Raw genomic sequence first — 44,627 nt, 5'->3', positions numbered from 1 at the left:
CCCCGCACTCTGGCTGGCCGTCACGCACCAGTTTCTTCTTCGCCCCTGCGCGCCCGCCATCGCTGCACTCGACGGCGTTAGGCAGACGTTCAGCCATTGTTAAAACCTCATCAAACTCTTCAGGCGCATATCACTGCGGATTGGCACGGGTGCTGGAAAGCAACGATTTCAGGTTGGCAGCCTTGGGCTTGACCAGCCAGAAACGGCGCAGATAGTCGTCGAGGTTTTCAGCGAGGTTACGACCCCATTCGCTGTCGGTTTCCGCGACGTATTCGTCCAGCACGCGTTGCAGGTGGCTGCGATAGGCTTCCATCGCTTCGCCGCTGATCCGCTGGATTTCCACCAGTTCGTGGTTGACCCGGTCAACGAAGGTGTTGTCCTGGTCGAGCACGTAGGCGAAACCGCCGGTCATGCCTGAGCCGAAGTTGTAACCGGTCTTGCCCAATACACAGACGAAACCACCGGTCATGTACTCGCAGCAGTGATCGCCAGTGCCTTCCACCACGGTGTGAGCACCGGAGTTCCGCACGGCGAAACGCTCGCCCGCGGTGCCGGCGGCGAACAGCTTGCCACCGGTGGCGCCGTACAGGCAGGTGTTACCGATAATCGCGCTGTCCTGAGTCTTGTAGACGCTGCCCTTCGGCGGAACGATGACCAGTTTGCCGCCGGTCATGCCTTTGCCGACGTAGTCGTTGGCGTCGCCTTCCAGGTACATGTTCAGGCCCCCGGCGTTCCACACACCGAAGCTCTGACCGGCCGTCCCTTTGAAGCGGAAGGTGATCGGCGCGTTCGCCATGCCTTGGTTGCCGTGCTTGCGCGCGATTTCGCCGGAGATCCGCGCGCCGATCGAACGGTCGCAGTTGCAGATATCCAGGGCGAACTCGGCGCCGCTCTTGTCGTTGATCGCCGAAGTGGCCAAGTCGACCATTTTCTCGGCCAGCAGGCCTTTATCGAACGGCGGGTTGCGGTCCACCTGGCAGAATTGTGGCTTGTCTGCCGGGATGTGATCGCTGCCGAGCAACGGGGTCAGGTCCAGGTGTTGCTGCTTGGCGGTCTGGCCTTCGAGGATTTCCAGCAGATCGGTACGACCGATCAGCTCTTCGAGGGAGCGCACGCCCAGCTTGGCCAGCCACTCACGGGTTTCTTCGGCGACGTAGGTGAAGAAATTCACCACCATGTCGACGGTCCCGATGTAGTGATCCTTGCGCAGCTTCTCGGTCTGAGTGGCGACGCCGGTGGCGCAGTTGTTCAGGTGGCAGATGCGCAGGTATTTGCAGCCCAGGGCGATCATTGGCGCGGTGCCGAAGCCGAAGCTTTCAGCGCCGAGGATCGCAGCCTTGATCACGTCGAGGCCGGTTTTCAAGCCGCCGTCGGTTTGTACCCGGACTTTGCCGCGCAGGTCGTTGCCGCGCAGGGTCTGGTGGGTTTCGGCCAGGCCGAGTTCCCACGGGGCGCCCGCGTATTTGATCGAGGTCAGCGGCGATGCGCCGGTGCCGCCGTCGTAGCCGGAGATGGTGATCAAGTCCGCGTAGGCCTTGGCCACACCGGCAGCGATGGTGCCGACGCCGGCTTCTGCCACGAGTTTCACCGAGACCAGGGCCTTCGGGTTGACTTGTTTCAGGTCAAAAATCAGCTGCGACAAGTCTTCGATCGAGTAGATGTCGTGGTGCGGCGGCGGCGAAATCAGGGTCACGCCCGGCACTGCGTAACGCAGCTTGGCGATCAAACCGTTGACCTTGCCACCTGGCAGCTGACCACCTTCGCCGGGCTTGGCACCCTGGGCGACTTTGATCTGCAGCACTTCAGCGTTGACCAGGTATTCCGGGGTCACGCCGAAACGGCCGGTCGCCACTTGCTTGATTTTCGAGCTCTTGATCGTGCCGTAGCGCGCCGGGTCTTCGCCGCCTTCGCCGGAGTTGGAACGCGCACCGAGGCGGTTCATGGCTTCGGCCAGGGCTTCGTGGGCTTCCGGCGACAGGGCGCCGAGGGAGATGCCCGCGGAGTCGAAGCGTTTGAGCACCGATTCCAGCGGTTCGATCTCGCTGATGTCCAGCGCCGTGTCCAGGGTCTTCACTTTGAACAAGTCGCGGATCATCGACACCGGACGGTTGTCCACCAGCGCCGTGTATTCCTTGAACTTGCTGTAGTCGCCCTGCTGCACAGCGGCTTGCAGGGTGCTGACCACGTCCGGGTTGTAGGCGTGATATTCGCCACCGTGGACGAACTTCAGCAAACCGCCCTGCTGGATCGGCTTGCGCGGGCTCCAGGCTTCGGCGGCGAGGGCTTTCTGTTCGGCTTCGATGTCGACGAAACGCGCGCCTTTGATGCGGCTTGGCACGCCACGGAAGCTCAGTTCGCAAACTTCTTCGGACAGGCCGATGGCTTCGAACAACTGCGCACCGCGGTACGACGTGATGGTCGAGATGCCCATCTTCGACAGGATCTTAAGCAGGCCTTTGGTGATGCCTTTGCGGTAGTTCTTGAACACCTCATAGAGGTCGCCCAGGACTTCACCGGTACGGATCAGGTCGCCCAGCACTTCGTAAGCCAGGAACGGATAGACCGCCGAGGCGCCGAAACCGATCAACACCGCGAAGTGATGCGGGTCGCGAGCGGTGGCGGTTTCAACCAGGATGTTGGAGTCGCAACGCAGGCCTTTTTCGGTCAGGCGGTGATGCACCGCGCCGGTGGCGAGGGAAGCGTGGATCGGCAACTTGCCCGGAGCAATGTGACGGTCACTCAATACAACCTGGGTACGACCGGAACGCACGGCTTCTTCAGCCTGATCGGCGACGTTGCGGATCGCCGCTTCGAGGCCGACGCTTTCGTCGTAGTTGAGGTCGATGATCGCGCGCTCGAAGCCCGGACGATCGAGGTTCATCAGCGAGCGCCACTTGGCCGGGGAAATGACCGGCGAGCTGAGGATCACGCGGGAGGCGTGTTCCGGCGACTCCTGGAAAATGTTGCGCTCGGCACCGAGGCAGATTTCCAGCGACATGACGATGGCTTCACGCAGCGGGTCGATCGGCGGGTTGGTGACCTGCGCGAACTGCTGGCGGAAAGCGTCGTACGGCGTGCGCACGCGCTGGGACCGCACGGCCATCGGCGTATCGTCGCCCATCGAGCCGACGGCTTCGTAGCCTTGCTCGCCGAGCGGACGCAGTACCTGGTCGCGCTCTTCGAACGTGACCTGATACATCTTCATGTACTGCTTGAGTTGGTCGACGTCATAGAAAGCCGAACCGTGGTCGTTGTCTTCCATGGTCGCCTGGATGCGCAGGGCATTCTTGCGCAGCCATTGCTTGTACGGATGACGGGACTTCAAGCGGTTGTCGATCGCATCGGTGTCGAGGATCTGACCGGTTTCGGTGTCCACGGCAAAGATCTGGCCGGGGCCTACGCGGCCCTTGGCGATCACGTCTTCAGGCTGGTAGTTCCAGACACCGATTTCCGAGGCCAGGGTGATGAAACCGTTTTTGGTGGTGACCCAACGCGCCGGACGCAGACCGTTACGGTCGAGCAGGCAAACCGCGTAGCGACCGTCGGTCATTACCACGCCGGCCGGGCCATCCCACGGTTCCATGTGCATCGAGTTGTATTCGTAGAACGCCCGCAGATCCGGGTCCATGGTTTCAACGTTCTGCCACGCAGGCGGAATGATCATCCGTACGCCACGGAACAGGTCGATGCCGCCGGTGACCATCAGCTCGAGCATGTTGTCCATGCTGGAGGAGTCGGAACCCACGCGGTTCACCAATGGGCCGAGTTCTTCCAGGTCCATCAAATCGTTGGTGAACTTGGTGCGACGGGCCACGGCCCAGTTGCGGTTACCGGTGATGGTGTTAATTTCGCCGTTGTGGGCGAGGAAGCGGAACGGCTGCGCCAACGGCCATTTCGGCAGGGTGTTGGTCGAGAAGCGCTGGTGGAACACGCAGATCGAGGTTTGCAGGCGTTGGTCGCTGAGGTCTGGATAGAAGGCGGTGAGGTCCGCCGGCATCATCAGGCCTTTATAAATGATGGTCTTGTGGGAAAAGCTGCACACGTAGTGGTCGGCGTCGGCGGCGTTGGCCACGGACGAGCGACGACGGGAGGTGAACAGCTTGACGGCCATGTCCTGGTCGCTCAGGCCATCGCCGGCGATGAACACTTGTTCGATCTGCGGCAGGCGCTCGAGGGCCAGACGGCCGAGGACGCTGGTGTCGATCGGCACTTTACGCCAGCCGACGAGTTGCAGGCCGGCAGCGAGGATCTCGCGGTTCATGTTCTCGCGAGCGGCTTCGGCTTTGACCGGGTCCTGGTTGAAGAAGACCATGCCCACGGCATATTGCTTGGGCAGTGCAACGCCGAAGGTTTCCTGGGCAATGGCTCGCAGGAACACATCCGGCTTTTGAATCAGCAAGCCGCAACCGTCACCGGTCTTGCCGTCGGCGTTGATCCCACCGCGGTGGGTCATGCAGGTCAGGGCCTCAATGGCCGTTTGCAAAAGGGTATGACTGGGCTCGCCCTGCATATGGGCTATCAGGCCAAAACCGCAGTTATCCTTGAATTCATCTGGTTGGTACAGACCTGCTTTCATAGACACTTTCTCACCAGGCTGCCTCTTTTCGAGGCAAATTTCTTTTCAATTCAACCACTTGCCATCCACGCCGAACGTACGTCGGCTTTGCGGGGGCAAAAGGGAGGTCATTGTACACACCGACACTTACGCTCACAAATTTGACGACGAAATGTCGCAAATCCATGTCGCATTTGTGAAAGGTTTAAAGCGATATGCTGTGCTAGTCAAAACTTTTTTAATTTTGACCGCAACGACTCAAAGACCACTATGACGCAGACACCACAAGGCACGCGGTCTGTAGAGACGGCATGCGCTTGTAGAAATTTTGAGGTGCCGGGAGAGGCGGCCTGGGTAAGGCCGCCGAATCATCAGCGAGCTGTTGCCAGTTCCTGTTGGACGCTGGCGACGGAGCGAGGCCAAGGTTTACCAGCCTGAACCTTCGCTGGCAAGGCCTTGATGGCGGTAACGGCTGCATCGCGGTTGGCGAAGCTGCCGTAGGTGATGACGTAAAGCGGTTTGCCGTTGAGGACTTTCTTGAAATAACGGTACTCGCCGCCCTGCTCCTTGACGAAGGTTTGCGCAGCGGCTTCGGAGCTGGTGCCGAGGATCTGCACCACGTAATTGCCCGGCGCTTGCCCGGCGTACCAGCTGCCACCGGCGGCTTTGGCGACGGTAACCGGCTTCTCGGCCGGTTTGGCGGCAACCACAGGCTTGGCTGGCGCTGGAGCCGGTTTGGCCACTGGCGCAGGCGCAGGCTTGGCGGTAGCGACCTGGGTCGGTGCCGGTACCGGTTTGGCGGCCGGGGTTGGTGCAGGACCAGGCTGGATGCCGGTAGGCGGTGCGACAGTCGTTACGGTCGGCGGTGTGGCGCTGGAGCCTTCGACCGGCACGCCGTCGTCGCCTTCGGTGATGCCACCGGCGGCTTCGGCCAGCGGGCTGCGCATGACCGGTTGCGATTGGCCGACCAGCGGTAACGGCATTGGCTGCGTATTGCCAGCGAACTCTACCGAAGGAGCGCCCCCGGCAGCGTTAGGTTTCGGCGTGCCCAGTGGCAACTGAGCCTGTTCGTTGGCCGGTGCGCCGGTGGTCGGTGTCTTGCTGCGGCCCGGCATCAACCAGGCGGCGGCTACCGCGACCACGACTACGGCGGAAATCGCCAATACGTGTTTCTTCGGCATGTTGAACCCCATACTTGGACGCTTCACCGCTGTGCGGCTGGCAATCATGGCTTCGATCATCGCATCGCGGGCGACCTGGTTGATATTGCCAGGCCAACCGTCGGAGCTTTCGTGAATATCAGAGATCTGATCCGCGGTGAAAAGTTCGATACCCCGACCGGCGCCTTCGAGACGCTGATCCAGGTATTCGCGGGTTTCTTCTTCGGTGTACGGCTGCAACTCGATGACGTGGAAGCGCTCTTCCTCGAGACTCAAAGCCTCCAGTTGCGCGATCAGCGACGATTCGCCGAACAGGAACACATGAGGGCGACCCTCAGGTGCGCCGGCCGCCAACGCCATCAACGCTTCGAGTGCGGATTCGTCGAGTTGTTCGGCGTCGTCCACCAGCAGATAGACTTCCTGCCCGGTCAGCGCGAGTTGCACAACCTGGGACAGAATCGCGCCGATCTCGGCCTGGGCCACGTTCAGCGCCTGGGCAACCTGACGCAACACACCAGCGGCATCGCCGGCGCCACGAGCGGAAACCACCACGCTTTGCACGGACTGCTTGTTGGTGCTGGCCACCAGGGCCTGACGCAACAGGGTCTTGCCGCTGCCTTGCGGGCCGGTGACCACCAGCAGCAACTGGCTGTAACGGGCCAGGTGATGCAGTTGCCCCAGCACCGGTTTGCGCTGGGCCGGGAAAAATTTGAAGCCAGGCACCCGTGGAGCAAAAGGGTCATGACTTAACTGGAAATGGCCGAGGAAAGCCTCGTCGGCATGCAAACTAGTCATCGGGATCTTATTAACCTTTAAGCTGAGCCAGGGCGCGGTAATCCGCTCCCAGCGTGGCCTGTAGAACCTCTTTCGGATAATCGTCGGTCACCACTGCTTCGCCCATGTGGCGCAGCAGCACCAGGCGCAAACGACCGTCGATCACTTTCTTGTCAATTGCCATGTGTTCGAGAAAATCGGCTTCAGTCATCTCTTCAGGCGGGACGACCGGCAGGCCGGCGCGCTGGAACAGGCGAATGCCGCGATCCCGCTCCTGCTCGCTGATCCAGCCCAGGCGCGCGGACATTTCCAGCGCCATTACAGTGCCAGCCGCGACCGCTTCACCGTGTAGCCACACACCATAGCCCATGTGGGTTTCAATGGCGTGGCCGAAGGTGTGCCCCAGGTTCAGCGTGGCACGCACGCCGTTTTCCTTCTCATCGGCACCGACCACCGCAGCCTTGGCCGCGCAGGAACGTTCGATGGCGTAGGTCAGGGCAACCTGATCGAGGGCGCGCAGGCGATCGACGTTTTCTTCGAGCCAGGTGAGGAACGGCTCGTCGCAGATCAACCCGTACTTGATGACTTCCGCCAGGCCCGCAGACAGTTCGCGAGCCGGCAGCGTATTGAGGGTCGCGGTATCGATCAGCACCACATTGGGCTGATAGAAGGCGCCGACCATGTTCTTGCCCAACGGATGGTTGATCCCGGTCTTGCCACCCACCGAAGAGTCGACTTGCGACAGCAACGTGGTTGGTACCTGGATGAAATCGACGCCGCGCTGGTAGCAGGCCGCAGCAAAACCGGCCATGTCACCAATCACGCCGCCACCGAGGGCGATCACCGTGGTGCGGCGGTCGTGCCGCGCAGTCAGCAGACCGTCGAAAATCAGTTGCAGGGTTTCCCAGGTCTTGAAGACTTCGCCATCGGGCAGCACCACCGAGACGACCGAGAACTGCGCGAGACTTTTGGTCAGACGTTCGAGATAGAGGGGCGCCACGGCCTCGTTGGAGATGATTGCCACTTGCCGCCCGCGAATATGCGGGGCCAGCAACTCGGGCTGATCCAACAAACCTTCGCCAATATGAATCGGGTAGCTGCGCTCGCCTAGATCGACCTTGAGTGTCTGCATGTGTCCCCACAGTGAAGATGGAATCAGGCGTCCTGCCTTGAGTTAACGAAGGTGCGCGGCGCCTGTTGGTGTGACGCCATTTGATAGCCATCCGCCACAACCTTGAGCGGCCATGACAGGACGCCGAGGATAGCGCATTTCGCTCCGCGCTTTAACGGGGAGGAAGCTGCTGCAAGCGTTCGAGGATGTCGAGCACCACCATTCGTGGCGGCCGCTCATCGGTTTCCACCACCAGATCGGCGATTTCCCGATAAAGCGGATCGCGGATCGCCAGCAGATCCCGCAGGGTCTTGGCCGGGTCGGCGGTGCGCAACAGCGGACGATTGCGATCACGAGAGGTGCGGCCGACTTGCTGCTCGACGGAGGCGTGCAGATACACCACACGCCCCCCGGCATGCAGGGCCCGACGATTGGCTTCGCGCATCACTGCACCGCCGCCGGTCGCCAGTACCACGCCGTCGCAGGCGCACAGCTCTTCGATCATCGCTTGCTCGCGATCACGAAAGCCGGGCTCGCCTTCCTTATCGAAGATCCACGGGATATTGGCGCCCGTGCGCAATTCAATTTCCTTGTCGGAATCTTTGAATGGCAGGCGCAGCTCTTTGGCCAGCAAACGGCCGATGGTGCTTTTTCCAGCCCCCATCGGTCCAACAAGAATCAAATTTCGCACAGAATCAACGACTCACAGCAATCGCCTGGTTATTCATGATACGCGGAGTGAGAAATACCAGCAGCTCGGATTTTTTCTCCGAAACCACGTCACGCCGGAAAAGGCGGCCAAGATACGGCACATCGCCGAGAAATGGCACCTTATCTACAACCTTGCTCTGAGTATTTGAGAAAACCCCGCCGATGACGATGGTCTCGCCGTCGTTGACCAGCACCTTGGCGTTGACCTCGTTTTTCTTGATTGGCGGTACGTCCTGCACTTTGTTGAGGTAGTCCGGTTCGTCCTTGGTGACCTTGACCTCCATGATGATGCGGTTATCCGGGGTGATTTGCGGCGTCACTTCCAGGGACAGCGAAGCTTCCTTGAACGACACCGACGTCGCACCGCTGGAGCTGGCTTCCTGATACGGAATCTCGGTGCCCTTGAGGATCTTCGCGGTCTCCTTGTCGGACGTGACCACTTTGGGTTGCGAGACGATTTCGCCGTTGCCGGTCTTCTCCATCGCCGTCAGCTCAAGGTCGAGCAGCACGTTGTCGGTTATAAAGGCGATGCCGAGCCCCGAGGTATTCGCCGCCGTGCCCATGTCGACGAACGGCGAGTTGGTGCTGGTGCTGCCGGGCGTGCCGATAGTGTTCGAAGCGTTGGCGCCATTACTCACACCCGAGGTGTTCCAGTTGCCCTTGTTCTGAATCGACCCACCCCAGCGCACGCCGAGACTCTTGTCGTAATCGACGTTGGCTTCGACGATACGTGCTTCGATCATCACCTGACGCACCGGGATATCCAGTTGCGCGACGATACGGCGAAGCTCGTCGAGGCGATCCTGGGTCTGGTAGGCGATGATGTTGTTGGTGCGCTCGTCGACGGTGATCGAACCCCGTTCATCGATTTTCGCCTCGGCGCTGGTCACCGAGGTGAACAGCTTGGCGATGTCAGCGGCCTTGGCGTAGTTGACCTGCAACAGCTCCCGCCGCAGCGGCGCCAGTTCGGCAATCTGTTTCTGCGACTCCAGTTCCTGACGCTCACGGGCGGCGATTTCATCCGCTGGCGCGACCAGCAAGACATTACCGATCTTGCGCTTGTCCAGGCCTTTGGTTTTCAGCACCAGATCCAGCGCCTGATCCCACGGCACGTTCTGCAGGCGCAAGGTAATGCCGCCCTGCACCGTATCGCTGGCCACCAGGTTGAGGTTGGTGAAGTCGGCGATCAGTTGCAGCACCGAGCGCACATCAATGTCCTGGAAATTCAGCGAGAGCTTTTCGCCGGTGTAGGCAAAGCGTTCGGCATTGCGTTTCTGCAAGTCGTCGGGGGTCACCGCGCGGATGCTGACGGTCAGCTTGTTGTCGGTCTGGTAGGTCGAATATTCAAAAGCGCCGCTGGGTTCGATGCTGATCACGGCGCGATCGCCGGTGGCGCTGGCGTTGACAAACTGCACCGGGGTGGCGAAATCCTTGACGTCCAGACGCACGCGCAACGGCTCGGGCAGTTGAGTCCTGGCGAAACCGAGGATGATCTTGCCTTCGCGCTCCTGGATGTCCGGCGCGATGGACGGATCCGACAAGTCGATCACCACATTGCCTTCACCCTGGGTGCCGCGCTGGAAGTCCACGCCGCGAATGGCCTTGCCCACGGGCGCATAGGCCTTGGCGGGCGCCGGTTTTGCGGTAGCGGCCCGCGGTGCGCTGGCGACCGGTTTGGCTGCGGCGCCTTTCGCACCCTGCCCAACGACCACGAACAGATTGTTGCCCTCGACCCTGGAGCTGTAAGGCGTCAATTGAGTCAGGTTGATGATCAGTCGCGTGCGGTCCTTGGCTTCCACCACCGTGGCGCTGCGGGCATTGCCGCCGCCCAGGTCACGATTCTTGTTGGCCAGTTTGCTGACCACACCCGGCAGATCCAGCGCGATGCGTGCCGGCGATTCGGTGGTGTAGCCGTGGGGCGGCGGTGGCGGCCCGTCGAAGGTCAACTTCAACTCGACACGGTCACCCGGCAGCGCGGCGACATCCAGCGCGTTGAGGGTGGCCGCTTGTACCATCGGCGACAGCAGCGCTATCCATAGCGAAATACCGAGGGTTGAGAAAATCCTGTTCATTATTCGAGTTCCACTATGAGTGCTCTTTCAAAGGGATGGTCCGCGGCCGTTCCAGCCAGGCGCCTTCGCCATCGGGAACGATTTCGACCACATCGACTTGCGAGCCGCTGATGGCGACGATCCGCCCATCGTTACGCCCCAGGTAATCGCCGACTTTCAACCGGTGCACCCCGCCCGCTCCGCGCAGCAGCGCAAAGGAACCGGAGGCATTGGAGAGGGTGCCGACCATTTCAAACTGCTCGATGTTGAAACCTTCGAGGTACTGCTTGGCCCGATTGGGGTCAGGCTTGACGTTGCGCGAGCCGTGCTTCTGACCAGCCAGGTCAACCCTGAGCTGTCGGGAAAACGGACTGCGCAGGTTGGCGGCGCTGTAGGTGAATGTTGGGTAAGACCGGAATGTGGGCGTTGGTTCAATCTTGCCCGAAGGACGAAGACGTACTTCGTTCAGGTAAGCGTCCAGATCACCAAAGCCATTGTCGCCGCCGCAACCGGCCAGACCGGCCAGCAACACAACCATTGTTAAACCACGAGAAGGGGTCATTTTTGCAGCCCCTTGTCGTTGTAGCGGTAAGTCTTGGCGAGGATGCTCATGCGCAACTTCGTACCGCCCTCGGGATTGGCCGGTGCAAGGTCGAAGTCGTGCAGGGTGACGATTCGCGGCAGCCCGGCCACACCACTGACGAAGGTCGCCAGGTCGTGGTAGGCGCCGGTGACGGTGATCTGGATCGGTAACTCGATGTAGAACTGCTGGGTGACTTCCGGCAGCAATTTGATCTCTTCGAATTCCAGACCACTGCCCAGGCCGGTGCGGGTGATGTCTTCCAGCAGGCCGGGCACCTCGGTGTCGCTGGGCAATTGCCGCAACAGCACGCCGAAGGAGTTCTCCATCTCCTTCATCTGCTGGGTGTAGAGCTCCAGATTGGCCGCCATGTTGGCTTTGCTGGCGAACTGATCCTTTAGCGTCGATTCTTCCGCGCGCTTGAGATCGAGTTCGTTTTCCATGTCGCTGATGTAAAAGTTGTAGCCAAGCCCCAGCACCAGAACCATCAGCAGGATGCCCGCCAAAGCCTTAATTGCCGGAGGCCAGGAGCCGATGTTGTTGGTGTCCAGATCGTTGATGTCGATCTTGCGCAGCCCTTCGAACCATTCGGATGGCGTCATTTAGCGACCTCCATCGTGGCCGGTTGGGTCTGACGAACCGTCAGCTGAAACACGTTGGCCTGATCCAGCTGACCGGCGGTCGTCGCCTTGACCTCGGTCAGGCTTGGCGCGTCGAACCAGTCCGAGGCATCGAGATTGCGCATCAGCTCCGACACCTTGTTGTTCGACTCCGCCGCCCCGGTGATCGCCAGGGTCTTGCCCTGCATTTTCACTTCGGTGAAATACACCCCGTCCGGCAGGGTACGCGCCAACTGGTCGAAGATTCGACCGCTGATCTGCCGGTTGCCCTGCAGGTCCTGGATGATGCGCATGCGCTCCACCAGTTGCTGGCGACGGGCCTTGAGTTCGCTGATTTGCTTGATGCGCTCATCGACGACGGCAATCTGTTTGCCCAGGTAATCGTTGCGGGCCATTTGTTGGCTGATGGCGCCGCTGATGACCTGGTCGGCAATCAGCACCAACCCCACCGAGCCGACCAACACACCCACCAACACCAGCAGAAAGCGTTTGCGGCGCTCTTCGCGCAGTTCTTCACGCCAGGGTAAAAGGTTGATCCGCGCCATCAGTCGAAACTCCTGAGGGCCAGACCGCAGGCAATCATCAAAGCCGGGGCATCGCTGGCGAGGGCGCCGGCGTTGACCTTGCTGCTCAGCGCCATGTCGGCGAAGGGATTGGCGACCTGAGTCGGCGTGCCCAGCCGCTGCTCGATCAGCCGATCAAGCCCGGGCACCGAAGCGGTGCCGCCGGCTAACAGAATATGGTCGACCGCGTTGTACTGGCCGGACGCAAAGAAAAACTGCAAGGAACGAGAAACCTGTTGCACCAGGGCATCGCGAAACGGCTGCAGCACTTCGCTGACGTAGTCGTCGGGCAAACCGCCCTGCTTCTTCGCCAGCCCGGCCTGCTCAATGGTCAGGCCATAACGACGCTGAATTTCTTCAGTGAGCTGGCGGCCGCCGAACAATTGTTCGCGGGTATAGATGATCCGGCCGTTGTGCAGCACGCTCAGGGTGGTCATGGTCGCGCCGATGTCCACCACCGCAACGGTCGGGCGCTCTTGATGGGAGGCGAGCTGGGTCGCCAGCAGGCCAAACGAACGTTCAAGGGCGTAGGCCTCGACGTCCACCACTTTGGCGGTCAGCCCGGCCAGGGCCAGGGCCGCCTCACGAACCTCGACGTTTTCTTTCCGACAAGCGGCCAGTAGCACATTGACCCGTTCGGGGTTGCGCACCGATACGCCCTGGACCTCGAAATCGATGGCGACTTCGTCCAATGGATAAGGAATGTATTGATCGGCTTCGATCTTGAGCTGGTTTTCCATCTCGTCATCGGACAGCCCGGCGTCCATCTCGATGGTCTTGGTAATCACCGCCGAACCGGCCACCGCGACCGCGACGTTCCTGATACCGGTCCGAGCCTTGAGAAGCACGCGTGACAACGCCTGGCCCACACCTTCGAGCTCGGCGATGTTCTTCTCGATTACCGCGCTGGCCGGCAGCGGTTCGACCGCGTAGGCCTCGACCCGGTAGCGGTCGCCCTGGCGGCTCAGCTCCAGAAGCTTCACCGACGTGGAGCTGATGTCGATCCCCAGAAGCGTTCTGGTCTTTTTATTGAAGAGTCCTAGCACTACCAATTCCCTATGACTATCCGTGAGTTACGGACTCTGTAATGTGCATTGCGTTCAATCCCTGCGTCTTGACAGAAGCGCCAATGACGCCCACCACGGAAAAATGCTTATAATGCCCAGCGTTTTTTTCCGCTTTTACTGCCAGCGCGGGTCGTTCTCTGTGTAACCGGGACCCTGACGCCAAATTCATTCTTTACCCTGGATGTCCAAACGCCTTGATTCGTCTGCTGAAATTTTTCGGTTGGTCCATCGTCGCCGTTTTCTGCGGACTGCTTTTAGGTCTCAGTGGCGCCTATCTTTACCTTAGTCCGGGATTGCCGTCCGTGGAGGCGCTGAGAAGCATTCAGTTGCAGATTCCTCTACGGGTATACAGCAGCGATAACAAGTTGATCGCAGAATTTGGCGAAATGCGCCGCACTCCGATCCGTTTCGCCGACATTCCCCCCAATTTCATCAATGCGTTACTAAGTGCTGAAGACGACAACTTCGCCAACCACTATGGGGTCGACCCCAGCAGCCTGATGCGCGCCGCGACCCAACTGGTTAAAAGCGGCCATATCCAGTCCGGCGGCAGCACCATCACCATGCAGGTGGCGAAGAACTTCTTCCTGACCAGCGAACGCAGCTTCTCGCGCAAAACCACCGAAATCCTCCTGGCCCTGCAGATCGAACGGCAGCTGACCAAGGACGAAATCCTTGAGCTGTACGTCAACAAGATCTACCTGGGTAACCGCGCCTACGGCATCGAGGCGGCGGCGCAGGTCTACTACGGCAAATCGATTCGGGATGTGAGCCTGGCGCAGATGGCGATGATCGCCGGCCTGCCCAAGGCACCGTCGCGCTTTAACCCGCTGGCCAACCCGGCCCGCAGCAAGGAGCGTCGCGACTGGATCCTGGGGCGCATGTACAAGCTCGGGAAAATCACCGAAGCCGACTACACCACCGCAATCAACGAACCGCTGAACGCCAGCTATCACGTGCCGACCCCGGAAGTGAACGCGCCGTACATCGCCGAGATGGCCCGTGCCGAAATGGTCGGCCGTTATGGCAGCGACGCCTACACCGAAGGTTTCCGCGTCACCACGACCGTGCCGAGCAATCTGCAGGAAATGGCCAATACCGCGGTCCACGAAGGTTTGATGACCTACGACCAGCGCCACGGCTATCGCGGTCCTGAGTCGCGCCTGCCGGGCAAGACCCGTGAAGCCTGGGCCACCGAACTGACCAAGCAGCGCACCATCAGCAGCCTGGAGCCGGCCATCGTTACCCAGGTCGACAAGAACGGCCTGCAAGTGATGACCCGCACCGGCGACGAACACGTTGGCTGGGACAGCATGAAGTGGGCGCGACCATTCCTGAACACCAACAGCATGGGCGCCAATCCGAAGCAGCCGGCGGACGTGGCCCAGGTCGGTGACTTGATTCGCGTGCAACGCCAGCCGGACAACTCGCTGAAGTTCAGCCAGATTCCACAGGCCCAGGGTGCACTGGTTTCCCTGGATCCGCAGAACGGCGCCATTCGCTCGCTGGTCGGCGGCTTCGCTTTCGAACAGAGCAATTACAACCGTGCCCTGCAGGCCAAGCGTCAGCCGGGTTCGAGTTTCAAGCCGTTCGTCTACAGCGCCGCCCTGGATAACGGCTACACCGCCGCGACCCTGGTGAACGACGCGCCGATCGTGTTTGTCGACGAGTACCTGGACAAGGTCTGGCGTCCGAAGAACGACACCAACACCTTCCTCGGGCCGATCCGTTTGCGTGAAGGCTTGTACAAGTCGCGCAACCTGGTGTCGATCCGGTTGGTGCAGGCGCTGGGCGTTGATCGCACCATCGACTACATCAGCAAGTTCGGCTTCAACAAGCAGGACCTGCCGCGCAACCTGTCCCTGGCGCTGGGCACCGCGACCCTGACGCCAATGGAAATCGCCACCGGCTGGAGCACGTTCGCCAACGGCGGCTACAAGATCACGCCGTACATCATCGACAAGATCGAAAGCCGCAACGGCGACACGCTGTTCGTCGCCAATCCGCCCGCCGTGCCTCAGGGCGATGCGGCAACCGCAGGTCTGGCCGCACCGGTCGCGCAGCCGTTCACGGTCAATGCGACCCCGGGCGAGGCGCCAGCCGCTCCCGGCACGTTGCCGCAAACCCCGGCCTTGGCCGAGCGGATCGTCGATGGCCGCACTACGTTCATCCTCAACAGCATGCTTGAGGACGTGATCAAGCTCGGCACCGGCCGCCGTGCGCTGGCCCTGGGCCGTCCCGACATCGCGGGCAAGACCGGTACCACCAACGAATCCAAGGATGCCTGGTTCTCCGGCTATAACGCGGATTACGTGACCACGGTCTGGACCGGTTTCGATCAGCCTGAAAGCCTGGGTCGCAAGGAGTTCGGTGGCACCGTCGCGTTGCCGATCTGGATGAACTACATGGGCGCCGCGCTCAAAGGCAAACCGCCGCATACGCAAGCGGAGCCGGAAGGCATCCTCAGCCTGCGGGTCGACCCGGTCAGCGGCCGTGCGGCCACGCCAAGCACGCCTGGAGCGTACTTTGAGCTGTTCAAGGCCGAAGACACGCCACCGTCGGTGAACGAGCTGGGCAACGGCACAGCGCCGGGCAGCCCGCTGCCAGCGGATGAAGCGGCACCGATCGATTTGTTCTGATCGGCTGACGCAACAAAAAGCCCCGCCTTCGAAAGAAGTGCGGGGCTTTTTTACACCGATCGTTCCCACGCTCTGCGTGGGAATGCAGCCCGGGACGCTCCGCGTCCCATCCAAAGCCGAACGCGGAGCGTCCGTTGAGGCATTCCCACGCAGAGCGTGGGAACGATCAATAAGCCCGCTCCCACTGGGAAACGCACTCCAAGGTGGGAGCGGGCTTGCTCGCGAAGAGGTCAGCAAAACCGCCGCAAAACCCTTCAGGCATAAAAAAGCCCCGACTCAATAGAGCCAGGGCTTCTCGGTTGAAGCGCTACAACGGCTTAGCCGTTGAACACGTCATCCACGCTTTTCAGCGGATAGTTCTTCGGATACGGCAGGGTCGCCACACCAGTCTCGATAGCGGCTTTGGCCACGGCATCGGAGATCACGGTGATCAGACGGGCATCCATTGGTTTCGGGATGATGTACTCACGACCGAATTCCAGCTTGATGCCGCCGTAGGCGTCGCACACTTCCTGAGGAACCGGCAGCTTGGCCAGTTCACGCAGGGCGTTGGCCGCGGCCACTTTCATTTCTTCGTTGATGCGCTTGGCGCGAACGTCCAGGGCACCACGGAAGATGAACGGGAAGCCCAGTACGTTGTTGACCTGGTTCGGGTAGTCCGAACGGCCGGTGGCCATGATCACGTCGTTACGGGTGGCGTGTGCCAGTTCCGGGGAGATTTCCGGATCCGGGTTGGAGCACGCGAACACGATCGGGTTGGCCGCCATGGACTTCAGGCCTTCGGCGCTCAGCAGGTTCGGGCCGGACAGGCCGACGAACACGTCTGCACCAGTCAGGGCATCAGCCAGGGTGCGCTTGTCGGTCGCGTGAGCGAAGACAGCCTTGTACTGGTTCAGGTCGTCACGGCCGGAGTGGATCACACCGGTACGGTCAACCATGAAGATGTTTTCGATGTTGGCGCCCATGCTCACCAGCAATTTCATGCAGGAGATGGCGGCCGCACCGGCGCCCAGGCAGACGATCTTGGCGTCGGCCAGGGTTTTGCCAGCGATTTCCAGGGCGTTGATCATGCCGGCGGCGGTAACGATCGCGGTGCCGTGCTGGTCATCGTGGAATACCGGAATGTCGCACTGCTCGATCAGAGCACGTTCGATCTCAAAGCACTCAGGCGCCTTGATGTCTTCCAGGTTGATGCCACCGAAGGTGATGGAGATACGCTTGACGGTGTCGATGAAGGCTTGCGGGCTTTCGGAGTCGACTTCGATGTCGAACACGTCGATGCCGGCGAAGCGCTTGAACAGTACACCCTTACCTTCCATCACTGGCTTGGAAGCCAATGGGCCGAGGTTACCCAGGCCGAGAATCGCGGTGCCATCGGAAATGACTGCAACCAGGTTGCCTTTACCGGTGTATTTGTAGGCCAGTTCAGGATCGCGGGCGATTTCGCGTACTGGTTCGGCTACGCCGGGGCTGTAGGCCAGCGACAGGTCGCGGGCGGTAGCGGTGGCCTTGGTGAGCTCGACACTCAGCTTCCCTGGACGAGGATGGGCGTGATATTCGAGAGCGGCAGTTTTCAAATCAGACATGTGGGCATTCCGCTTTTTACTGTTGGACAGACGGACCGCCGAGGATACGCGTGTCGTAAAGTCCCTACAAGACTGACCGGTCACCCCTGTCAAGCGCCCTGCCCTACGACTTTGGGCCAAGAGCCACGGAACACAAGGGATGGACTGTTCACAATCAGTTTGAAAAATGTCTACAATTTTTTATCGGCCGACGACTTGCAGCATCGCTGGGTCGCTCAACGGCAACAGCCAACGCGCCTGACCGTCATCGAGCCCACCACGCCGCGAACGGTCCAGCACCCAGCCGCGAGCCTCGATCTGCCTGCCCTTCAGCCGCTCCAGCGCAGCGACATCGAATTGCCCGAGCAAATTGGGTGCAACGCGCAATACAACCGAATCCTGCAACTCGATCCAAACCCCGCCGCGATTGCGTTGTACCTTGCTCACACGACCGCTGAGCAGCGCAAAACCGGACGCCTTGATCTGATCCGCTTTCAGTACAGGCGACTGTCGCCACAGCCCGAGACCGGCCTGCCGGGCTGCGCGTTCCGCTGATTGCTGGCAACTCACCAAATCGATATTCGGCGCGACCGCTACCTGAAAACCGAGCCCTTCAGCGAGCATCTGTGCTTCGAGGTTGGCGCCATTGGCGCTATAGACATGCGCCAAGGTGCGGTTGTAGCGATCCTTGCCCTCTTTGCCCGGGAGCAAACCCACCCGACCCTTACTGGCAGCCACCAGCGCCTCGAGGCGCTTGCGCGCCGCGACGGCGAACGGCTCGTCGGTGCGGCCCTGCCGACCCAGCTCCGGAGTGTTCAAGCCGATCATGCGCACACTGCGGCCATCGCTCAGGCGCAGGGTGTCGCCGTCCACTACTCGCTGCACGGTGACGGACGTCAAACCGCTCGGCGCCGGGCAAAAGGCCTGGGCGCCGGAAAGCCAAATCGCGGACACAAAAAAGGCGCCCGCAAGGGACGCCTTTTTCGTTAGCAAGGAAAAGCCCATAGGGCCTTTGAACCTTACTCTGCAGCAGCAGGTTTCTTGCCGAAGGCACCGAAACGGTCTGCGAAGCGCTGTACACGGCCGCCAGTATCCAGAGTCTTCTGCTTACCGGTGTAGAACGGGTGGCACTCATTGCATACGTCGATCGCCAAAGGCTTGGCCAGGTTCGAACGAGTTTCGAACTTGTTGCCACAGCTGCAGGTAACTGCGGTGACTTCGTATGTTGGATGGATATCGGCTTTCATGGTGTATTCCTCAGGCTAGCGTGCCGCCACTCAACACTATTGTTGAATACCGCACGTAATTAGGCCGCGGATTCTACCAGACAATGACAATCACGCAAGCTGTCCCTTCTACCGACCGTCTGCTAGGCTCCCGACCAAATCGCCGCCCTTGTGGGAGCGAGCCTGCTCGCGAAAGCGTTGTATCAGACACCATAAATGCTGACTGACACTCCCTCTTCGCGAGCAGGCTCGCTCCCACAGGACATGGCTCTGCTGTTAATTTTTCCGTTTATCGAGATCCCCCCGCGTGCCCGACGCCATTTTGCGCCTCGCCCTGCCTTCGCCGCTGCGCCGCCTGTTCGATTACCGTGCCCCGGCCGGGGTCCTGCGCGCCCAGTTGCAGCCGGGCATGCGTCTGCGGGTGCCGTTCGGCCGGCGGGAGATGATCGGGATTCTGGTGGAGGTCACCGACACCAGCGAAGTGCCGGTCGAAAAACTCAAACCGGCCCTGGCTCTGCTCGATGCCACGCCGCCGCTGCCGCCGGCGCTATTCAAACTGTGCCTGTGGACGTCCCAGTATTATCAACACAGCCTCGGCGACACCTTGAGCTGGGCGCTGCCGGTGTTGTTGCGCCAGGGCGAACTGGCCGAAGCACGCCAGGAACGCTTCTGGTCCGCCGCCCCCGGCGCCAGCCTGGATGATCCGCGCATTGCCCGCGCCCCGCGCCAGCGTGAAGCCCTGGCGACTCTGGCGCAGCATCCCCACGGCGTCGCCCATCAGTTGCTGAGTAAACTGATGCTGAGCAAGGACAGCCTCGACCTGTTGCTGGCCAAAGACCTGGTACAAGTGGAAATCCGCAAGCACGCCCCCGACGCCCGCCACGAACATTGGCTGGCCCAGCCGGAATTGCCGCTCAACCCGGAACAGCGCGCCGCTTATGAAGCGATCCGCGCCGGGTTCGACAGTTATCACGCGTTCCTTCTCGCGGGGGTCACCGGCAGCGGCAAGACCGAAGTCTATTTGCAGCTGATCCGCGAAACCCTCGAGGCCGGCAAGCAAGCGCTGGTGCTGATCCCGGAGATCAATCTCGGCCCGCAGACCCTGGCGCGCTTCGAGCAGCGCTTCAACGCGCGCATCGCCCTGATCCACTCGGCAGTCAACGATCGTGAGCGCCTGGAAGCCTGGCTCGCCGCCCGTGATGGCGACGCCGACATTATTATTGGCACCCGTTCGGCGCTGTTCACGCCGATGAAGAACCCCGGCCTGATCATCATCGACGAAGAGCACGACGGCTCTTATAAGCAGCAGGAAGGCTTGCGCTATCACGCCCGCGACCTGGCCCTGGTCCGCGCCCGGCAGGAAAACATCCCGATCGTCCTCGGCTCCGCCACGCCTTCACTGGAAAGCCTGCACAACGCCTACACAGGTCGTTACGGCCTCCTACGCCTGAATGAGCGCGCGGGCGGCGCCAAGCAGCCGCGATTCCTGCGCCTGGACGTGAAAAGTCGTCCGCTGGACAGCGGCATTTCCGGGCCGATGCAGCAAGCCATCGGCCAGACCCTGGCCGCCGGTCAACAAGTACTGGTCTTTCTCAATCGCCGTGGTTTTGCGCCAACCCTGCTTTGCCATGATTGCGGCTGGATGTCCGAATGCCAGCGCTGCGATGCGCGGATGACCGTGCATCAGCGCTCCGGCGAATTGCGCTGTCACCATTGCGGCTACGTCGAACGCGTGCCCCGGCACTGCCCGAAATGCGGCAAGGTCGATTTGCGACCTGTGGGCGCGGGCACCGAGCGCGCCGAGGAACGCTTGGCGATCCTGTTCCCGGATGTGCCAGTGCTGCGGGTTGACCGCGACAGCACCTCGCGCAAGGACGCGATGAATCAGCTGTTCGCGACCATTCAAAAAGGCCAGCCGTGCATCCTGGTCGGCACACAAATGCTTGCCAAAGGACACCACTTTCCACGGGTGACGCTGGTGTCGATTCTGGATGCCGACGGCGGGCTGTTCTCCGGCGACTTCCGCGCCAGCGAGCGCATGGCGCAGCTGATCGTGCAGGTCGCCGGCCGCGCGGGCCGGGCTGAAGAGCCGGGCCGCGTGATCATCCAGACCCACCTGGCCGACCATCCATTGCTGGTGCAGCTGACCGAACAGGGTTACTTCGCCTTTGCCGAACAAGCCTTGAGCGAACGCCGCGCCGCCGGTCTGCCGCCGTTTGCACACCTGGCGCTGTTGCGGGCCGAAGCGCACAAACCAGGGCAGGCCGAAGGTTTTCTCGATGAGGCGTGCAGCGAAGCGGAACGATTGCTGGCCGAGCAGAATCTGAGCGGTATCGAGTTGCTCGGGCCGGTGCCGGCGCCGATGGAGCGTCGCGCCGGGCGTTACCGCGCGCAGTTGTTGTTGCAGGCGACGGCGCGGGCGCCGCTGCATCGGTTGCTGAGCAGTTGGCTGCTGGCGCTGGAGCAGATGCCGAGTGGGCGGGCGGTGCGCTGGTCGCTTGATGTAGACCCCGTCGATTTGTATTGATTTTGAGATAGCCTTCGCGAGCAAGCCCGCTCCCACAGGGGGTTTGTGCCAGGCACATAATGGATGAACACCGCCGATCCAGTGTGGGAGCAGGCTTGCTCGCGAAGAGGCCCTAATTGTCACCACATATCCATAACCTGCCCGCTATAGTTGGCAAGCACGTCTATGCCACGGATAATGCCCAGTTTTTCCACTAGCGCATCCAGGCGCCGCCGCGCTTGCGGTCGAAAGAGAACACCATGAAAGACACCATTCGCCAGCTGATCCAACAAGCCATCACCCAACTCGTCAACGAAGGTGTGTTGCCTGAAGGCCTGTCGCCGGCGATCCAGGTGGAAAACTCCCGCGACAAGAAGAACGGCGACTTCGCCAGCAATATCGCGATGATGCTGGCCAAACCGGCGGGCATGAAGCCCCGCGACCTGGCCGAGAAAATCATCGCCGCCCTGCCGGCTGACGAAAACGTCACCAAGACCGAAATCGCCGGCCCGGGTTTCCTGAACTTCTTCCAGAACACCCAAGCCCTGGCCGCGCGCCTGGACGCCGCCCTGGCCGACGATCACGTGGGCGTGCGCAAGGCCGGCCCGGCGCAACGCACCGTGGTGGACCTGTCGGCACCGAACCTGGCCAAAGAGATGCACGTCGGCCACTTGCGCTCGACCATCATCGGCGACGGCGTGGCCCGGGTCCTGGAGTTCCTCGGCGACACAGTCATCCGTCAGAACCATGTCGGCGATTGGGGCACCCAGTTCGGCATGCTGATGGCGTACCTGCAAGAAAACCCGATCACCAGCGACGAACTGTCGGACCTGGAAAACTTCTACCGCGCCGCCAAGCAGCGCTTCGACGGCTCCGAAGAGTTCGCCGATCGCGCCCGTGGCCTGGTGGTCAAGTTGCAGGCCGGCGACGCCGAGTGCCTGGCGCTGTGGTCACGTTTCCGCGATATCTCGCTGTCCCACTGCCAGGCGATCTACGAACAACTCAACGTCAAACTGACCATGGCCGACGTGATGGGCGAAAGCGCCTACAACGACGACCTGATCAACGTGGTCAACGACCTCAAGGCTGCCGGCCTGCTGGTGGAAAGCAACGGCGCCCAGTGCGTGTTCCTCGACGAATTCAAGAACGCCGACGGCGACCCGCTGCCGGTGATCATCGTCAAGGCTGATGGCGGCTACCTCTACGCCACCACCGACCTGGCGGCCGTGCGTTATCGCAGTGGCAAGCTCAAGGCTGATCGTGCGTTGTATTTCGTCGACCAGCGTCAGGCCCTGCACTTCCAGCAAGTGTTCCAGGTCGCGCGCCTGGCCGGTTTCGTGACGCACCCGATGGAAATGGAACACATGGGCTTCGGCACCATGAACGGCGCCGATGGCCGTCCGTTCAAGACCCGTGATGGCGGCACCGTGAAACTGGTCGACCTGCTGAACGAAGCCAAGGACCGCGCCTACACCCTGGTGAAAGAGAAGAACCCGGAGCTGGCCGAAGACGATCTGCGCAACATCGCCAAGGTCGTGGGCATTGGCGCGGTGAAATACGCCGACCTGTCCAAGCACCGCACCAGCGACTACAGCTTCAACTTCGACCTGATGCTGAACTTCGAAGGCAACACCGCGCCGTACCTGCTGTACGCCTACACCCGCGTGGCCGGCGTGTTCCGCAAGCTCGGCAAGGACTTCAGCGAAGTCGAAGGCCAGATCGTCCTTGAAGCAGCGCACGAACATGAACTGGCGGCCAAACTGGCGCAGTTCGGCGAAGTGCTGAACAACGTTTCCGACAAAGGAACGCCGCACATCCTTTGCACCTACCTGTACGATGTCGCCGGCCTGTTCTCCAGCTTCTACGAGAACTGCCCGATCCTCACTGCCGACACCCCGGCGCAAATGCAGAGCCGTCTGCGCCTTGCCGCGCTGACCGGTCGCACACTCAAGCAAGGCCTGGAACTCTTGGGTCTGGAAACTCTGGAGCGTATGTAAGTTGGCTGCCAAGAAAAAACCTGCACCCAAGCGCGGCGCCAGTCGTTACACCGCTCCTGCCAAGCAGCCGATTCCGGGCTGGCTGTGGATGGCCATCGGCCTGACGGTCGGCGCGTTTATCGTGTTCCTGATGAAGCTGGAGCCGGGCAAGGGCAGCGAAAGCGTCAAGCGCGAGAAGATCGAACAGCAGAAAGCCACCAAGATCGCCGAGGCCAACAAGACCCCGCCGAGCCCGACGCAACCGGTGAAGCCGAAGTACGACTTCTACACTTTGCTGCCGGAATCGGAAGTGATCGTGCCGCCGGACGCGGTGCCGGAGAAAACCCTGCCGACGCCACAAGTGCCGGCCGTGCCGACTACGCCAGTGACACCGGAGCAAGCGGCGAAGATCGACACCGCGCGGGCTCAGGCTGCATTGGCGGGGATTACGCCGCCACCACCGCCACCGGTGTCGAAAGCGGCACCAGTGACCAAGTTCTTCTTGCAGGCCGGTTCGTTCCGCAAAGAAGCTGACGCCGACAAAGTACGCGCGCAGATCATCCTGCTCGGCCAGGCCGTGGCAGTTGAGTCCGGCATGGTCAAGGACGAGACCTGGTACCGCGTATTGGTCGGGCCGTTCAGCAACCGCGAACAACTGACCACCGCCCAGAAACAACTGGCGGGCAGCGGTTTTAGCAACCTGTTGTTACAACAACGCCAGAGCCGCTAATCCCCTCAGTGGTACCGCGTTGATCGTTCCCACGCTCTGCGTGGGAATGCCTCAAGGAACGCTCCGCGTCCAGTGACGCGGAGCGTCACGGGCTGCATTCCCACGCAGAGCGTGGGAACGATCATTACGCACACCACTCGTCCCCTCTCCCGCCCCGCAGTTGAAAAACGCTCCACCACCCCCATATGAGTTGGCATAAGGCATTTTCGCCCCGCTGCGTGGAGACTCTCCCTTGACCACCATCGTTTCAGTTCGCCGCCACGGCAAAGTCGTCATGGGCGGCGACGGCCAGGTTTCTCTCGGCAATACCGTGATGAAAGGCAACGCGAAGAAAGTTCGTCGCCTGTACCACGGCCAGGTCATCGCCGGTTTTGCCGGGGCCACCGCCGACGCCTTCACCCTGTTCGAGCGCTTTGAAGGCCAGCTCGAAAAACATCAGGGTCACCTGGTTCGCGCCGCTGTCGAACTCGCCAAAGAATGGCGCACCGACCGCTCCCTGAGCCGCCTCGAAGCCATGCTCGCGGTCGCCAACAAAGACGCCTCCCTGATCATCACCGGCAACGGTGACGTGGTCGAACCCGAAGAAGGCCTGATCGCCATGGGTTCCGGCGGCGGCTACGCTCAAGCAGCAGCCAGTGCCTTGCTGAAGAAAACCGATCTGTCGGCCCGGGAAATCGTCGAAACCGCGCTCGGCATCGCCGGCGACATCTGTGTATTCACCAACCACACCTTCACCATTGAGGAGCAGGACCTCGCCGAGTAAGCCTGTTTCGGCCCAGTGCCACGGCTCACTTTTGCCAGAGGACCGCCAATTACTATGTCCATGACTCCCCGTGAAATCGTCCACGAACTCAATCGCCATATCATCGGCCAGGACGATGCCAAGCGCGCCGTCGCCATCGCGCTGCGTAACCGCTGGCGCCGGATGCAGCTGCCGGAAGAGCTGCGTGTTGAAGTAACGCCAAAGAACATCCTGATGATCGGCCCGACCGGTGTTGGTAAAACCGAGATCGCCCGTCGCCTGGCCAAACTGGCCAACGCGCCGTTCATCAAGGTCGAAGCGACCAAGTTCACCGAAGTCGGCTATGTCGGCCGTGACGTCGAATCGATCATTCGTGACCTGGCCGACGCCGCGATCAAGCTGCTGCGCGAACAGGAAATGACCAAGGTTCGCCACCGCGCCGAAGACGCTGCCGAAGATCGTATCCTCGACGCCCTGCTGCCACCGCCACGCATGGGTTTCAGCAACGAGGACTCGGCATCGGCGTCGGATTCCAATACCCGTCAGCTGTTCCGCAAGCGCTTGCGTGAAGGTCAGCTGGATGACAAGGAGATCGAAATCGAAGTCGCCGAAGTGGCGGGTGTCGATATCTCCGCGCCACCGGGCATGGAAGAGATGACCAACCAGTTGCAGAGCCTGTTCGCCAACATGGGCAAGGGCAAGCGCAAGAGCCGCAAGCTCAAGGTCAAGGAAGCGCTGAAACTGGTGCGTGACGAAGAAGCCGGGCGCCTGGTCAACGAAGAAGAGTTGAAGGCCAAGGCCCTGGAAGCGGTCGAGCAGCACGGCATTGTGTTCATCGACGAAATCGACAAGGTCGCCAAGCGCGGCAACTCCGGTGGCGTCGATGTGTCCCGTGAAGGTGTGCAGCGCGACTTGCTGCCGCTGATCGAAGGCTGCACCGTCAACACCAAGCTGGGCATGGTCAAGACTGACCACATCCTGTTCATTGCCTCCGGTGCGTTCCACCTGAGCAAGCCGAGCGACTTGGTGCCTGAGCTGCAAGGTCGTTTGCCGATCCGCGTCGAACTGAAGGCGCTGACCCCGGAAGACTTCGAGCGCATTCTCAGCGAGCCCCACGCGTCGCTCACCGAGCAATATTGCGCGCTGTTGAAAACCGAAGGCCTGGTGATCGAATTCCAGCCGGACGGGATCAAGCGCATTGCCGAGATCGCCTGGCAGGTCAACGAGAAAACCGAGAACATCGGTGCCCGTCGCCTGCACACGCTGCTTGAGCGTCTGCTGGAAGAGGTGTCGTTCAGCGCCGGCGACCTGGCCAGCGCCCACGACGACAAGGTGATCCTGATCGACGCCGACTACGTCAACAGCCACCTCGGCGAATTGGCGCAGAACGAAGACCTGTCCCGTTATATCCTGTAAGCCATACTTACAGGCAAACGCGGACCCTGTGGGAGCGGGCTTGCTCGCGAAGAGGGCGTAACATTCAACATCAGTGTTGGCTGTTACACCGCTTTCGCGAGCAAGCCCGCTCCCACATTTGAACCGAGCTCGCCCACTCGAATGGATCGCCGGTCATGACCCAACTCCCCACCGACATCAAGCTGCACAAAGCCTCGAAAACCCTGTCGCTGAAATACGCGTCCGGCGAGGAATATCACCTGCCCGCCGAGTTCCTGCGCGTGCACTCTCCTTCCGCCGAGGTCCAGGGCCACGGCAAACCTATCCTGCAATTTGGCAAGATCGCCGTTGGCCTGAGCAAGGTAGAACCGGCCGGTCAGTACGCACTGAAATTGACCTTCGATGACGGCCACGACAGCGGCCTGTTCACTTGGGAATATCTCTATCAGTTGGCGGTGCGCCAGGAGGACCTCTGGAACGATTATCTTGCCGAGCTCAAAGCGGCCGGCAAAACCCGTGATCCGAGCCAGTCTGTCGTCAAGCTGATGCTCTAGGTCAGGCCTCTTGCTCTTTAGAGGGCATTTTCTAATTTCATCTGTTTGAATGCTCCGCTCCAGGGTCAATGATTGGCCCGCTTGCGAAAAAAATTAAACTCGGGTAACCAATGGAACTGGCAAGTTCCCTGCAGTGCTCGTTGTGTTGAAAAAGCAGCGATGCAGTATTAACGGTCACCCGAGCAGCAGTACCTGGCATTGGTTGTGTGACTACACGGCTGGGCTCAGGTACTCGTCTCAGGACAATGGAGCGTCGTAGATGAGTAACAAGAACAACGATGACCTGAAGTATCAAGCCTCGGAAAACACCCTGGGGCTTAATCCTGTTGTTGGGCTGCGTGGAAAGGATCTACTGGCTTCTGCTCGGATGGTGCTCAGGCAGGCCATCAAACAACCGATTCACAGCGTCAAGCATGTCGCTCATTTCAGCCTCGAACTCAAGAATGTGCTGTTCGGCAAATCCGAGCTGCAACCGCCGGGCGATGACCGTCGCTTCAACGATCCGGCCTGGAGCCAGAACCCGCTCTACAAACGTTATCTGCAAACCTACCTGGCGTGGCGCAAGGAACTCCACGACTGGATCGACGACAGCAGCCTGTCGCCCAAAGACGTCGCTCGCGGGCACTTCGTGATCAACCTCATGACCGAAGCCATGGCACCGACCAACAGTGCGGCCAACCCGGCGGCGGTCAAACGCTTTTTCGAAACCGGCGGCAAGAGCCTGCTCGACGGCCTCTCCCATCTGGCCAAGGACATCGTGCACAACGGCGGCATGCCGAGCCAGGTCAACATGGGCGCGTTCGAAGTCGGCAAGAGCCTGGGCGTGACCGAAGGCGCGGTGGTGTTTCGCAACGACGTGCTAGAGCTGATCCAGTACCGGCCGATCACCGAGCAGGTGCACGAGCGCCCATTGCTGGTGGTGCCGCCGCAGATCAACAAGTTCTACGTATTCGACCTGAGCCCGGACAAGAGCCTGGCGCGCTTCTGCCTGCGCAACAACGTGCAGACATTCATCGTCAGCTGGCGCAACCCGACCAAGGAACAACGCGAGTGGGGCCTGTCCACCTACATCGAGGCGCTCAAGGAAGCGGTCGATGTAGTCATGGCGATCACCGGCAGCAAAGACGTGAACATGCTCGGTGCCTGCTCCGGCGGTATCACCTGCACCGCCCTGCTGGGCCACTACGCCGCGATCGGCGAGAAGAAGGTCAACGCCCTGACCTTGCTGGTGAGCGTGCTGGACACCACCCTGGACAGCGACGTGGCCCTGTTCGTCGACGAGCAGACCCTCGAAGCCGCCAAACGCCATTCCTACCAGGCTGGTGTGCTCGAAGGCCGCGACATGGCGAAAGTCTTCGCCTGGATGCGCCCCAACGATCTGATCTGGAACTACTGGGTCAACAACTACCTGCTGGGCAACGAACCGCCGGTGTTCGACATCCTGTTCTGGAACAACGACACCACACGGCTGCCGGCGGCGTTCCACGGCGACCTGATCGAGATGTTCAAAAGCAATCCACTGATCCGCCCTAACGCCCTGGAAGTGTGCGGCACAGCGATTGACCTGAAGCAGGTCACCGCCGACATCTTTTCCCTGGCCGGCACCAACGACCACATCACGCCGTGGAAGTCCTGCTACAAGTCGGCGCAGTTGTTTGGCGGCAACGTGGAATTCGTGCTGTCGAGCAGCGGTCACATCCAAAGCATTCTGAACCCGCCAGGTAATCCGAAGTCACGATACATGACCAGCACCGACATGCCGGTGAAGGCCGAGGACTGGCAAGAAAACTCCACCAAGCACACCGATTCCTGGTGGCTGCACTGGCAGGCATGGCAGGCCGAGCGTTCGGGCAAGCTGAAGAAATCCCCGACGACCTTGGGCAACAAAACCTACACGGCGGGCGAAGCTGCGCCGGGTACCTACGTGCATGAGCGGTAACTGACACACCCCACGCCCCCTGTGGGAGCGGGCTTGCTCGCGAAAGCGGTCGATCATTCAACATTGATGTCGATTGGCCTGACGCCTTCGCGAGCAAGCCCGCTCCCACAGGGGATTGGGGATGAATTAACCCACAGGGCCTGAAGCATGCCGCAACCGTTCATTTTTCGTACCGTCGACCTGGATGGCCAGACCCTCCGCACCGCGGTACGCCCCGGCAAGCCTCACTTGACGCCCTTGCTGATTTTCAACGGCATCGGCGCCAACCTGGAGCTGGTGTTTCCGTTCGTCGCGGCGCTGGACCCGGACCTGGAAGTCATTGCCTTTGACGTTCCCGGTGTCGGCGGTTCATCGACGCCGAACCGGCCCTATCGCTTTCCGGGATTGGCGAAACTGACGGCACGGATGCTCGACTATCTCGACTACGGACAGGTCAACGTGATCGGCGTGTCGTGGGGCGGCGCCCTGGCGCAGCAATTCGCCTACGACTACCCCGAGCGCTGCAAAAAACTGGTGCTCGCCGCCACGGCCGCCGGTGCGGTGATGGTGCCGGGCAAGCCGAAAGTGCTGTGGATGATGGCCAGCCCCCGACGCTACATTCAGCCATCCCACGTGATTCGGATTGCGCCGATGATCTATGGCGGCTCATTCCGCCGCGATCCGACGCTGGCCGCCAGCCACGCGGCGAAAGTGCGTTCGGCGGGCAAGCTCGGTTACTACTGGCAGCTGTTCGCCGGCCTCGGCTGGACCAGCATTCACTGGCTGCACAAGATCCACCAGCCGACCCTGGTGCTGGCCGGCGACGACGATCCGCTGATCCCGCTGATCAACATGCGCATGCTCGCCTGGCGTATTCCCAACGCCCAGTTGCACATCATCGATGACGGGCATCTGTTCCTGATCACCCGCGCCGAAGCGGTGGCGCCGATCATCATGAAATTCCTCGAGGAAGAGCGTCAGCGGGCAGTGATGCATCCGCAGCCGTCACCATTGGGCAGCTAATCAACCCAATGTCGGACGGCAGGACGCCGTTCCGCGCAACAACCCGCAACAGCGTCTATGGTGTTCTGGTTCGGTGTGTTTGTTTTTGGCCTGAAGACGAAGGAGTGTTGATTCATGCGCGAAAAGCCAGCGAGGGAGTTTTTGCCCACTCCCGCCGCGTTCATCAACGCACAGAGTGCGATTACCGGCCTGCGCGGCCGGGATCTGTTTTCGACCCTGCGTAGCGTGGCCGCCCACGGTTTGCGCAACCCGGTGCACAGCGCCCGGCACGCCCTGAAACTGGGCGGCCAGCTGGGTCGTGTGTTGCTGGGGGAAACCCTGCATCCGACCAACCCGCAGGACGGTCGCTTTGCCGACCCGTCATGGAGCCTCAACCCGTTTTACCGGCGCAGTTTGCAGGCGTACCTGAGCTGGCAGAAACAGGTCAAAAGCTGGATCGACGAGAGCAACATGAGCCCGGACGATCGCGCCCGCGCTCACTTCGCCTTCGCCCTGCTCAACGACGCCGTGTCGCCGTCCAACACCCTGCTCAATCCGCTGGCGATCAAGGAGATTTTCAACTCCGGCGGCCACAGCCTGGTGCGCGGTGTCGGGCACTTGATCGACGACTTCCTGCACAACGACGGCTTGCCCCGGCAGGTCACCAAGCAAGCCTTCGAGGTCGGTAAAACCGTCGCCACCACCACCGGTTCCGTGGTGTTTCGCAACGAGTTGCTGGAGCTGATCCAGTACAAGCCGATGAGCGAAAAACAGTATTCCAAGCCGCTGCTGGTGGTGCCGCCGCAGATCAACAAGTACTACATTTTCGACCTGAGCCCGCACAACAGCTTCGTCCAGTTCGCCCTGAAGAACGGCCTGCAAACCTTCATGATCAGTTGGCGCAACCCGGATGTGCGCCATCGCGAGTGGGGGCTTTCGACTTACGTTGAGGCGGTGGAAGAAGCGATGAACGTCTGCCGGGCGATCACGGGCGCCCGCGAGGTCAACCTGATGGGCGCTTGCGCCGGCGGGCTGACGATTGCCGCGTTGCAAGGGCATCTGCAGGCCAAGCGGCAGCTGCGGCGGGTGTCGAGCGCGACTTACCTGGTGAGCCTGCTCGATAGCCAGATGGACAGCCCGGCTACGTTGTTCGCCGACGAGCAGACCCTGGAAGCAGCCAAACGCCGCTCCTATCAGAAAGGCGTGCTGGACGGTCGGGACATGGCCAAGGTGTTCGCCTGGATGCGCCCCAACGATTTGATCTGGAGCTATTTCGTTAATAACTACCTGCTCGGCAAGGAGCCGCCTGCGTTCGACATTCTCTACTGGAACAATGACAACACGCGCCTGCCCGCGGCGTTCCATGGCGACCTGCTGGACTTCTTCAAGCACAACCCGCTGAGCCATCCGGGCGGTCTGGAAGTGTGCGGCACGCCGATCGATTTGCAGAAAGTCACGGTCGACAGTTTCAGCGTGGCCGGCATCAACGATCACATCACCCCGTGGGATGCGGTGTATCGCTCGACCCTGCTGCTGGGTGGCGAAAGGCGTTTCGTGCTGTCCAACAGCGGTCATGTGCAGAGCATCCTCAACCCGCCTTCCAACCCAAAAGCCAACTTCGTCGAAAGCCCGAAACTGAGCAGCGACCCACGGGCCTGGTATTACGACGCCAAGCAAACCGATGGCAGTTGGTGGACGCAATGGCTGACCTGGATTCAGGAACGCTCCGGCGCGCAAAAAGAAACCCATATGGCCCTCGGCAACCAGAACTATCCACCGATGGAAGCCGCACCCGGCACTTACGTCCGCGTGCGTTGACGCTCAACGAACCACGGCCGACGCAGGCCGTGGCATGACCCGACCATTAAGAAGACTGGATGAAAACCCGCGACCGGATCCTCGAATGTGCCCTGCAGTTGTTCAACTGCAAGGGCGAACCGAACGTTTCCACCATGGAAGTTGCCAACGAAATGGGGATCAGCCCCGGCAACCTCTACTACCACTTCCACGGCAAGGAACCGCTGATCCTGGGGTTGTTCGAACGCTTCCAGAATGAGTTGGCGCCGCTGCTCGATCCGCCTTCCGATGTGGAATTGGGGCCTGAAGATTACTGGTTGTTCCTGCACCTGATCGTCGAGCGCCTGGCGCATTACCGGTTCCTGTTCCAGGACCTGTCGAACCTGGCCGGACGCCTGCCGAAACTGGCCAAGGGCATCCGCAATTTGCTCAATGCCTTGAAACGCACACTGGCGTCATTGCTGGCGCGGCTCCAGGCTCAGGGGCAGTTAGTCAGCGACACCCAGGCGTTGGGGCAACTGGTGGAACAGATCACCATGACACTGCTGTTCTCACTGGACTATCAGCGGATTCTGGATCGCGAGGGGGAAGTGAGGTTGGTGGTGTACCAGATCATGATGCTGGTGGCGCCGCATCTGCTGCCGCCGATCAAGGCTGCGACTGAGCAGTTGGCGTTGCAGTATCTCGAAGAACACGACTAACCGCCCTGTGGGAGCGAGCCTGCTCGCGAATGCGGTTTTTCATTCAATAGTGATGTCGACTGACACACCGCTTTCGCGAGCAGGCTCGCTCCCACATGGGAATCTGCGGTGTTCATGGAATCGCGCATAAAAAAACGCCCGACCTTTGCAGGCCGGGCGTTTTCTTGAGCCCTGAAAATCAGGACTGACTGGTTGGCGTCGATGGAGCTGGCGCGGCAGTCGGGGTCACAGCAGGGGTCGGCGCTGCAGCGGAGTTCGCTGCGGTGGCCGGGGTTGCCGGTTTGGCGGCAGCCACTGCTGGTTTTGGTGCGGCGGCTTTTGGAGCGGCCGGTTTTTTCACTGCAGGCTTTTTCGCGGCGGCAGGTTTTGCCGCTGGCTTGGCTGCAGGTTTGGCCGCTGCGGTTTTGGCAGCCGGTTTTGCAGCTGGTTTTGCAGCGGCCTTGGCGGCGGCAACCGGTTTGGCGGCTGCTTTGGCAACTGCCTTGGCGGCCGGTTTAGCGGCAGCGACTTTAGCGGCGGGCTTGGCAACGGCTTTAGCCGCAGCTTTCACCAGTGGCTTGGCTGCGCTTTTCGCTGCCGGTTTGGCCGCCGCTGTTTTAGCAGCAGGTTTGGCCGCTGCGGTTTTCGCCGCAACAGGCGCAACCTTGGCACCGGTCAGTTTTTCGATTTGCTTGGTCAGGGTATCGACCTTGCTGTGCAGCGCTTTGACTTCGTTGCGGCTCGGAACACCGAGGCGCGAAATGGCGCTGTTCAGGCGCTTGTCGAAAGCCCCTTCCAGCTCATCCCACTTGCCCAGTGCGCGATCTTTCACGCCGCTGATGCGCGACTTGGCCGACGAAGCGGAATCCTTGACGTCATCGACTTTCTTGCCGACAGCGCTCTTGGTGAGCTTCTCGGCTTTCTCGCCGTCTTTAACCAATGTATCGAAGAGCTTGCTGCCGTCAGTGTCGATCTTCGAGTACACGCCTAAACCAGCCAGCCAGATTTTGCGGGAGTAGTCTTCGACTTTCCCGATCCACGAGCTGCCTTCTTTTTCGGTGTTCTTTTTACCAGCCATCCCGTTCTCCTTAAGATTTACGCGCGACGCGTTCGAGCAATGCCGTCAGCTCATCGAGCTTAGCAGAGAGTGTCTCAACGTCATGTTTAGACGGAATGCCGATACGATTCAAGGCACTTGCGACACGCGAGTCAAAAGCCTTCTCGACCTTGTCGAGTTGAACTTCGACCTTGCCTTTGAAAGTGCTCACTTCACTCTTGGCTTCTTCGATCTCTGAGTTAGCGGCTTCAAGTTTCTCGGCAACTGCTTTTTTGCCTTTGGTTTCAACAGTTTGACCAGCCTTGATCAACTCTTGAAAGTACTCGCTGCCCTCTTGGCCGACCTTGGTGTAGGCCCCCAGGCCTGCCAGCCAGATCTTGCGGGCATAGGATTTGACGTCGCCCAGAGCAGTGGTCGATGCGTCGATTTTTTTCTTCAAAATAACTTTGGCCATGGTGCACCTCACGCGCAGAAGGTTTGAGGAACTGCCCGCGAAAGTGTCGGGCTCATGCACAAAGTAGGGAGAAAAATTAGAAACGGCACCCTAACAACTGACATAAAACCTTGGGCACACCGCAAAAAAAACTGTGGGAGCGGGCTTGCTCGCGAAGGCGTCGTGTCAGTCAACATCTTGGTCAACTGACAGACTGAATTCGCGAGCAAGCCCGCTCCCACAGGGGAATGCATGTGCAAATCGATTGCCGGTCAAGCCAACGCTTTATCCAGCGCCTTTTCGATTTCCGATTTGATCATGCCGCTCATGGCCGACATCATCAGGCCCAGTTCGACATCCACCTTGATCGAATCCTCGCCCACCAACACCGCGCCTTTCACGCCCGAGCGCTTGAGGTTCAGGGTATCGCCGGACCACGAAGGCTCCAGGCCATATTGCTCGGACAGTTTCTGCGCCAACAGATCGGCTTTCTCGCGGGCCGCTTCCTTGCCCAGGCCATGGGCACGCTCAACACTAATTCGGGCCATCGAATGACTCCTGCTTTATGGATACTTTCCTGAAGCATCTTGACCGTCTCTGCGGCAAAACGTCCCGGCGGTTGCCTATCTTACCTTCAGTGTTGCCAAGACAAAGCAGGCCACCGGGATTAGAATGTCCCGCATTCTCTTCTGGTGACAGCGATATGACTGATCAGCGCAAAGGCAGCGATGCCGAACCCACCACTCACTTCGGTTTCAAAAACGTTCCGGAAAGCCAAAAAGCGGAAAAAGTCGCTGAGGTTTTCCACTCGGTAGCCGCCAAGTACGACTTGATGAACGACCTCCTGTCGGGCGGCATGCACCGTCTGTGGAAGCGTTTCGCGATCGAGCTGTCGGGCGTTCGCACCGGTAACCGCGTGCTGGACATCGCCGGCGGTACTGGCGACCTGACCAAGAAGTTCTCGCACCTCGTGGGCCCGACCGGCCAGGTGGTGTTGGCCGACATCAACGAATCCATGCTCAAGGTCGGTCGTGACCGCCTGCTGGACCTCGGTGTGGCCGGCAACGTCGAATTTGTCCAGGCCGACGCGGAAAAGCTGCCGTTCCCGGACAACCATTTCGACTGCGTGACCATCGCCTTCGGCCTGCGCAACGTCACCCATAAAGAAGACGCCTTGCGTTCGATGCTGCGCGTCCTCAAGCCGGGCGGTCGCTTGCTGGTGCTGGAATTCTCCAAGCCGACCAACGCGCTGATGTCCAAAGCCTACGACGCCTACTCGTTCGCCTTCATGCCGCTGATGGGCAAGCTGATCACCAACGACTCGGAAAGCTATCGCTACCTGGCCGAATCGATCCGCATGCACCCGAATCAGGAAACCCTGAAGTCGATGATGGTCGAGGCAGGTTTCGACCGCGTGACCTACCACAACATGACCGCAGGCATCGTCGCCCTGCACCGCGGCATCAAGCCCTGATGTTGCTGGCCGGCCTGCTCGCCAGCGTTGAACTCGGTCTGAACCGGGTGCTGCGTCTCGACAGCACGGCGCTGCCGCGCCTGGCGCATTTGAGCGGCCGGGTGATTGCCGTCGATTGCCGCAGCCCGGCATTACAGCTATTCATCCTGCCCAGCGATGAAGGCCTGATGCTCGCCTCGCAATGGGAAACCGGCGCCGACTGCACTTTGCGTGCGCCGGCCTCGAGCCTGTTGAAACTGGCGCTGAGCAAGGACAAGACCTCGGTGCTGCACGGCCCGGAAGTCGAACTCGATGGCGACAGCGGCGTGCTGCTGGAGCTGGCGGCGGTCTTGCAAGACCTTGAGCTGGACTGGGAGTACGAACTCTCACGCTGGCTCGGACCGGTGGCCACGCAACTGGTCGGTGGCCACCTGCGCAGCCGCGCACGTTTTTATCAGCAAGGGTTCGCCAGCCTGAACCAGAACCTTGGCGAATACCTGGCCGAAGAGTCGCGTACCCTCGTCGGGCAGCGCGAAGCCGAAGCCCGTTTCAGTGAACTGGACCAGATCAAACTCGATCTGGAACGTCTCGAGGCGCGTTTCGAGCGCCTTTCCCGATCCCTCGACCCAAGCGATAACGCATGAAGCTGCTTGCCGTCCGCCGTTTGTTGCGCATCCAGCGCGTCGTGATCCGCTACCGCCTCGATGACCTGCTGTTCGCCCTGCCGCTGCCCTGGTTTCTGCTGGCGCTGCGCTATGCCTTGCCGTGGCGCTGGTTCCCGCGCAAGACCCTGGACCTGAGCCGTGGCGCGCGATTGCGCCTGGCGTTGCAGGACCTGGGGCCGATTTTCATCAAGTTCGGGCAAATCCTGTCCACCCGCCGCGACCTGCTGCCGGAAGACATCGCCGATGAGCTGATGAAGCTGCAGGACCGGGTGCCGCCGTTCGACTCGCAAGTCTCGATCAAACTGATCGAAGAGCAGCTCGGCAAAAAGATCAGCGAAGTCTTCAGCCGTTTCGACGTCGAACCGTTGGCGTCGGCCTCGGTAGCGCAGGTACACGCCGCGCAACTGAAAACCGGTGAAGAAGTCGTCGTCAAAGTGATCCGCCCGGGCCTGAAACCGATCATCGCCCAGGACCTGGCGTGGCTGTTCATCCTCGCCCGCGCCGCCGAAAAACTCTCGGCCGATGCGCGTCTGCTGCACCCGGTGGACGTGGTCCAGGACTACGAAAAAACCATCTACGACGAACTCGACCTGTTGCGCGAAGCGGCCAACGCCAGCCAGTTGAAGCGCAACTTCGAAGGCTCGGAGCTGCTGTACGTGCCGCAAGTCTATTGGGACTGGTGCCGGCCGAAAGTGCTGGTGATGGAGCGTATCTACGGGATCCAGGTCACCGACCTGGCCACCCTTGCCGACCAGCGCACGGACATGAAAATGCTCGCCGAACGCGGCGTGGAGATCTTCTTCACCCAGGTGTTCCGCGACAGCTTCTTCCACGCCGACATGCACCCGGGCAACATTTTCGTCAGCACCGTGAATCCGTGGAGCCCGCAGTACATTGCGATCGACTGCGGCATCGTCGGCAGCCTGACCCCGGAAGACCAGGATTACCTGGCGCGCAACCTGTTCGCCTTCTTCAAGCGGGATTACCGGCGTGTGGCCCAGTTGCACATCGATTCAGGCTGGGTGCCGGCGGAAACCAAACTCAACGAATTCGAAGCGGCGATCCGGACCGTATGCGAGCCGATCTTTGAAAAACCGTTAAAAGATATTTCCTTCGGCCAGGTGCTGATGCGCCTGTTCCAGACCGCTCGCCGCTTCAACATGGAAGTGCAGCCGCAGCTTGTTCTTTTGCAGAAAACCCTGCTGAACATCGAAGGCCTGGGCCGTCAGCTGTACCCGGATCTGGATCTGTGGAACACCGCCCAGCCATTCCTCGAGCGCTGGATGCGCGAGCGAGTCAGCCCCAAAGCCTTGATCGGCAACGTGCAGAGCCAGTTCGAGCAACTGCCGCACCTGGCCAACATGGCCCGCGACCTGCTGGAACGCATGTCCCAGCCCCACGCCTACGACCCGCCGCCACCGTGGCATCGACGCAAGGACGACTGGTTCCTGCGGTTGCTCGGTTGCGCACACTTGGGCGGTGGCGCGGTACTCGCTGCCGGTGGCCCGCTGAATGATCTGGGGCACTGGCCCGCCGGGATCATGATGATTGTCGGTTTGTATCTGGTCGTTCGCCGATAGCCAGAGCCATCGCACGCTGGCACACTGTTTGAACGCCTGCCCGACTAATGAAGTGTCGGGCCCGCTGTCGGAGTCGAAGATGAAAAACTGGCTGGACGAGATCAAGTGGGACGCAGATGGCCTGGTGCCGGCGATTGCCCAGGATCACAAGACCGGGCGCGTCCTGATGATGGCCTGGATGAACCGCGAAGCGCTGGAGCTGAGCGCTGCCGAGAACCGCGCCATTTACTGGTCGCGTTCCCGTGGCAAGTTGTGGCGCAAGGGTGAAGAGTCCGGTCATGTGCAGACCCTGCATGAGATGCGCCTGGACTGCGACGCCGACGTGATCATCCTGATGGTCGAGCAGATCGGCGACATCGCCTGCCATACCGGCCGCCAGAGCTGCTTCTACCGCGTCTTCGAGAACGGCGACTGGAAAACCGTCGACCCGGTCCTGAAAGATCCGCACGCCATCTATTCCGCAGGACACACACATGAGTGACACTCTGACTCGTCTGGCTCAGGTACTGGAAGAGCGCAAAGGCGCCGCCGCCGACAGCTCGTATGTCGCCAGCCTGTACCACAAGGGCTTGAACAAGATTCTGGAAAAAGTCGGCGAAGAGTCGGTCGAGACCATCATTGCCGCCAAGGACGCCGCCATCAGCGGTGACTGCAGCGACGTGATCTACGAGACCGCCGATTTGTGGTTCCACAGCATGGTCATGCTCGCCCAACTGGGGCAGCATCCACAGGCTGTGCTCGATGAGCTGGACCGTCGCTTCGGTCTGTCCGGACACGCCGAGAAAGCCTCGCGTCCGTCCGCCTGAACAACTATTAGAGAGGAGCAGCAACATGGGCATTTTTGACTGGAAACACTGGATCGTCATCCTGGTTGTCGTGGTGCTGGTGTTCGGCACCAAGAAACTGAAAAACCTCGGCACTGACGTCGGCGAGTCGATCAAGGGCTTTCGCAAAGCCATGAACGATGAAGAAAAACCAGCGGATCCGACCGTGACCCCGGCGCAACCGGTGCCACCGGCTCAACCAACCACGACCTCGCCACTGAACCAGCCGCACACCATCGACGTGCAGGCACAGAAAGTCGAAGAGCCGATCCGCAAAGACGTGTGAGCACTGACTAATGTTTGGTATCAGCTTCTCTGAACTGCTGCTCGTCGGCCTCGTTGCCTTGCTGGTGCTGGGCCCCGAGCGTTTGCCGGGCGCTGCGCGCACCGCCGGTCTGTGGATCGGGCGGCTGAAGCGCAGCTTCAACGCGATCAAACAGGAAGTTGAACGTGAAATCGGTGCCGACGAGATTCGTCGGCAACTGCACAACGAGCACATTCTGTCGCTGGAGCAGGAGGCGCGGAAGATTTTCACGCCGACCCAGCAGGAAGCCACGCCGGTGCCGCCGGTTGAACCGGTGGCGGAGCCGACGATTCATGCGCCGGGCACCGAATCGGTGGCCACCCTGGGTGGCGTCGAGCCCGCGCCTGTCGTCCCCGCGCCGACACCCGTAGAACCTGTTGCTCCCGTGGCGGCGCCCGTTACTCCCGCCCCTCATGACCCTACACTGCCGCCGCGAGCCCCATGAGCGAACTTCCTGAAAACGACCAGCACATGCCGCTGGTTTCGCACCTCACCGAGTTGCGTACCCGCCTGCTGCGCTGTGTAGCGGCGATTTTCATCATCTTCGCCGGGTTGTTCGCGTTCACCCAGCAGATCTACACATTCGTCTCGACGCCCCTGCGGGCGTACCTGCCCGCCGGCGCAACGATGATCGCCACCGACGTGTCGTCGCCGTTCCTGACACCGCTGAAGCTGACGATGATGGTCTCGCTGTTCCTGGCGATCCCGGTGATCCTGCACCAGATCTGGGGTTTCATCGCGCCGGGCCTGTATAAGCACGAGAAGCGCATCGCCGTGCCGCTGCTGATCTCCAGCATCATGCTGTTCTACACCGGCATGGCGTTCGCCTACTACCTGGTGTTCCCACTGATCTTCAAGTTCTTCGCCGCCGCCACCCCGGCCGGCGTGGAAATGATGACCGACATCACCAGTTACCTCGATTTCGTCATGACGCTGTTCTTCGCCTTCGGCGTGGCGTTCGAGATCCCGGTGGCCGTGGTGCTGCTGGTGTGGATCGGCGTGGTCGACGTCAAATACCTGAAGAAAATCCGCCCGTACGTGGTCATCGGCTGCTTCGTGGTCGGCATGATCCTGACCCCGCCGGACATCTTCTCCCAGACGCTGTTGGCCGTACCGATGTGGTTGCTGTTCGAGATCGGCATCCTCTTCGGTGGCCTGGTCAGCAAGCGCGGCGAACACCCGGACGACCAACCGGCTGACGATCACAACGACCAGCCGCCAGCGACCCAGCCGTGAACCTGCTGCTCCTCGAAGAGGCCGATTTCATTGCGGCCGACCGGGTGATCCTGCGTGATCGCCGGCTGACGCACATGCAGGAAGTTCATCGCTGCGAAGTCGGCGACAGCATGCGTGTCGGCCGCATCGGCGGGTTGATGGGTTCGGCGGAAGTGCTGCGCCTGGACGCCGGTGAAGCTGAATTACGCGTGGTTCTCGATCAACAGCCATCGGCCAAGCTGCCGCTGACTCTGGTGTTGGCCCTGCCACGCCCGAAAATGCTGCGTAGGGTGTTTCAGACCGTGGCCGCCATGGGTGTGCCACGCATCGTGCTGGTGAACAGCTATCGCGTCGAGAAGAGCTTCTGGCAAACGCCGTTCCTGGAGCCGGAAGCAATTCGCGAGCAATTGATCCTCGGTCTGGAACAGGCCCGGGACAGCGTGCTGCCGGAAGTGGTCATCGAGAAGCGCTTCAAGCCGTTTGTTGAGGACCGATTGCCTGCGATCACCGAAGGCACCCTCGGCCTGGTCGGCCATCCCGGCAACTACCCGCCCTGCCCCCGTGGTCTGGACGAACCGGTGACCCTGGCGATCGGACCGGAAGGTGGCTGGATTCCTTACGAAATCGAATTGCTGGGCAAGTCCGGTTTGCAGCCGGTGCAACTCGGTGATCGCATCCTGCGAGTCGAAACCGCCGTTACCGCCCTGCTCGCCCGCCTCTTCTAAAGCCAGGTACAGAACCTTGTGGGAGCGGGCTTGCTCGCGAAGCGGTGTGTCAGTCGACATCTCAATCAACTGACAGACTGCATTCGCGAGCAAGCCCGCTCACAGGGGTATTCGTCGTCCTACAGATTCCTGCTCGCCAGCCGATACAGCCCTCATAAAACCAAATTGTGGTCCGAGGGGAGTAGCAGCATGTACCGTTGGCTAGCCGAAAAACTGGGAAACGTAAGCGTTAATCGCAAACTGGGTGTCGGCTTCGGTCTCGTCCTGCTCCTGACCTTGTTGATCACCTTCACCGGCTGGACCGGCCTGACGGGTGTGATGAGCCGTGGCGACAAGCTCGGGTTCATCGCCAGCCTCAATGACCTGACCAAAGACCTGCGCCTGGCACGCCTGGACTACGAAATGCGCCGTGGCGAACAAGGCCCCGGTGCGGTCAACGACTTGCTGGGCCAACTCGACGCCGGCCTGCAAACCGCGCGCAAGCTGATCGAACAACCCACCGACATCGCGATGATCGACCAGCAACTGGCCGCCGTCAGCCAGTACAAGCAAGCCTTTATCGCCATGACCCAGGCCGGTGCCAACCGCGAAGACGCGCGCAGCAAACTCGGCGCTACCGCCGACAACGCCGTGGCCAAGGTCGCTGAGGTCGAGAAGGCCCTGCTGCAAGGCGACAGCGTCGCCCAGTTCAACAGCGTGATCGACCTGAGCAAGCTGATCCAGCAAGCGCGCTTCCAGGTACGCGGCTACACCTACAGCGCCAAGACCGAGGCCGAGCAGCCTGCGCTGGACGCCATCGACAACGCCCTGAAAAACCTCGAGAGCCTGCCGGGCAAAGTGCCGGAGCAGTTCGCCGCCAACCTGCAACAGGCCACCGAATCCCTCAAGGCCTATCGCGCCGCCGTCAGCCAGTACCGGGACTCCCAAGTGGCCAGTGCCGCCGCGCTCAAGCGCATGGGCGAGCAAGGCGACATTCTGTCCGACGTAAGCAAGAAACTGACCGTGTCGCAAACCGTCGTGCGTGACACCGATGCCGCACACGCCAAAAACCTGCTGCTGATGGCCACCGTGCTCGCCCTGGCGTTTGGCTTGCTCGCTGCCTGGGCAATCACCCGCCAGATCGTCATTCCGTTGAGCCAGACCCTGAAAGTGGCCGAACGCGTGGCCGCTGGCGACCTGACCCACAACCTGATTTCCGAACGTCAGGATGAACTCGGCCAGCTCCAGCGCGCCATGCAGAGCATGACCCTGGGCCTGCGCGAGTTGATCGGCGGCATCAGCGATGGCGTCACGCAAATCGCCAGCGCCGCCGAAGAACTGTCCGCCGTCACCGAGCAGACCAGCGCCGGGGTCAACAGCCAGAAGGTGGAAACCGATCAGGTGGCCACTGCCATGCACGAGATGACCGCCACTGTGCAGGAAGTCGCGCGCAATGCTGAAGAAGCCTCCGAAGCCGCTGTCGCCGCCGATCAACAGGCCCGCGAAGGCGACAAGGTGGTCGGTGAAGCCATCGCCCAGATTGAGCGCCTGGCCATCGAAGTCGGCAACTCCACGGTGGCCATGAGCGACCTGAAGCGCGAAAGCGACAAGATCGGCAGCGTGCTCGACGTGATCAAGTCCGTGGCGCAACAGACCAACCTGCTGGCGCTCAACGCCGCCATCGAAGCCGCCCGTGCCGGCGAGGCCGGACGCGGTTTTGCGGTGGTCGCCGACGAAGTTCGCAGCCTCGCGCAGCGCACCCAGAAGTCCACCGAAGAAATCGAAGAGCTGATCGTTGGCCTGCAAACCGGCACTCAGCAAGTCGCGACCATCATGGACAACAGCCGCAGCCTGACCGACAGCAGCGTCGAACTGACCCGCCGCGCCGGTGGCTCGCTGGAAAGCATTACCCGCACGGTGTCGGCGATTCAGTCGATGAACCAGCAGATCGCCGCTGCGGCGGAGCAACAGAGCGCCGTGGCTGAAGAGATCAACCGCAGCGTGCTGAATGTTCGGGATGTGTCCGAGCAGACCTCGGCGGCGAGTGAAGAGACCGCGGCGTCCAGCGTTGAGCTGGCGCGGCTGGGGACGCATTTGCAGATGTTGGTTGGCAGGTTCAAAGTTTGAGGTGATGCCATTCGCGAGCAGGCTCGCTCCCACATTGATCGGCGGCGTACACAAAATTTGTGTCTGACGCACAACCCCTGTGGGAGCGAGCCTGCTCGCGAAAGCGATCTGACTGACGCTGAAGTCAGAGAACCTGCCGCAAAAATGCCTGCGCCCGAGGATCCTTCGGCGCGTCGAAGAACTCCGCCGGCGAGGCGTCTTCCAGCAATTTTCCGTGATCGAAGAACAGCACCCGGTCCGCCACTTCCCGGGCAAAGCCCATTTCATGGGTGACGCAGACCATGGTCATGCCTTCCACGGCCAGGGTTTTCATTACGTCCAGCACTTCACCGACCATTTCCGGGTCCAGCGCCGAGGTTGGCTCATCGAACAGCATGACCTTCGGTTCCATGGCCAGCGCCCGGGCAATCGCCACGCGCTGTTGTTGGCCGCCGGACAGCCGTGACGGAAACTCGTTGGCCTTCTGCGCAATGCCGACCTTTTCCAGCAACGCCAAAGCCTTGGCCTCGCGCTCTTTCTTGCCACGCTTGCGCACGACTTTCTGGGCCAGGCAGAGGTTTTCCAGCACGGTCATGTGCGGGAACAGGTTGAAATGCTGGAACACCATGCCGACTTCCCGGCGATAGGCGTTCACGTCGGTTTTCGGATCGGCCAGTTGCAGACCGTCGATGCTCACCGAGCCCGAATCGAACGCCTCCAGGCCATTGAGGCAACGCAGGAAGGTCGATTTGCCGGAGCCGGACGGGCCGATCACCACCAGCACTTCGCCCCTGGCCACTTGGGTGGAAACGTTATCCACCGCGCGCACCACCTGGCCACGGGTGTCGAAGACTTTTACCAGATCGCGGACTTCAATCACTTTGCGCGAGCCTCCGCTCAAGCCGGCTGGCGATTTTCGACAGCGGCAGGTTGATCAACAGGTACAGCCCGGCCACGCAGAACAGGATTTCGAACGGCGAGAACGAGGTGGTGATGACTTCGCGGCCGCTTTTCAGCAGCTCGGTAATCGCGATCACCGACACCAGCGAGGTGTCTTTCACCAGACTGATGAACTGCCCGGCCAGTGGCGGCAGCACGCGTTTCAACGCTTGTGGAAGCACTACGTGGCGCATCGACTGGCCGGCGCTCAAACCGAGGGAGCGCGCGGCTTCGTTCTGGCCACGGGCAATCGACTGCACGCCGGAGCGGATGATCTCCGCCACATAGGCGCCAGTGAACAGCGACAGCGCAGCGATCCCAGCGAATTCCCGGGACAGGTTCATCACCGTGCCGATGAAGAAGTAGAAAATGAAGATCTGCACCAGCAACGGCGTACCGCGCACCAGTTCGACGTAAATGGTCGAGAGGTCGCGCAGGGTCGGGTTGTTCGAGAGGCGGCACAGGCCGGTGGCCAGGCCGATCAACAGACCGAGCACGCCCGACACCGCGGACAGCCACAACGTGGTCCACAGGCCCCACAGCAACGGTCCGGCGGCCCAATGGCGGGTGACGCCGATCACGTCGCCTTCCGCCACGTCATCGCCCTGGGCGACTTGCAGGCTGTTTTCGTCGACGGTCAGGTGTTGTTCGTCGCCCGCATCATTGCGCAAGGTGACGTCGGCTTTATCGCCCTTGCGCACCAGTTCGCTGACCGTCGAGATGTCGGCGGCGCGCTGGGATTCTTCGGCGTGGTAGGCGAAGTACTGCGGCACGCGGTTCCAGCGCCATTCGTAGGACATCAGCGAGGTGGCGTAATACAACGCGCCGGCCAGGCCGATGAGCACGAGCACGGTCAGCACGTGCCAGGGCAGTTGGGAGGTTTTCTGTTTCATTTTACTCTGAAGATTCCGGATTTTGTGTCGCCAGGGAGGCCGTCTTCGCGAGCAAGCCCGCTCCCACAGGGAAATGCATTCCCATGTGGGAGCGGGCTTGCTCGCGAATGAGGGCGACGCGGTCTATCTGACCGGGCCCTTATTCCATGTCCTTGAGCCACGCAGTGTCTTTAAACCACTTGTCATGGATGCGGTCGTAGGTGCCGTCTTCGTGGATCTGGTGCAGGAAGTTGTTAATGAAATTGATGCTGTCGTAGTCACCCTTCTTCAGACCGAAGGCCAGCGGCTCGTAGGTGAACGGCTTGTCGAGGAACACCAGTTTGCCGGCGCCGACCTTGTTCACCGCGACCACGTTGTACGGGGCGTCGTAGATGAAGGCGTCGGCCTTGCCGTTGACCACGTCGAGCACGGCTTCCTGCTCGTTGTCGTAGCCGTGGTACTTGGCTTTGGAGATCAGCTTCTTGGCGACCATTTCGCCGGTGGTGCCGAGCTTGGAGGTGATGCGGTAGTCGTCGGTGTTCAGGTCTTTATA

General features: G+C 60.9%; 39 protein-coding genes and 1 pseudogene. 22 read left to right on the top strand and 18 right to left on the bottom strand.

Features of this window, described 5'->3' with window-relative positions; all coding sequences use genetic code 11:
* Positions 1 to 130: 130 nt before the first annotated feature.
* The 9 genes from gltB to ACIQY3_RS30435 form a co-directional block, all read right to left on the bottom strand.
* Complete coding sequence (gltB, locus tag ACIQY3_RS30475; RefSeq protein WP_403027377.1) at positions 131 to 4,576, bottom strand: glutamate synthase large subunit; 4,446 nt, start codon at positions 4,574 to 4,576, stop codon at positions 131 to 133.
* Between the two features lie 350 nt (positions 4,577 to 4,926).
* Positions 4,927 to 6,510 carry an SPOR domain-containing protein gene (locus tag ACIQY3_RS30470; protein WP_403027374.1) on the bottom strand — a complete coding sequence of 528 codons (1,584 nt, stop codon included), beginning with the start codon at positions 6,508 to 6,510 and terminating at the stop codon, positions 4,927 to 4,929.
* 10 nt (positions 6,511 to 6,520) lie between these two features.
* The gene (gene aroB / locus ACIQY3_RS30465; protein WP_403027371.1) at positions 6,521 to 7,621 is read right to left on the bottom strand and encodes a 3-dehydroquinate synthase; all 1,101 of its coding nucleotides are present in this window, start codon (positions 7,619 to 7,621) and stop codon (positions 6,521 to 6,523) included.
* 151 nt (positions 7,622 to 7,772) lie between these two features.
* Complete coding sequence (gene aroK, locus ACIQY3_RS30460) at positions 7,773 to 8,291, bottom strand: shikimate kinase AroK (RefSeq protein ID WP_123402540.1); 519 nt, start codon at positions 8,289 to 8,291, stop codon at positions 7,773 to 7,775.
* A 4-nt stretch (positions 8,292 to 8,295) separates the two neighbouring features.
* Positions 8,296 to 10,383 carry a type IV pilus secretin PilQ gene (pilQ, locus tag ACIQY3_RS30455; RefSeq protein WP_403027367.1) on the bottom strand — a complete coding sequence of 696 codons (2,088 nt, stop codon included), beginning with the start codon at positions 10,381 to 10,383 and terminating at the stop codon, positions 8,296 to 8,298.
* A gap of 13 nt (positions 10,384 to 10,396) precedes the next feature.
* Positions 10,397 to 10,924, bottom strand: a complete 528-nt coding sequence (locus ACIQY3_RS30450) for a pilus assembly protein PilP (RefSeq protein ID WP_403027364.1) — start codon at positions 10,922 to 10,924, stop codon at positions 10,397 to 10,399.
* Entirely contained in the window at positions 10,921 to 11,544 is a 624-nt protein-coding gene (gene pilO, locus ACIQY3_RS30445) for a type 4a pilus biogenesis protein PilO (RefSeq protein ID WP_403027361.1), read from the bottom strand. Before pilO ends, ACIQY3_RS30450 begins: the two co-directional genes overlap by 4 nt.
* Positions 11,541 to 12,107: a PilN domain-containing protein gene (locus ACIQY3_RS30440; RefSeq protein WP_403027358.1), complete on the bottom strand. Its 567-nt coding sequence runs from the start codon at positions 12,105 to 12,107 to the stop codon at positions 11,541 to 11,543. The genes pilO and ACIQY3_RS30440 overlap by 4 nt, the downstream gene beginning before the upstream one ends.
* Positions 12,107 to 13,171 carry a pilus assembly protein PilM gene (locus ACIQY3_RS30435; protein WP_403027355.1) on the bottom strand — a complete coding sequence of 355 codons (1,065 nt, stop codon included), beginning with the start codon at positions 13,169 to 13,171 and terminating at the stop codon, positions 12,107 to 12,109. The genes ACIQY3_RS30440 and ACIQY3_RS30435 overlap by 1 nt, the downstream gene beginning before the upstream one ends.
* A 218-nt stretch (positions 13,172 to 13,389) precedes the next feature.
* Here ACIQY3_RS30435 and ACIQY3_RS30430 point away from each other — a divergent pair, with 218 nt between their 5' ends.
* On the top strand, positions 13,390 to 15,831 hold the full coding sequence (locus ACIQY3_RS30430; protein WP_403027383.1) for a penicillin-binding protein 1A: 2,442 nt from the start codon (positions 13,390 to 13,392) through the stop codon (positions 15,829 to 15,831).
* Positions 15,832 to 16,148: 317 nt separating this feature from the next.
* Here the strand turns inward: ACIQY3_RS30430 and ACIQY3_RS30425 are convergent, their stop codons facing one another.
* The 3 genes from ACIQY3_RS30425 to rpmE form a co-directional block, all read right to left on the bottom strand.
* A complete protein-coding gene (locus ACIQY3_RS30425) occupies positions 16,149 to 17,417 on the bottom strand; it encodes a malic enzyme-like NAD(P)-binding protein (RefSeq protein ID WP_403027352.1) in 1,269 nt (422 codons plus the stop codon).
* A 180-nt stretch (positions 17,418 to 17,597) separates the two neighbouring features.
* A complete protein-coding gene (locus tag ACIQY3_RS30420) occupies positions 17,598 to 18,401 on the bottom strand; it encodes a thermonuclease family protein (RefSeq protein ID WP_403027349.1) in 804 nt (267 codons plus the stop codon).
* Positions 18,402 to 18,415: 14 nt separating this feature from the next.
* Positions 18,416 to 18,643 (bottom strand): 50S ribosomal protein L31, encoded by a 228-nt coding sequence (gene rpmE, locus ACIQY3_RS30415; RefSeq protein ID WP_053116643.1) that lies wholly within the window; start codon positions 18,641 to 18,643, stop codon positions 18,416 to 18,418.
* A gap of 286 nt (positions 18,644 to 18,929) precedes the next feature.
* On the opposite strand from rpmE, the gene ACIQY3_RS30410 reads away from it, so the two are divergent.
* From ACIQY3_RS30410 to ACIQY3_RS30365, 10 genes are all read left to right on the top strand, one after another.
* Positions 18,930 to 21,149, top strand: a complete 2,220-nt coding sequence (locus tag ACIQY3_RS30410; protein WP_054054617.1) for a primosomal protein N' — start codon at positions 18,930 to 18,932, stop codon at positions 21,147 to 21,149.
* Positions 21,150 to 21,388: 239 nt separating this feature from the next.
* Positions 21,389 to 23,125 carry an arginine--tRNA ligase gene (gene argS / locus ACIQY3_RS30405; protein ID WP_403027344.1) on the top strand — a complete coding sequence of 579 codons (1,737 nt, stop codon included), beginning with the start codon at positions 21,389 to 21,391 and terminating at the stop codon, positions 23,123 to 23,125.
* Between the two features lies 1 nt (position 23,126).
* Positions 23,127 to 23,834, top strand: coding sequence for an SPOR domain-containing protein (locus ACIQY3_RS30400; RefSeq protein ID WP_213940135.1), 708 nt, complete (start codon positions 23,127 to 23,129; stop codon positions 23,832 to 23,834).
* A gap of 232 nt (positions 23,835 to 24,066) precedes the next feature.
* Positions 24,067 to 24,597, top strand: a complete 531-nt coding sequence (gene hslV / locus ACIQY3_RS30395) for an ATP-dependent protease subunit HslV (RefSeq protein ID WP_007899242.1) — start codon at positions 24,067 to 24,069, stop codon at positions 24,595 to 24,597.
* Positions 24,598 to 24,651: 54 nt separating this feature from the next.
* Complete coding sequence (hslU, locus tag ACIQY3_RS30390) at positions 24,652 to 25,992, top strand: ATP-dependent protease ATPase subunit HslU (RefSeq protein WP_403027339.1); 1,341 nt, start codon at positions 24,652 to 24,654, stop codon at positions 25,990 to 25,992.
* A gap of 155 nt (positions 25,993 to 26,147) precedes the next feature.
* Positions 26,148 to 26,525, top strand: a complete 378-nt coding sequence (locus ACIQY3_RS30385) for a DUF971 domain-containing protein (RefSeq protein ID WP_265042623.1) — start codon at positions 26,148 to 26,150, stop codon at positions 26,523 to 26,525.
* Positions 26,526 to 26,784: 259 nt separating this feature from the next.
* Positions 26,785 to 28,464: a class II poly(R)-hydroxyalkanoic acid synthase gene (phaC, locus tag ACIQY3_RS30380; protein WP_403027336.1), complete on the top strand. Its 1,680-nt coding sequence runs from the start codon at positions 26,785 to 26,787 to the stop codon at positions 28,462 to 28,464.
* Between the two features lie 147 nt (positions 28,465 to 28,611).
* Complete coding sequence (phaZ, locus tag ACIQY3_RS30375; protein ID WP_054054631.1) at positions 28,612 to 29,466, top strand: poly(3-hydroxyalkanoate) depolymerase; 855 nt, start codon at positions 28,612 to 28,614, stop codon at positions 29,464 to 29,466.
* 114 nt (positions 29,467 to 29,580) lie between these two features.
* Positions 29,581 to 31,263, top strand: coding sequence for a class II poly(R)-hydroxyalkanoic acid synthase (phaC, locus tag ACIQY3_RS30370; RefSeq protein WP_403027332.1), 1,683 nt, complete (start codon positions 29,581 to 29,583; stop codon positions 31,261 to 31,263).
* A 59-nt stretch (positions 31,264 to 31,322) separates the two neighbouring features.
* A complete protein-coding gene (locus tag ACIQY3_RS30365) occupies positions 31,323 to 31,943 on the top strand; it encodes a TetR/AcrR family transcriptional regulator (protein WP_054054634.1) in 621 nt (206 codons plus the stop codon).
* Positions 31,944 to 32,121: 178 nt separating this feature from the next.
* Here the strand turns inward: ACIQY3_RS30365 and ACIQY3_RS30360 are convergent, their stop codons facing one another.
* The 3 genes from ACIQY3_RS30360 to ACIQY3_RS30350 all read right to left on the bottom strand — a co-directional run bounded on the left by ACIQY3_RS30360 (position 32,122) and on the right by ACIQY3_RS30350 (position 33,960).
* Complete coding sequence (locus ACIQY3_RS30360; protein ID WP_403027329.1) at positions 32,122 to 33,000, bottom strand: phasin family protein; 879 nt, start codon at positions 32,998 to 33,000, stop codon at positions 32,122 to 32,124.
* A 10-nt stretch (positions 33,001 to 33,010) separates the two neighbouring features.
* Positions 33,011 to 33,433 (bottom strand): phasin family protein, encoded by a 423-nt coding sequence (locus tag ACIQY3_RS30355; protein ID WP_403027326.1) that lies wholly within the window; start codon positions 33,431 to 33,433, stop codon positions 33,011 to 33,013.
* Between the two features lie 251 nt (positions 33,434 to 33,684).
* Positions 33,685 to 33,960: a polyhydroxyalkanoic acid system family protein gene (locus ACIQY3_RS30350; protein WP_403027323.1), complete on the bottom strand. Its 276-nt coding sequence runs from the start codon at positions 33,958 to 33,960 to the stop codon at positions 33,685 to 33,687.
* Positions 33,961 to 34,115: 155 nt separating this feature from the next.
* On the opposite strand from ACIQY3_RS30350, the gene ubiE reads away from it, so the two are divergent.
* From ubiE to ACIQY3_RS30295, 11 genes and pseudogenes are all read left to right on the top strand, one after another.
* A complete protein-coding gene (gene ubiE, locus ACIQY3_RS30345; protein ID WP_007948968.1) occupies positions 34,116 to 34,886 on the top strand; it encodes a bifunctional demethylmenaquinone methyltransferase/2-methoxy-6-polyprenyl-1,4-benzoquinol methylase UbiE in 771 nt (256 codons plus the stop codon).
* Positions 34,886 to 35,509, top strand: coding sequence for an SCP2 domain-containing protein (locus ACIQY3_RS30340; RefSeq protein ID WP_403027319.1), 624 nt, complete (start codon positions 34,886 to 34,888; stop codon positions 35,507 to 35,509). The genes ubiE and ACIQY3_RS30340 overlap by 1 nt, the downstream gene beginning before the upstream one ends.
* Positions 35,506 to 37,110 (top strand): ubiquinone biosynthesis regulatory protein kinase UbiB, encoded by a 1,605-nt coding sequence (ubiB, locus tag ACIQY3_RS30335; protein WP_403027316.1) that lies wholly within the window; start codon positions 35,506 to 35,508, stop codon positions 37,108 to 37,110. Before ACIQY3_RS30340 ends, ubiB begins: the two co-directional genes overlap by 4 nt.
* 79 nt (positions 37,111 to 37,189) lie before the next feature.
* Complete coding sequence (gene hisI, locus ACIQY3_RS30330) at positions 37,190 to 37,591, top strand: phosphoribosyl-AMP cyclohydrolase (protein WP_054054645.1); 402 nt, start codon at positions 37,190 to 37,192, stop codon at positions 37,589 to 37,591.
* On the top strand, positions 37,584 to 37,916 hold the full coding sequence (locus tag ACIQY3_RS30325; RefSeq protein WP_007899279.1) for a phosphoribosyl-ATP diphosphatase: 333 nt from the start codon (positions 37,584 to 37,586) through the stop codon (positions 37,914 to 37,916). Before hisI ends, ACIQY3_RS30325 begins: the two co-directional genes overlap by 8 nt.
* 25 nt (positions 37,917 to 37,941) lie before the next feature.
* The gene (locus ACIQY3_RS30320; protein ID WP_149659152.1) at positions 37,942 to 38,220 is read left to right on the top strand and encodes a twin-arginine translocase TatA/TatE family subunit; all 279 of its coding nucleotides are present in this window, start codon (positions 37,942 to 37,944) and stop codon (positions 38,218 to 38,220) included.
* Between the two features lie 10 nt (positions 38,221 to 38,230).
* A complete protein-coding gene (gene tatB / locus ACIQY3_RS30315; RefSeq protein ID WP_403027311.1) occupies positions 38,231 to 38,683 on the top strand; it encodes a Sec-independent protein translocase protein TatB in 453 nt (150 codons plus the stop codon).
* Positions 38,680 to 39,474, top strand: a complete 795-nt coding sequence (gene tatC, locus ACIQY3_RS30310) for a twin-arginine translocase subunit TatC (protein WP_054054650.1) — start codon at positions 38,680 to 38,682, stop codon at positions 39,472 to 39,474. Before tatB ends, tatC begins: the two co-directional genes overlap by 4 nt.
* Positions 39,471 to 40,178 (top strand): 16S rRNA (uracil(1498)-N(3))-methyltransferase, encoded by a 708-nt coding sequence (locus ACIQY3_RS30305; RefSeq protein WP_403027308.1) that lies wholly within the window; start codon positions 39,471 to 39,473, stop codon positions 40,176 to 40,178. Before tatC ends, ACIQY3_RS30305 begins: the two co-directional genes overlap by 4 nt.
* A gap of 189 nt (positions 40,179 to 40,367) precedes the next feature.
* Positions 40,368 to 41,426: pseudogene (locus ACIQY3_RS30300) on the top strand (methyl-accepting chemotaxis protein); the annotation flags it as partial.
* Positions 41,412 to 42,284 (top strand): methyl-accepting chemotaxis protein, encoded by an 873-nt coding sequence (locus ACIQY3_RS30295; protein ID WP_372242344.1) that lies wholly within the window; start codon positions 41,412 to 41,414, stop codon positions 42,282 to 42,284. The pseudogene ACIQY3_RS30300 and the gene ACIQY3_RS30295, both read left to right, overlap by 15 nt.
* Positions 42,285 to 42,408: 124 nt before the next feature.
* On the opposite strand, the gene ACIQY3_RS30290 is transcribed toward ACIQY3_RS30295, so the two are convergent.
* The 3 genes from ACIQY3_RS30290 to ACIQY3_RS30280 form a co-directional block, all read right to left on the bottom strand.
* Positions 42,409 to 43,143, bottom strand: coding sequence for an amino acid ABC transporter ATP-binding protein (locus ACIQY3_RS30290; RefSeq protein WP_403027305.1), 735 nt, complete (start codon positions 43,141 to 43,143; stop codon positions 42,409 to 42,411).
* On the bottom strand, positions 43,136 to 44,095 hold the full coding sequence (locus ACIQY3_RS30285) for an amino acid ABC transporter permease (protein ID WP_403027300.1): 960 nt from the start codon (positions 44,093 to 44,095) through the stop codon (positions 43,136 to 43,138). The genes ACIQY3_RS30290 and ACIQY3_RS30285 overlap by 8 nt, the downstream gene beginning before the upstream one ends.
* Before the next feature lie 139 nt (positions 44,096 to 44,234).
* The coding region (locus ACIQY3_RS30280; protein WP_403027296.1) for a transporter substrate-binding domain-containing protein at positions 44,235 to 44,627 on the bottom strand (393 nt) is incomplete at its 5' end.

The organism is Pseudomonas sp. NPDC096950 (genome assembly GCF_044762525.1).
GTDB lineage: Bacteria > Pseudomonadota > Gammaproteobacteria > Pseudomonadales > Pseudomonadaceae > Aquipseudomonas.
Note: the sequence above shows the minus strand (reverse complement) of the source record. Positions and strands in the feature narration are given on the sequence as shown.

Excerpts from the sequence above, each read along its gene's own strand:
- pilQ (WP_403027367.1), bottom strand. The coding sequence starts at position 10,383 with ATGAACAGGATTTTCTCAACCCTCGGTATTTCGCTATGGATAGCGCTG.
- ACIQY3_RS30470 (WP_403027374.1), bottom strand. The coding sequence starts at position 6,510 with ATGACTAGTTTGCATGCCGACGAGGCTTTCCTCGGCCATTTCCAGTTA.
- ACIQY3_RS30340 (WP_403027319.1), top strand. The coding sequence starts at position 34,886 with ATGTTGCTGGCCGGCCTGCTCGCCAGCGTTGAACTCGGTCTGAACCGG.
- ACIQY3_RS30420 (WP_403027349.1), bottom strand. The coding sequence starts at position 18,401 with ATGGGCTTTTCCTTGCTAACGAAAAAGGCGTCCCTTGCGGGCGCCTTT.
- ACIQY3_RS30350 (WP_403027323.1), bottom strand. The coding sequence starts at position 33,960 with ATGGCCCGAATTAGTGTTGAGCGTGCCCATGGCCTGGGCAAGGAAGCG.
- hslU (WP_403027339.1), top strand. The coding sequence starts at position 24,652 with ATGTCCATGACTCCCCGTGAAATCGTCCACGAACTCAATCGCCATATC.
- ACIQY3_RS30365 (WP_054054634.1), top strand. The coding sequence starts at position 31,323 with ATGAAAACCCGCGACCGGATCCTCGAATGTGCCCTGCAGTTGTTCAAC.
- tatC (WP_054054650.1), top strand. The coding sequence starts at position 38,680 with ATGAGCGAACTTCCTGAAAACGACCAGCACATGCCGCTGGTTTCGCAC.
- tatB (WP_403027311.1), top strand. The coding sequence starts at position 38,231 with ATGTTTGGTATCAGCTTCTCTGAACTGCTGCTCGTCGGCCTCGTTGCC.
- ubiB (WP_403027316.1), top strand. The coding sequence starts at position 35,506 with ATGAAGCTGCTTGCCGTCCGCCGTTTGTTGCGCATCCAGCGCGTCGTG.
- ACIQY3_RS30320 (WP_149659152.1), top strand. The coding sequence starts at position 37,942 with ATGGGCATTTTTGACTGGAAACACTGGATCGTCATCCTGGTTGTCGTG.
- hisI (WP_054054645.1), top strand. The coding sequence starts at position 37,190 with ATGAAAAACTGGCTGGACGAGATCAAGTGGGACGCAGATGGCCTGGTG.
- ACIQY3_RS30425 (WP_403027352.1), bottom strand. The coding sequence starts at position 17,417 with ATGTCTGATTTGAAAACTGCCGCTCTCGAATATCACGCCCATCCTCGT.
- pilO (WP_403027361.1), bottom strand. The coding sequence starts at position 11,544 with ATGACGCCATCCGAATGGTTCGAAGGGCTGCGCAAGATCGACATCAAC.
- ACIQY3_RS30355 (WP_403027326.1), bottom strand. The coding sequence starts at position 33,433 with ATGGCCAAAGTTATTTTGAAGAAAAAAATCGACGCATCGACCACTGCT.
- aroB (WP_403027371.1), bottom strand. The coding sequence starts at position 7,621 with ATGCAGACACTCAAGGTCGATCTAGGCGAGCGCAGCTACCCGATTCAT.
- phaZ (WP_054054631.1), top strand. The coding sequence starts at position 28,612 with ATGCCGCAACCGTTCATTTTTCGTACCGTCGACCTGGATGGCCAGACC.
- ACIQY3_RS30325 (WP_007899279.1), top strand. The coding sequence starts at position 37,584 with ATGAGTGACACTCTGACTCGTCTGGCTCAGGTACTGGAAGAGCGCAAA.
- ACIQY3_RS30450 (WP_403027364.1), bottom strand. The coding sequence starts at position 10,924 with ATGACCCCTTCTCGTGGTTTAACAATGGTTGTGTTGCTGGCCGGTCTG.
- rpmE (WP_053116643.1), bottom strand. The coding sequence starts at position 18,643 with ATGAAAGCCGATATCCATCCAACATACGAAGTCACCGCAGTTACCTGC.
- ACIQY3_RS30295 (WP_372242344.1), top strand. The coding sequence starts at position 41,412 with ATGCAGAGCATGACCCTGGGCCTGCGCGAGTTGATCGGCGGCATCAGC.
- gltB (WP_403027377.1), bottom strand. The coding sequence starts at position 4,576 with ATGAAAGCAGGTCTGTACCAACCAGATGAATTCAAGGATAACTGCGGT.
- ubiE (WP_007948968.1), top strand. The coding sequence starts at position 34,116 with ATGACTGATCAGCGCAAAGGCAGCGATGCCGAACCCACCACTCACTTC.
- phaC (WP_403027336.1), top strand. The coding sequence starts at position 26,785 with ATGAGTAACAAGAACAACGATGACCTGAAGTATCAAGCCTCGGAAAAC.
- ACIQY3_RS30360 (WP_403027329.1), bottom strand. The coding sequence starts at position 33,000 with ATGGCTGGTAAAAAGAACACCGAAAAAGAAGGCAGCTCGTGGATCGGG.
- phaC (WP_403027332.1), top strand. The coding sequence starts at position 29,581 with ATGCGCGAAAAGCCAGCGAGGGAGTTTTTGCCCACTCCCGCCGCGTTC.
- ACIQY3_RS30440 (WP_403027358.1), bottom strand. The coding sequence starts at position 12,107 with ATGGCGCGGATCAACCTTTTACCCTGGCGTGAAGAACTGCGCGAAGAG.
- ACIQY3_RS30385 (WP_265042623.1), top strand. The coding sequence starts at position 26,148 with ATGACCCAACTCCCCACCGACATCAAGCTGCACAAAGCCTCGAAAACC.
- ACIQY3_RS30285 (WP_403027300.1), bottom strand. The coding sequence starts at position 44,095 with ATGAAACAGAAAACCTCCCAACTGCCCTGGCACGTGCTGACCGTGCTC.
- argS (WP_403027344.1), top strand. The coding sequence starts at position 21,389 with ATGAAAGACACCATTCGCCAGCTGATCCAACAAGCCATCACCCAACTC.